This is a genomic window from Paenibacillus sp. QJM3NY_38 (assembly GCF_056173265.1).
The window spans coordinates 15,001-72,671 of sequence record NZ_CM149665.1 but is presented as its reverse complement, the minus strand read 5'-3'; the positions used below and the strand labels follow the sequence as shown (position 1 = coordinate 72,671).

Annotated in this window: 56 protein-coding genes, 2 rRNA genes and 1 riboswitch (2 of these 59 only partly in view); of the genes, 3 read left to right on the top strand and 55 right to left on the bottom strand. The window is 50.5% G+C overall.

Features of this window, described 5'->3' with window-relative positions; all coding sequences use genetic code 11:
* From AC0VZ8_RS00340 to pth, 29 genes are all read right to left on the bottom strand, one after another.
* Positions 1-306, bottom strand: the beginning of a protein-coding gene (locus AC0VZ8_RS00340) for an aminotransferase class IV (RefSeq protein WP_475485701.1). 582 nt of this gene lie to the left of the window's left edge; the window shows 306 of its 888 coding nt (coding positions 1-306); the start codon lies at positions 304-306; its stop codon lies off the left edge, out of view.
* Positions 303-884 carry an aminodeoxychorismate/anthranilate synthase component II gene (gene pabA / locus AC0VZ8_RS00335; RefSeq protein ID WP_071221060.1) on the bottom strand — a complete coding sequence of 194 codons (582 nt, stop codon included), beginning with the start codon at positions 882-884 and terminating at the stop codon, positions 303-305. Before pabA ends, AC0VZ8_RS00340 begins: the two co-directional genes overlap by 4 nt.
* A gap of 1 nt (position 885) precedes the next feature.
* Positions 886-2,550 (bottom strand): anthranilate synthase component I family protein, encoded by a 1,665-nt coding sequence (locus AC0VZ8_RS00330; RefSeq protein ID WP_475485700.1) that lies wholly within the window; start codon positions 2,548-2,550, stop codon positions 886-888.
* Positions 2,551-2,813: 263 nt separating this feature from the next.
* A complete protein-coding gene (gene cysK / locus AC0VZ8_RS00325; RefSeq protein WP_113057420.1) occupies positions 2,814-3,749 on the bottom strand; it encodes a cysteine synthase A in 936 nt (311 codons plus the stop codon).
* A 429-nt stretch (positions 3,750-4,178) separates the two neighbouring features.
* The gene (locus AC0VZ8_RS00320) at positions 4,179-5,114 is read right to left on the bottom strand and encodes a peptidylprolyl isomerase (RefSeq protein WP_475487622.1); all 936 of its coding nucleotides are present in this window, start codon (positions 5,112-5,114) and stop codon (positions 4,179-4,181) included.
* A 20-nt stretch (positions 5,115-5,134) separates the two neighbouring features.
* Positions 5,135-6,019, bottom strand: coding sequence for an Hsp33 family molecular chaperone HslO (gene hslO, locus AC0VZ8_RS00315; protein ID WP_260069304.1), 885 nt, complete (start codon positions 6,017-6,019; stop codon positions 5,135-5,137).
* A 57-nt stretch (positions 6,020-6,076) separates the two neighbouring features.
* Positions 6,077-6,841, bottom strand: coding sequence for a type III pantothenate kinase (locus tag AC0VZ8_RS00310; protein ID WP_071221065.1), 765 nt, complete (start codon positions 6,839-6,841; stop codon positions 6,077-6,079).
* Entirely contained in the window at positions 6,838-7,713 is an 876-nt protein-coding gene (gene nadC / locus AC0VZ8_RS00305) for a carboxylating nicotinate-nucleotide diphosphorylase (protein ID WP_475485699.1), read from the bottom strand. Before nadC ends, AC0VZ8_RS00310 begins: the two co-directional genes overlap by 4 nt.
* The gene (gene nadB / locus AC0VZ8_RS00300) at positions 7,703-9,319 is read right to left on the bottom strand and encodes an L-aspartate oxidase (RefSeq protein WP_475485698.1); all 1,617 of its coding nucleotides are present in this window, start codon (positions 9,317-9,319) and stop codon (positions 7,703-7,705) included. Before nadB ends, nadC begins: the two co-directional genes overlap by 11 nt.
* Positions 9,320-9,357: 38 nt before the next feature.
* Entirely contained in the window at positions 9,358-10,296 is a 939-nt protein-coding gene (gene nadA / locus AC0VZ8_RS00295; protein WP_475485697.1) for a quinolinate synthase NadA, read from the bottom strand.
* A 229-nt stretch (positions 10,297-10,525) separates the two neighbouring features.
* The gene (gene ftsH / locus AC0VZ8_RS00290) at positions 10,526-12,607 is read right to left on the bottom strand and encodes an ATP-dependent zinc metalloprotease FtsH (RefSeq protein ID WP_475485696.1); all 2,082 of its coding nucleotides are present in this window, start codon (positions 12,605-12,607) and stop codon (positions 10,526-10,528) included.
* 99 nt (positions 12,608-12,706) lie between these two features.
* Positions 12,707-13,246 (bottom strand): hypoxanthine phosphoribosyltransferase, encoded by a 540-nt coding sequence (gene hpt / locus AC0VZ8_RS00285; RefSeq protein ID WP_071221070.1) that lies wholly within the window; start codon positions 13,244-13,246, stop codon positions 12,707-12,709.
* Positions 13,247-13,314: 68 nt separating this feature from the next.
* Positions 13,315-14,745, bottom strand: a complete 1,431-nt coding sequence (gene tilS, locus AC0VZ8_RS00280) for a tRNA lysidine(34) synthetase TilS (protein WP_475485695.1) — start codon at positions 14,743-14,745, stop codon at positions 13,315-13,317.
* A 48-nt stretch (positions 14,746-14,793) separates the two neighbouring features.
* Positions 14,794-15,714 (bottom strand): serine/threonine protein kinase, encoded by a 921-nt coding sequence (locus AC0VZ8_RS00275; protein WP_475485694.1) that lies wholly within the window; start codon positions 15,712-15,714, stop codon positions 14,794-14,796.
* A complete protein-coding gene (locus AC0VZ8_RS00270; RefSeq protein ID WP_475485693.1) occupies positions 15,698-16,438 on the bottom strand; it encodes a vWA domain-containing protein in 741 nt (246 codons plus the stop codon). The genes AC0VZ8_RS00275 and AC0VZ8_RS00270 overlap by 17 nt, the downstream gene beginning before the upstream one ends.
* A 169-nt stretch (positions 16,439-16,607) precedes the next feature.
* A complete protein-coding gene (spoIIE, locus tag AC0VZ8_RS00265) occupies positions 16,608-19,118 on the bottom strand; it encodes a stage II sporulation protein E (RefSeq protein ID WP_475485692.1) in 2,511 nt (836 codons plus the stop codon).
* 345 nt (positions 19,119-19,463) lie between these two features.
* Positions 19,464-19,952, bottom strand: a complete 489-nt coding sequence (locus AC0VZ8_RS00260) for a S1 domain-containing RNA-binding protein (protein WP_009591896.1) — start codon at positions 19,950-19,952, stop codon at positions 19,464-19,466.
* Positions 19,953-20,066: 114 nt separating this feature from the next.
* Positions 20,067-20,417 carry an FtsB family cell division protein gene (locus AC0VZ8_RS00255; protein ID WP_260069298.1) on the bottom strand — a complete coding sequence of 117 codons (351 nt, stop codon included), beginning with the start codon at positions 20,415-20,417 and terminating at the stop codon, positions 20,067-20,069.
* Between the two features lie 11 nt (positions 20,418-20,428).
* Positions 20,429-20,998, bottom strand: coding sequence for a spore cortex biosynthesis protein YabQ (yabQ, locus tag AC0VZ8_RS00250; RefSeq protein ID WP_475485691.1), 570 nt, complete (start codon positions 20,996-20,998; stop codon positions 20,429-20,431).
* The gene (gene yabP / locus AC0VZ8_RS00245; protein WP_009591926.1) at positions 20,995-21,276 is read right to left on the bottom strand and encodes a sporulation protein YabP; all 282 of its coding nucleotides are present in this window, start codon (positions 21,274-21,276) and stop codon (positions 20,995-20,997) included. Before yabP ends, yabQ begins: the two co-directional genes overlap by 4 nt.
* Positions 21,277-21,495: 219 nt before the next feature.
* On the bottom strand, positions 21,496-21,774 hold the full coding sequence (locus AC0VZ8_RS00240) for an RNA-binding S4 domain-containing protein (RefSeq protein WP_076326537.1): 279 nt from the start codon (positions 21,772-21,774) through the stop codon (positions 21,496-21,498).
* Positions 21,774-22,046: an HU family DNA-binding protein gene (locus AC0VZ8_RS00235; RefSeq protein ID WP_009591918.1), complete on the bottom strand. Its 273-nt coding sequence runs from the start codon at positions 22,044-22,046 to the stop codon at positions 21,774-21,776. Before AC0VZ8_RS00235 ends, AC0VZ8_RS00240 begins: the two co-directional genes overlap by 1 nt.
* Before the next feature lie 166 nt (positions 22,047-22,212).
* The gene (yabN, locus tag AC0VZ8_RS00230) at positions 22,213-23,727 is read right to left on the bottom strand and encodes a bifunctional methyltransferase/pyrophosphohydrolase YabN (RefSeq protein ID WP_475485690.1); all 1,515 of its coding nucleotides are present in this window, start codon (positions 23,725-23,727) and stop codon (positions 22,213-22,215) included.
* A gap of 93 nt (positions 23,728-23,820) precedes the next feature.
* Positions 23,821-25,500, bottom strand: coding sequence for a putative polysaccharide biosynthesis protein (locus AC0VZ8_RS00225; RefSeq protein ID WP_475485689.1), 1,680 nt, complete (start codon positions 25,498-25,500; stop codon positions 23,821-23,823).
* Between the two features lie 199 nt (positions 25,501-25,699).
* The gene (gene spoVT / locus AC0VZ8_RS00220; RefSeq protein WP_071221080.1) at positions 25,700-26,242 is read right to left on the bottom strand and encodes a stage V sporulation protein T; all 543 of its coding nucleotides are present in this window, start codon (positions 26,240-26,242) and stop codon (positions 25,700-25,702) included.
* A gap of 327 nt (positions 26,243-26,569) precedes the next feature.
* A complete protein-coding gene (locus tag AC0VZ8_RS00215; protein ID WP_475485688.1) occupies positions 26,570-27,655 on the bottom strand; it encodes a peptidylprolyl isomerase in 1,086 nt (361 codons plus the stop codon).
* Positions 27,639-31,166 carry a transcription-repair coupling factor gene (mfd, locus tag AC0VZ8_RS00210; RefSeq protein WP_475485687.1) on the bottom strand — a complete coding sequence of 1,176 codons (3,528 nt, stop codon included), beginning with the start codon at positions 31,164-31,166 and terminating at the stop codon, positions 27,639-27,641. Before mfd ends, AC0VZ8_RS00215 begins: the two co-directional genes overlap by 17 nt.
* Before the next feature lie 186 nt (positions 31,167-31,352).
* Positions 31,353-31,583 (bottom strand): anti-sigma-F factor Fin family protein, encoded by a 231-nt coding sequence (locus AC0VZ8_RS00205; protein ID WP_006207424.1) that lies wholly within the window; start codon positions 31,581-31,583, stop codon positions 31,353-31,355.
* 127 nt (positions 31,584-31,710) lie between these two features.
* On the bottom strand, positions 31,711-32,274 hold the full coding sequence (gene pth, locus AC0VZ8_RS00200; protein ID WP_475487621.1) for an aminoacyl-tRNA hydrolase: 564 nt from the start codon (positions 32,272-32,274) through the stop codon (positions 31,711-31,713).
* A 107-nt stretch (positions 32,275-32,381) separates the two neighbouring features.
* On the opposite strand from pth, the gene AC0VZ8_RS00195 reads away from it, so the two are divergent.
* On the top strand, positions 32,382-32,582 hold the full coding sequence (locus tag AC0VZ8_RS00195) for a hypothetical protein (RefSeq protein WP_071221084.1): 201 nt from the start codon (positions 32,382-32,384) through the stop codon (positions 32,580-32,582).
* A 153-nt stretch (positions 32,583-32,735) separates the two neighbouring features.
* Here AC0VZ8_RS00195 and AC0VZ8_RS00190 read toward each other — a convergent pair whose 3' ends face one another.
* The 13 genes from AC0VZ8_RS00190 to AC0VZ8_RS00130 all read right to left on the bottom strand — a co-directional run bounded on the left by AC0VZ8_RS00190 (position 32,736) and on the right by AC0VZ8_RS00130 (position 45,357).
* Complete coding sequence (locus AC0VZ8_RS00190) at positions 32,736-33,689, bottom strand: ribose-phosphate diphosphokinase (RefSeq protein ID WP_006207421.1); 954 nt, start codon at positions 33,687-33,689, stop codon at positions 32,736-32,738.
* An 81-nt stretch (positions 33,690-33,770) separates the two neighbouring features.
* Entirely contained in the window at positions 33,771-35,165 is a 1,395-nt protein-coding gene (gene glmU, locus AC0VZ8_RS00185; RefSeq protein ID WP_260069294.1) for a bifunctional UDP-N-acetylglucosamine diphosphorylase/glucosamine-1-phosphate N-acetyltransferase GlmU, read from the bottom strand.
* Between the two features lie 110 nt (positions 35,166-35,275).
* Positions 35,276-35,560, bottom strand: coding sequence for a septation regulator SpoVG (spoVG, locus tag AC0VZ8_RS00180; protein ID WP_006207419.1), 285 nt, complete (start codon positions 35,558-35,560; stop codon positions 35,276-35,278).
* Between the two features lie 183 nt (positions 35,561-35,743).
* Complete coding sequence (purR, locus tag AC0VZ8_RS00175) at positions 35,744-36,571, bottom strand: pur operon repressor (protein ID WP_475485686.1); 828 nt, start codon at positions 36,569-36,571, stop codon at positions 35,744-35,746.
* 109 nt (positions 36,572-36,680) lie between these two features.
* Complete coding sequence (gene ispE / locus AC0VZ8_RS00170) at positions 36,681-37,535, bottom strand: 4-(cytidine 5'-diphospho)-2-C-methyl-D-erythritol kinase (RefSeq protein WP_216535570.1); 855 nt, start codon at positions 37,533-37,535, stop codon at positions 36,681-36,683.
* A 177-nt stretch (positions 37,536-37,712) separates the two neighbouring features.
* Entirely contained in the window at positions 37,713-37,895 is a 183-nt protein-coding gene (locus AC0VZ8_RS00165; RefSeq protein WP_009591920.1) for a small, acid-soluble spore protein, alpha/beta type, read from the bottom strand.
* A gap of 233 nt (positions 37,896-38,128) precedes the next feature.
* The gene (gene veg / locus AC0VZ8_RS00160; RefSeq protein WP_006207415.1) at positions 38,129-38,404 is read right to left on the bottom strand and encodes a biofilm formation stimulator Veg; all 276 of its coding nucleotides are present in this window, start codon (positions 38,402-38,404) and stop codon (positions 38,129-38,131) included.
* A gap of 289 nt (positions 38,405-38,693) precedes the next feature.
* A complete protein-coding gene (yabG, locus tag AC0VZ8_RS00155; protein WP_071221088.1) occupies positions 38,694-39,596 on the bottom strand; it encodes a sporulation peptidase YabG in 903 nt (300 codons plus the stop codon).
* 112 nt (positions 39,597-39,708) lie between these two features.
* A complete protein-coding gene (gene rsmA, locus AC0VZ8_RS00150) occupies positions 39,709-40,593 on the bottom strand; it encodes a 16S rRNA (adenine(1518)-N(6)/adenine(1519)-N(6))-dimethyltransferase RsmA (RefSeq protein WP_098741215.1) in 885 nt (294 codons plus the stop codon).
* Entirely contained in the window at positions 40,590-41,141 is a 552-nt protein-coding gene (gene rnmV, locus AC0VZ8_RS00145; protein ID WP_098741214.1) for a ribonuclease M5, read from the bottom strand. Before rnmV ends, rsmA begins: the two co-directional genes overlap by 4 nt.
* Positions 41,142-41,326: 185 nt before the next feature.
* On the bottom strand, positions 41,327-42,514 hold the full coding sequence (locus AC0VZ8_RS00140) for a G5 domain-containing protein (RefSeq protein WP_475485685.1): 1,188 nt from the start codon (positions 42,512-42,514) through the stop codon (positions 41,327-41,329).
* A 271-nt stretch (positions 42,515-42,785) separates the two neighbouring features.
* Positions 42,786-43,000: riboswitch (cyclic di-AMP (ydaO/yuaA leader) on the bottom strand.
* A 205-nt stretch (positions 43,001-43,205) separates the two neighbouring features.
* Positions 43,206-43,970 (bottom strand): TatD family hydrolase, encoded by a 765-nt coding sequence (locus AC0VZ8_RS00135; protein WP_475487620.1) that lies wholly within the window; start codon positions 43,968-43,970, stop codon positions 43,206-43,208.
* 97 nt (positions 43,971-44,067) lie between these two features.
* A complete protein-coding gene (locus tag AC0VZ8_RS00130; protein ID WP_475485684.1) occupies positions 44,068-45,357 on the bottom strand; it encodes an HD domain-containing protein in 1,290 nt (429 codons plus the stop codon).
* A 322-nt stretch (positions 45,358-45,679) separates the two neighbouring features.
* On the opposite strand from AC0VZ8_RS00130, the gene AC0VZ8_RS00125 reads away from it, so the two are divergent.
* Positions 45,680-45,934, top strand: a complete 255-nt coding sequence (locus AC0VZ8_RS00125) for an AbrB/MazE/SpoVT family DNA-binding domain-containing protein (protein WP_047914173.1) — start codon at positions 45,680-45,682, stop codon at positions 45,932-45,934.
* A 258-nt stretch (positions 45,935-46,192) separates the two neighbouring features.
* On the opposite strand, the gene rsmI is transcribed toward AC0VZ8_RS00125, so the two are convergent.
* The 10 genes from rsmI to AC0VZ8_RS00075 form a co-directional block, all read right to left on the bottom strand.
* Complete coding sequence (rsmI, locus tag AC0VZ8_RS00120; protein WP_475485683.1) at positions 46,193-47,086, bottom strand: 16S rRNA (cytidine(1402)-2'-O)-methyltransferase; 894 nt, start codon at positions 47,084-47,086, stop codon at positions 46,193-46,195.
* Complete coding sequence (locus tag AC0VZ8_RS00115; RefSeq protein ID WP_475485682.1) at positions 47,083-47,850, bottom strand: tRNA1(Val) (adenine(37)-N6)-methyltransferase; 768 nt, start codon at positions 47,848-47,850, stop codon at positions 47,083-47,085. Before AC0VZ8_RS00115 ends, rsmI begins: the two co-directional genes overlap by 4 nt.
* A 205-nt stretch (positions 47,851-48,055) precedes the next feature.
* Complete coding sequence (yabA, locus tag AC0VZ8_RS00110) at positions 48,056-48,424, bottom strand: DNA replication initiation control protein YabA (protein WP_009591928.1); 369 nt, start codon at positions 48,422-48,424, stop codon at positions 48,056-48,058.
* A gap of 32 nt (positions 48,425-48,456) precedes the next feature.
* On the bottom strand, positions 48,457-49,257 hold the full coding sequence (locus AC0VZ8_RS00105) for a PSP1 domain-containing protein (protein WP_071221096.1): 801 nt from the start codon (positions 49,255-49,257) through the stop codon (positions 48,457-48,459).
* Between the two features lie 56 nt (positions 49,258-49,313).
* On the bottom strand, positions 49,314-50,300 hold the full coding sequence (gene holB, locus AC0VZ8_RS00100) for a DNA polymerase III subunit delta' (protein WP_071221097.1): 987 nt from the start codon (positions 50,298-50,300) through the stop codon (positions 49,314-49,316).
* Positions 50,301-50,386: 86 nt separating this feature from the next.
* Positions 50,387-50,830 (bottom strand): YaaR family protein, encoded by a 444-nt coding sequence (locus AC0VZ8_RS00095; RefSeq protein WP_071221098.1) that lies wholly within the window; start codon positions 50,828-50,830, stop codon positions 50,387-50,389.
* A gap of 337 nt (positions 50,831-51,167) precedes the next feature.
* Positions 51,168-51,497 carry a cyclic-di-AMP receptor gene (locus AC0VZ8_RS00090; RefSeq protein ID WP_006207400.1) on the bottom strand — a complete coding sequence of 110 codons (330 nt, stop codon included), beginning with the start codon at positions 51,495-51,497 and terminating at the stop codon, positions 51,168-51,170.
* 62 nt (positions 51,498-51,559) lie between these two features.
* Positions 51,560-52,204 (bottom strand): dTMP kinase, encoded by a 645-nt coding sequence (tmk, locus tag AC0VZ8_RS00085; protein ID WP_475485681.1) that lies wholly within the window; start codon positions 52,202-52,204, stop codon positions 51,560-51,562.
* 87 nt (positions 52,205-52,291) lie between these two features.
* Positions 52,292-53,959 (bottom strand): aminotransferase class I/II-fold pyridoxal phosphate-dependent enzyme, encoded by a 1,668-nt coding sequence (locus tag AC0VZ8_RS00080; RefSeq protein WP_475485680.1) that lies wholly within the window; start codon positions 53,957-53,959, stop codon positions 52,292-52,294.
* A gap of 138 nt (positions 53,960-54,097) precedes the next feature.
* Positions 54,098-54,283, bottom strand: coding sequence for a sigma factor G inhibitor Gin (locus tag AC0VZ8_RS00075; RefSeq protein WP_260069284.1), 186 nt, complete (start codon positions 54,281-54,283; stop codon positions 54,098-54,100).
* A gap of 231 nt (positions 54,284-54,514) precedes the next feature.
* On the opposite strand from AC0VZ8_RS00075, the gene AC0VZ8_RS00070 reads away from it, so the two are divergent.
* Positions 54,515-55,036, top strand: coding sequence for a hypothetical protein (locus AC0VZ8_RS00070; protein WP_071221102.1), 522 nt, complete (start codon positions 54,515-54,517; stop codon positions 55,034-55,036).
* Positions 55,037-55,133: 97 nt separating this feature from the next.
* Here the strand turns inward: AC0VZ8_RS00070 and AC0VZ8_RS00065 are convergent, their stop codons facing one another.
* From AC0VZ8_RS00065 to AC0VZ8_RS00055, 3 genes are all read right to left on the bottom strand, one after another.
* Complete coding sequence (locus AC0VZ8_RS00065; RefSeq protein ID WP_071221103.1) at positions 55,134-55,571, bottom strand: hypothetical protein; 438 nt, start codon at positions 55,569-55,571, stop codon at positions 55,134-55,136.
* A gap of 346 nt (positions 55,572-55,917) precedes the next feature.
* Positions 55,918-56,034 (bottom strand): 5S ribosomal RNA (gene rrf / locus AC0VZ8_RS00060).
* A gap of 65 nt (positions 56,035-56,099) precedes the next feature.
* Positions 56,100-57,671, bottom strand: a 23S ribosomal RNA gene (locus tag AC0VZ8_RS00055) (it continues 1,358 nt past the right edge of the window).

Here is a 57,671-nt window from a genome sequence, read left to right as displayed (position 1 = left end):
AGGCAAACCGAGCAATCCCTCTCCTGCCGTTACGGTATACCGGATATAAGCATCCTGAAGACCATTGGCCTCCATCAGTTCCGTTATCCAGCGGTTGATCCTCTCAGCATCCGTCCTGTGAACGATCCCGAGCTCCCTGCAGCTGTCCATGAGCCGGTTCAAGTGCCGCTCTATTAAAAAAGGCTTCCCCTCATAAGTGCGGAAGGTCTCGAATAACCCCATTCCGTACAGAAGGCCGTGATCCATTACAGGTATGACAGCCTCGGCAGCTTCAACGATGCCGCCGTTCATGCCAATATATTTCATGCTTTGGCGCCGGCCGTACGCTTCAGGAAATTGCGCAGCATCTGATGGCCATGGTCCGTAATGATGGACTCCGGATGAAACTGCACCCCTTCTACGGGATATTGTTTATGCCGCAGTCCCATGATTTCGCCCTCCTCGGTCCATGCGGTAATCTCCAGCTCATCCGGCAAAGTCTCCTTCTCAACGATCAGCGAGTGATAGCGCGTTGCGGTGAACGGAACTGGCAAGCCTTCGAAGACCGAGCCACCCGTATGTTGGATCGCAGATGTTTTCCCATGCATGAGGCGCTCCGCACGAATCACGTTGCCGCCAAAGGCTTGCCCGATCGCCTGATGGCCGAGGCAGACGCCGAAGATCGGAATGACACCCTTGAAATGCGAAATCACATCCAGACTGACGCCTGCTTCATTCGGCGTGCACGGTCCCGGCGATATCAGGATATGGTCCGGAGCCAACGCCTCGATGCCGGCGATGTCGATCTCATCATTCCGGTAAACCTTCACTTCCTCGCCGAGCTCACCCAAATATTGAACCAGGTTATACGTAAACGAATCATAATTGTCGATGACAAGTATCATGCTATTTCCCCCCTATATTCGCAGCCACTGCTGCCGCTTCCTCTTCACTGCATATCAGTGCGGCAATCAAAGCCTTTGCTTTGTTATGACACTCCCTGTATTCCCGGTACGGATCGGAGTCAATAACAATCCCTGCACCCGTCTGAATGTAACCAACCCCATCCTTCACGGCGAGGGTCCGAATAATAATGTTAAGCTCCATATCACCATTATAATCGATCCAGCCCATGGAGCCGGTATAGGGCCCTCGCGTCACAGGCTCCAGCTCCTCGATGATCTCCATCGTCCGGATTTTGGGTGCGCCTGTAATGGTGCCGCCGGGGAACGCTGCCGCAACGACATCATACGCATCGTTGCCCTCTGCAATCCGCCCTTCCACTTGCGACACCAGATGCATCACGTGCGAGTACCTCTCAACCGTCATCAGCTCCGGAACATGCACGGTCCCGTATGCGGCAATGCGGCCAATGTCATTACGCTCCAGATCGACCAGCATAATATGCTCCGCCCGTTCTTTCTCGCTGCCAAGCAGCTCCGCTTCCATTGCCTCGTCCTCTTCCGGACTGCTTCCACGGCGCCGCGTTCCCGCGATCGGCCGTGCAGACACGACATCGCCATCCAGCTTCACCAGCAATTCCGGCGAGCCACTGGCCAAGCTGAAGCCCGGTGAAGAGATATACCCCATATATGGTGACGGATTCAGGATGCGCAGCCACTCATAAATATCGGCAGGGTTCGCATGCAGCTGCAAGTGCCGGCGAAGAGACAAATTGACTTGAAATACGTCGCCCTGCCGAATATATTCTTGAATCGAGAGCACCGCCTGCTCGAACGCTTCCTGCGTAAAATCAATCTCCAGCCGATCCCAGATTTCGACATTCGGCCCCGACAGCTCCTGCGCTTTCTTCCATCGTTCCTGCCGCACGCGCTCATCTTCGGAACTCGAGTCGTTCCCTGAGCCCGTTCCGAACATTTGATTCCATTGGGACAGCATCGATTCAGCCCTTATGACAGCCTGATCATATAACTCCTGCAATAACTTCTCTTGGTCGGTTGAAAGCACCGAACCACTGGATTCATCACCAGAAGCACCGGGCGCTTTCTTTTCTTTCGAAACTTCTCCGGTCCCGAATGCCCAAGGCAGAGGGACATGCACCGAACAGTAGATGCTGTCATCTGTATGATCATAGATCCAAATCTCTTCCATACGCATCCACATATAATCCAGGAACCCCGGCTCATCCTTGGCCATCGTGGGCAATTTCTCAATCGACCGAATCACATCATAACTCAGGAATCCGGCGCAGCCTCCGCGGAAGTCCGGCCACCCCGTTACACGGGGCGCCTTCCATTTGTTCATCCACTGCTCTAACAGGTGCAGCGGCTCTCCCGTTACCTGCGTTCGCAGACCGTCAGACAGCTCGATGATCTCACCATGGCATCCCTTCCCCTGCAGAATGGACACCGGCCGCAATCCAAGATACGTCTGGCGTCCGCCCTTACCGCTCTCCAGCACAAAGGCATATGGTGATGCGGCTTTCCATGCATGTCTCCATGACAGGGGTAACCCTCTTGTTGCTCCTTTATATTGAACCAGATAGGGAACGACGGACCAGCCCTCTTCAGCCCATGCCTGCCACTGGGCCAGCTCCACTCTTCTCTCCATGCCGATCCTCCCTTAGTCATCAAAAGCCTTACTGTTGCCTGTCAGTATACTGTATCCCGCTTCTCTTGAAAACCCTAAATAGAAGCTCGTCCAACAATAATTTTTGGAGCGGTCATCAGGCGGATTCTAATAAAGCGTTATCTTAGGGAGTAGTATACGCAAAAAGCCCTCAATGCTATAAAAACACATTGAGAGCTCCTTCCTTGCCACCTGTTACCCCAACCAGATGAGGTAAGGAGATAGGTGCATATTACGATATCATCTTACTCGAAGTTGTAAAGCGGCGTGCTCAGGTAACGTTCTCCGTTACTTGGGATCACGGCTACTACCCGCTTGCCTTTACCAAGCTCTTTGGCAATCTTCAATGCCGCATATACAGCCGCACCGGAGGAAATACCTCCAAGAACGCCTTCTTCCTTCGCCACGCGGCGGGAAGTTTCAAAGGCATCGTCATTCTCAACATGAATGATTTCATCGTAGACTTCTTGGTTCAAAATTTCAGGAATGAAGTTTGCGCCGATGCCCTGGATTTTGTGAGGGCCCGGTTTGCCTCCGGCAAGGATTGGCGATGCAGCTGGCTCAACCGCGATAACCTTGATGTCAGGGAACTGCTCCTTCAGCACTTCGCCAGCACCTGTAATCGTTCCGCCTGTTCCGATCCCAGCGACGAACGCATCCAGGGAACCACCGATGGATTCGATCGCTTCAACGATTTCCGGACCTGTTGTTTCACGGTGAATCTTCACGTTGGCTTGGTTCTTGAATTGCTCGGCCATAAAGAATCCGGCATTTTCCTTCAAAATTTCCTCTGCTTTCTTAACCGCACCGTTCATTCCTTCCGATCCCGGTGTCAGTACCAATTCCGCGCCATAGGCACGCAGCAGGTTGCGGCGCTCCAAGCTCATGGTTTCAGGCATAACGATAACGGCTTTGTAGCCTTTGGCAGCTGCCACCATAGCTAAACCAATACCGGTATTACCGCTGGTTGCTTCAATAATGGTATCGCCCGGCTTCAAACGTCCGTCCTTCTCCGCTTCTTCCACAATGCTGATCGCGATCCGGTCTTTAACGCTTGCGCCCGGGTTCTGGTATTCCAGCTTCAGATAGATCTCTGCGCTATCCTCCGGTACGATCCGGTTCAAACGGACGAGTGGAGTTCCACCGATTAATTCTGTCACATTATTTACGACTTTTGCCATGAATGAAGCCCTCCTCTAAATATGAATCTTAGATAAACTAGTAAGTCCATAATGGTGTTATACATTCAATGTTGAATCATTAAATTTGTAGTGTCTGGATGTTGAAAGAAAAGCGGAGCCAGCTTATAGACTCAAATTCTTGATTATTGAGGTCTCTGATATCCGAGTAAAAAGGTAGGTTTTTATACCTTCATCTTAACAACGTTACGAGTCATTGTCAATATCCCACACCTCGAAAATCAACATTTCTAGGTGGATTTTCCTGCGCCTCCCGAACGAGAAAACGAGGGACTCGCCTCCTAGGCATGCATGCGCTCTAAAAGCTATCATCCTTCAACGAAGGTAACCTTTTGCACCCTCTAACGCAAAAAAAGCTCCTGCGGCCACATCTTACTCCGCCACAGCGAGCTTTCCCTGTTCTTCCTCTTTTTACAACGTGACCGTACCAGCACTAATCCGTGCCTCGTATTTCTCACGAAGCTGACGCTCCAGTTCGGATAAAGACACCGCCTGCTCCAGAGCCAGCTGCTTGCGAACCGCCTCGCGGACGCTTTCCTCACTAGGGGCCTGAGGCTCGATAATGTCCTTCACATAAACAATGGCATAGGTGTCTGTGAGCGAGATGGGCCCCGCAATATCCCCGGGCTCCAGCGTTAAAGCTGCATCCAGCAGTGCCGGCGGCAAAAAGGGATCATCCTCCTCGACCAGTCCGATCTGCCCGCCGTCTTCGCGAGTATACTCATCGAGTGATACCTGGGCTGCGAGATCCGCAAAAGCTTCTCCATCCTCCAGCCGATCCATGACCCGTTCCGCCTCATCTTTCGAAGCGACTTCGATCATGGATAAATTCAGCTGCTTCTTGGGACGAAATTGGTCAGGATACTGTTCCAGATACGAATCGATCTGCTGCTCCTCGATGTGCACGTCGGAAGTCGCAATTTTCTCAAGCAGCAGCCGATACGTCGTCTCTGTCTTTAATTCACTCTCCGTAATGCCTAGCTGATTTTCCATTTCCGATAAGAAACGCTCCATAGAACCATAGCTGCGGCTCATGACTTCGATTTCTGCATCGACCTCAGCCGCCGTAACATCAATATCCTTCGCTTTGGATTCCAGGGCCACGGCGTGCCGATTCAGCATGGTCATCAGCATTTCGCGGCCATAACGCTTCTTTAGCTCGTCAACCCACTCGTCTTCGGTAATCGCCCTGTCCTGGATGGATGCAACTGGTTGGGAGCCCTCTTTCCACGGTGGTGAGTCCTCTTGCGAAAAATTCCCGGAAAACAGCATCCAGCCGCCCATACCCAATACGCATGCTGTCAAGACAATGACGGTCGCCCACAATCCCTTCTCTTGTCTCGTCATCACGGTCGCTCATCCCAACGTTAAGATTTGGCCCGCTCTAGCACGGATTTCAGCTGTTCTTTATCGAACGTATATTTTTCATTGCAAAAATGACAGGAAACTTCGGCTTTGCCATCCTCTTCGATCATCTGCTCAAGCTCTACCTGTCCCAAGCTGATCAAAGCGCGCTCCACCCGCTCATGCGAGCAGTCACAGCTGAAGTACACTTCCATTTCTTCCAAGATGGTTACATCCGGAACGACTCGCTTCAGAATGTCTTCCAGTTCCAGCCCTTCTTCCAGCATCTCGGTGATCGGAGGAATCTTGCTTAGCGCAAGCTCAAGCTCCGTAATCTCATCCTCCGTAACCCCGGGGAGAAGCTGGATGATGAAGCCCCCGGCATTCGCCACGGAATAATCCGGGGAAACCAGCACTCCCAGACTTACCGCCGAGTTGGTCTGTTCGGATACGGCAAAATAGTATGTGAAGTCTTCAGCGAGCTCGCCCGAAATAATCGGCACGCTGCCACGGTAAGGCTCCTTCAAGCCGAAATCCTTGATCACATCAATATGGCCGGTGGTACCTACAGCAGCGGCCACATCCATCTTGCCAGGGCGGATATTCGTCAGCTCCACATGCGGATTTTTGACATATCCGCGCACCTCGCCGTTAGCATTACTCTCCGCTGCAATCAAACCGATCGGTCCGTCGCCGCGCACTTGAATGCTAAGACGCTCGTCTCCTTTCAGCATAGCTCCCATCATCGCTGCTGCTGACACGGTGCGGCCCAAAGCGGCTGTGACGACAGGGAACGTATCATGTCTTTGGCGAAGCTCTTCGACCAAAGCGGTTGTCCGCACGGCAAATGTCCGTACTTTCCCGTTTAATGCAGTTCCCCGCAGCAAACGGTCTTTTTGATTACCCATCTTGAGGCCTCCTTGTCTTTCTAGTTGTTTGTAATATCTAACGGTTTTATATCGGTTCTAGTTACGCTCATAAATAATACGCAAGCCTTCCAAAGTCAGAAGGGGAGAAATCTCTTCAATGGACTCCGTTTCGCCGGCAATCAGCTCGGCCAGTCCCCCCGTAGCGATAACCTTAACATTGTCCGTACCCATCTCGGCTTTTATACGCTTGACCAGGCCATCGACCTGTCCCGCATAACCAAAAACGATACCGGCCTGCATGGCATGTACGGTATTGCGCCCGATTACCTTTTTCGGCTTTTCAAGCTCTACGCGAGGAAGCTTGGAAGCGCGCTGTACAAGAGCCTCCGTGGCAATGCCAATACCAGGCACAATCACTCCGCCAAGATAATTGCCTGCCTCATCGATGCAATCAAACGTCGTCGCCGTACCGAAATCCACCACAATCAGCGGGCCCCCGTACTGCTCGACGGCTGCTACTGCATTCACAATCCGATCAGCGCCAACCTCGCGCGGGTTTTCATACCGCAGATTAAGTCCGGTTTTGATGCCTGGTCCTACGATCAAGGGCGCCTTGCCAATATATTTATTGCACATCTCCTCGACCACACGCACAAGGGGAGGAACTACGGAAGAAACAATAACGCCTTCGATTTGGCTTACCAGTATATTGGACATTTGAAACAAATTGTGAATCAATACACCGTATTCATCCACGGTGGACTGACGCGATGTACTGATTCGAAAATCATGCAGCAGCTTCTTTCCCTGATACACACCCAGTACAATATTGGTATTCCCTACATCCACAACCAGAATCAACTCTCTGTCCCTCCTTTCTTCGCATTTAGATCCAAACTGATATCGAGACTATGGAAAGAATAAGTCAGCCGTCCAACGGATATGACGTCGACCCCGGTTTCGGCAATCCCGCGCACGGTCTCCAGCGTCACGTTCCCCGATGCTTCAACGCGAACATGAGGGGCCTTGGCCTTGATTCTTCGAACAGACTCCGCCATCATGTCATGACTCATGTTATCCAGCATAATAATATCTGCGCCTGCAGCCAGTGCTTCCTCTACCTGCGCCAAGCTCTCGGTTTCAACTTCTATAGTCATGGTATGTGGAATATGGGCTCTTGCACGGCTGACCGCTTGCACGATTCCGCCTGCACCCTTAATGTGATTATCCTTAATCATGACGGCATCGTACAGGCCGAAACGATGGTTCGCGCCGCCGCCAACCCGAACAGCATATTTCTCAAGCATTCGGTGGCCTGGCGTCGTTTTGCGGGTATCCACCAGCCTCGTTGGCAACCCCTCAAGCACATCAACAAAAGAACGCGTTCTTGTTGCAATACCCGACAGACGCTGAAGCAAATTCAAAGCAAGACGCTCGCCTGTCAAAATACGGTGAGTGCTTCCTTCCACTTCGGCGAGAACCGTTCCCTTTTCAACCTCGTCCCCATCACGGACCAATGCCGTAAACGTCAGCGACGGATCAACCGTTTCGAATACCAGCTCTGCAACCGGCATGCCTGCTACGATTCCTGCCTCCTTGGCATGAATAACGCCCTTGGATTCATGACCAGGCTCAATGGTGGTGAGGGTCGTAATGTCTCCCGACCCGATATCCTCCTGCAGCCAAGTCCGTATACTCTGGAGAAGGCCATCGTTGTATCCGTTAAACATCATCGCTTAATTCCTCCGTCATTTCTTGATCCCGTGTATGGACAATATGTTTCTGCCATACGCTGTCATTCCGCTCCGGGAAATCCTCACGATAGTGGGCTCCCCGGCTTTCTTCACGACCCAGCGCACCCTGAACCACGAGCAGGGATGCTGTGAGCATGTTGGCAAACTCGTACTCCTCACGCTTGAAGAGCACGGATTGGAACAATGGCAGCTGACGGCCGAGCTCTTCCGCTGCTCTTAATAGAGTATCCCGATTTCTCCGAAGTCCTGCATAACGCACCATCACCTTCTGTAGCTTCAAGCGTTTTTCCACCATCGCTTGGGACGGAGCGTCCTTGCGACCGAGGTGGAATGATACATGAAGCGGATCGCCTGAAGGTTCCGGCAGGCTCTTAATGCGCTCGACAATACGACTACCATACACAATCGCCTCCGACAGCGAATTGCTGGCCAAACGGTTCGCCCCGTGGACACCGGTAGACGATACCTCCCCGCAAGCAAATAAACGTTTCACGCTGCTCTCGCCGTGCAGATTGGTTTTGATGCCCCCCATCATATAATGCGCAGCCGGGGAGACCGGAATCCAATCTGACGATAAATCGAGTCCATACTGCATGCAGGTTTCATAAATCGTTGGGAATCGATGTCTGACCATTTCCGGCGACTCATGGGTAATATCCAGATAAACAAAGGTAGACCCCGTTGCTTCCATCTCACTGACAATAGCCCGCGCTACGATATCCCGCGGTGCCAGCTCCAGTAAATCATGGTATCTGGGCATGAACCGTTCCCCTCGTATATTCCGAAGAACAGCGCCTTCACCCCGAACCGCCTCTGATATTAGGAATCGGGGTGCCCCTGGATAGCTAAGCGCCGTCGGGTGAAATTGTATAAATTCCATATCCCGAATTTCTGCGCCTGCCCGATAAGCCATGGCAACGCCATCGGCTGTGGCAACCTCCGGATTGGTTGTATACCGGTACAATTGACCGGCGCCGCCGGAACACATAACCGTCGCCCGTCCACGAACGAATACCCGTTTTCCATCCGGCATTTGTACCAAGGCGCCATGACATACTCCCTGCTCGGTAACCAGGTCAATGACAAAATGATCGTCCCACACCTCTATATTGTGAAGCATTTCAACCTGAATGGAAAGGGCACGCACAATTTCATATCCGGTAGCATCCCCGTTGGCATGAAGGATCCGGCGGTGACTGTGTGCGCCTTCTTGGGTCAGCGCGAGCTCGCCATTCTCCACATCAAACATCGTGCCGAGCCGAATCAACTCTTGAACGCCAACCGGCCCCTCGTTTACAAGGACATCCACCGCGGCAGATGAACATAGGCCCGCCCCTGCCAAGAGGGTATCCTGCCGATGATAGGCCGGGGAGTCATCCTCAGCTGTTACGGCTGCAATTCCTCCCTGCGCATAACGCGTGTTGCTTTCGAGCAGCGATTTCTTCGTAATCAGCAGCACATTCTGAGTCGCACTTGCCATGATCGCCGTATATAAACCCGCAATGCCTGAACCGATCACGATGACGTCCGTCTCAACTACAGGAAGATCGTTCAGCTCAAAATCAATTAAATACTGCGGTATCACGATGCCTCACCTGTCTTTTCACGAAAGAGTAGCGCATGCTACTTAACCTGTAACATGCGCTCTAATGAAGTTCTGGCTTTCTCTGCAACGACCGGCGGCACATAAATTTGCGGCTTCATCGTTTCCAACGCTTTAACCAGCTTTTTGAGGTTATTCACTTTCATATTCGGACACACCAGGAATTTCGTAGCGAAATGGAACGATTTATCCGGGCTATCCAGTCGAAGCTGATAACCGGTTCCGTCCTCAGTACCCACGATAAACTCCTTGGCCGATGAATTTTTGCAATACTCCAGGATGGCGGTGGTACTCCCTACAAAATCCCCCATTTCAACAACCTCCGGGCGGCATTCCGGATGCACCACAAATTCAGCATGAGGATATTTGGCCTTCATCTCGACGACATCCTTCACCGTCAGCATGTCATGCGTGTTGCAATACCCTTCCCAGATAATGAGCTTCTTGTCGGTATGCTGCTGAACATAATGACCCAGATTTTTGTCAGGCACCCATATAATTTCATCCGAATCCACCGACTGAATCACCTTCACGGCATTGGATGAAGTACAGCAGATATCCGTCTCAGCTTTGATCTCAGCCGATGAATTGATGTACGTGACCACTTTGGCTTTCGGATGCTGCGCTTTCAGCTTCCGCAGTCCGTCAACGTTCACCATGTCCGCCATAGGGCAGCCGGCCCGCTCATCCGGTATAAGAACCGTCTTGCCCGGTGCCAGAATTTTAGCGCTTTCGCCCATAAAATGCACACCGCAAAATACGATAACCTCGGCATCCGTTTGTGCTGCCTTCTGCGCGAGCAGGAAGGAATCCCCCCGGAAATCAGCAACCTCTTGTATTTCATCCCGTTGATAATAATGTGCCAAAATGATTGCGTTACGTTCCTTCTTCAATTGCATTAACCGCTCGCGCAGTTCACGGTTCTGTTCTGCCTTACGCTCCAGTGCCAACGCTTCCATGATCGACCCTCTCCCCTTATATATTCCGGCAGTTCGCCGCTGATGACCATGTGACTTTCAGGATGGTTTCCACCTTTGTGAAAGGATTCGCATCCTTATTTAACAACTAATGTACACGTTCATTCTGCCCCCTGTCAATGTGATAGAAAGCACAAAAAGAACCGGAAAACGAATTATCGTTCTCCGGTTCTTCAATTTTATTCGGTATTCGAGGTTTTATCAGCAAATATTACGTTAAGCTGCTGTTACCGTTGTCCGATCCGCCTGGAGGATCCTTGCGCTCCGAATCTTTGCGCTCTGGCCCTGGATCATTCGAATCCATCGGGTTGTTCGGAATTTCTTCCGTGGAAGTCGGCTGCTCGCCGTCTTCTTTCCCTTGGATGCGAACCTTCACGTCGCCAATGTTGTCGATGATCGGTTCACCATTCTCAGAAGAACCTTCTCCTTCTCCTTCACCGTCGCCACTGCCGTTGCCTTCAGCTGATCCGGTCTCAATGAGATTCTTGATTTGCTCAAGCTCCAGCGTTTCCATCTCGAGGAGCGTGTTCGCAATCAGGTGAACCTCTTTAGCATGCTTATTCAGGATCTCTTTACATTTCTCATAGCAATCATTAATGAATCGCTGCATTTCCTGATCGATCTCATAAGCGATTGCATCACTATAGTTCTGCTCATGTCCGATATCACGTCCAAGGAACACTTGTCCTTGGGATGTACCGAACTGCATTGGTCCGAGCTTCTCACTCATACCGTATTCCACAACCATGCTGCGGATAATGCCTGTTGCTTGCTGGAAGTCACTGTATGCTCCGGTCCCGATTTCACCGATGAACAGCTCCTCAGCGACACGTCCGCCAAGCAAACCGGTTACGCGATCCAGCAATTCCTGCTTCGTCACGAGCATCCGATCTTCCTTCGGCATCATAATGACATATCCGCCGGCACGGCCACGAGGGATAATCGTTACCTTATGCACCGTATCCGCATGCTCGAGGAAGTAACCCACAATAGTATGACCTGCTTCATGGTAAGCCACGATGCGTTTCTCGCGGTCACTGATCACGCGGCTGCGTTTCTCCGTACCAACGATAACGCGGTCAATCGCCTCATCCACTTCTCGCATGGAAATATCTTTACGGTTGCGGCGAGCCGCAAGCAAGGCAGCCTCATTCAGGAGATTCTCCAGATCGGCGCCTGTAAAACCGGTTGTACGTTTGGCGATGATGTCGAGTTTAACATCCTTCGTCAATGGTTTGTTGCGTGCATGAACCTTCAGTACCGCTTCACGGCCCTTCACATCCGGGCGATCTACGGTAATCTGACGGTCAAAACGTCCCGGACGAAGAAGCGCCGGGTCCAAAATATCCGGGCGGTTGGTCGCAGCAACGATGATAATGCCTTCGTTCGCTCCGAAACCGTCCATTTCAACCAGCAACTGGTTGAGTGTCTGTTCACGCTCGTCATGACCGCCGCCAAGACCAGCGCCACGCTGACGACCTACTGCATCAATCTCATCGATGAAGATGATACATGGTGCATTCTTCTTCGCGTTCTCGAACAAGTCACGTACACGAGAAGCACCGACACCGACAAACATCTCAACGAAGTCGGAACCGGAAATACTGAAGAACGGCACTCCTGCTTCACCAGCAACGGCACGAGCCAGGAGCGTCTTACCTGTTCCCGGAGGGCCGACAAGCAGAACGCCCTTCGGAATGCGAGCGCCAACTGTGTTGAACTTACGCGGATCCTTCAAGAAGTCAACAACTTCAACGAGCTCCTGCTTCTCTTCATCTGCTCCGGCTACATCTTCAAATGTAATCCGTTTCTTCTCTTCATTATATAAGCGGGCTTTGCTCTTACCAAAGTTCATCACTTTGCCGCCGCCGCCCTGAGCCTGATTAAACAGGAAGAAGAACAGAACAAACATAATGATGAGCGGAATAAAGGATGAAAGCAATGTCAGCCAAATGCTTTGGCCTTCCATTGGCACCACGGACAGTTTGACATTGTTGCTCTCACTGGCTGCAGTCAGCTCTTGCATCGCTGCATCCGTGGCAGGAATATAGGTTGAGAAATTCTCTGATTTTTTCTCTTCGGAAATCTCCCTATACTTACCGGTCACCAGATAAGCGTAACCGTCAAATTGTACCGTCATTTCCTCTATGTTGTTAGCTTTGACTTCCTGCCGCAGTTGATTATAACTAGGGGCATCGGCTTGCTCGCCGCCATTAGTGACGAATTGTACTATGCCCACCACGACTAAAAATAGAATCAAATAAAAACCAGAATTCCGGATGAACCGACTCATCCCCTACCTCCTCTCAAGACACATAAGATATTTTACCACAGCCTGTCTGGCCATCTCAACAAAGGGCCCTGAACTGAGATAGCAGCCCATTGGCGCGGTTTAACTGCTGTAGATTTCCGGCTTCAAAATCCCGATGTAGGGGAGGTTCCGGTAATGCTCGGCATAATCAAGTCCGTATCCGACAACAAAAGCATCCGGCAGCACGAATCCGGTATAATCGGCCTGTAAATCCACCGTACGGCGTGCCGGCTTGTCAAACAAGGTGACAACGCACACCGAGTTTGCCTTGCGGCTCTTCAGAAGCTCAATCAAATGACTCAGCGTAAGACCGCTGTCGATAATATCCTCCACAATCAGCACATCCCTGCCTTCAACGGATGCGTCCAGATCTTTAATGATCTTCACCACGCCGGAGGATTTGGTTGATGCTCCATAGCTGGATACAGCCATGAAATCCAACTCAAGAGGTACTGTTATGGATTTAACCAAGTCGGCCATAAAAATAAACGCACCTTTAAGAACGCAAATAACGAGTGGATTGCGTCCCACATATTCGGCGCTGAGTTTGGAACCAAGTTCCTTAATCTTTGCGTGAATCTCTTCTTCACTGATGAGTATTTCCTGAATGTCATTCTGCAACTTAAGTGGACCTCCTACGTTTATACTATGAAAGCGTGAAACGGGCCATTCTTCGTTTTACACTTGCCTTAAGCATCCGATAGCTCCATCCGGAGAACTCGTGATGTGTGCCGCCCGCAAGCGGCGTGAACGGAACGTCGTACACCTGGAATCCACACAATGCTGCCGGAACCGTCACAAAGAATAGGAATCCGGGCACGGACAGACGGTGGGATTTTCTCATCAATGAGAATATCTTTCACCTTTTTGCTTCCGTTTAATCCCATGATCTTCATCTTGTCCCCCGGCTGTCTGTTACGCAAGGTTAAAGGAAACCTAAGCTCATCCGCATCAAAATCCGCCACAAAGGCCGATGGTCTGGAGCCGCTCCGGCTTTCGCTTCCTGTCTTTAACGACAATTTCAGCATCTTTCCGATTTCCTTAACATACTGCTGCGAAACATCAGGAGAATCAAGAATGTATATGTACTGTCCCTGTTCTTCCGGAGGCTTAGGCCAAAACTGGATCACTCCGTACTCACGAACACAGGTAATGCCGTCACCCAGATCCAGACGCCAGTTGCTTCGCTGATCGTTAAGAATGCCATGGCGCACCGTTTCAATCTTGACAAAATCGGTGTTTTCCTGGTCTGAGGGCAGGTAATTTAATATTAGTTTAATCAAACGCCGTTGTAAAGCGACATGTAAGCCCAAAAAGGAAGGCGCGTCGAAAGCGAGCCTCCCATCGTTCTCCTGTACCATACTCCGAAATTGTTTCGCAGCTTCAAGCTCCACAAAATCATCCTCCTGCTGGACAATCTCGGCCAGCTGATTGAGTGAGGAGGAGAACTGCCCATTGTATCGTTCCAGAAAAGGCAATACTTCCAGGCGAATCGCATTACGGCGGTACTTCGTCTGCAGATTGCTGTTATCGACCGCATACTGGAATCCGCATATACGGCACAGCTCCACGATATCCGCCTTGTACATACGAAGGAACGGACGGATAAGTTCCACTTTTTTTTCCGTTCGCTTAAATTTTATTCCGGCAAGTCCTGACAGGCCGCTCCCGCGCAGAAGCCGCATGAGCACCGTCTCGGCTTGATCGTCAGCATGATGAGCCAGCGCTACGGAGCGCGCATTGTATTTATGGGCTGTTTGCAGCAGAAATTCATAACGCTTCTCTCTTGCTGCCTCCTGTCCACCCTTACCGCTCTCTTCCATATAAGCAGGAATATCGATAAACGCCGTTTCTAATGGAAGTCCGAGCCGCTCCGCCAGTTCACGCACCATTTCTGCCTCTTGGTCTGATTCTTTCCGAAACCCATGATGCACATGGGCGCAGATCAATTGGAGCGGCGTCCGGTGCATAGAAATTTCATGCAATACGTGCAGGAGCGCAACGGAATCAGGCCCGCCGGAAACGGCGACCACGATGCTATCGCCTTCTGACCACAGATCAAACTCTGCGGCTGTACGCTCGACATGGTTGACGAATGTCCGTAAATAATCCTGTTTCACTTCCAGGTCCCCTTTATGAACTCCCAGTAACAAGGTAACAACTCAGCTTCATGAGCGGAAGAAAAAATAAACAGTAAGAGCCATGATGACTAATGACAAACCAAACGCGTTCTTCAGCCAACGCGGAGTTCGCCCCGGTTTAGGACGCACACTCCGGCCCGAACCTTCATATATTCGTTTTCTCCACTCGTTCAACGCTTCCCGTGAATCCGCGAAATCTCCCGACAAAGCCTTGTTCAGCCACACAGCGTATGGCTTGAACACGAGGTTTCTTCGCAGCACCAGCTGCAGATCGGCAACACTACGGGTCTGGGGAAGCTGACAAGACGCCTCCCGTAATGATTTCTCATCCAGCAAGCCGATACACATCACGGCAAACGAGAACAAATCATAGGATATGTCGCCAGTCCGGCTTCCGGCATTCCAGTATCCCCGATCATACCATTCCGTAAACTGCTTGACGCTGCGTCCGAAAGGGCTGACGCCTCCATAGTCGATCAGTTCCACGCTTCCGTATGCCGAGACCATCACATTATCCGGCTTCAAATCACCGAATGCATAACCGGATGCATGCAGAACGGACAGCTTCTCGAGCAGCTTCAGTCCGATCAATCCGATCCAATCGGCACCTCGTTTGCGAATAAAATGATGCAACGGACTCCCTTCAATGTAACGCATGACATAGAAGGACACTTCGCCACTGCCGTCATGATGATCGTCCGCCTCTACAAGGTAGGGGTTCGGCATCTGTTCTTTCAACGCATTCAGGACATTAATTTCGGATTGAAGATCCAGAGCGTCATACCCAACTTTTAGAGCATAACGCTCGCGTACTCCTGCCCGATGGACCAGATACACCTTGCCGTTAGCCCCTTTGCCGAGCATACGCTCCACGATGTACCGGCTGTTCCGCCACTTGCCTTTAATTATGGTTCCTGGCGGATAACCCGGGTTAGACAACGTAGTCACCGAGCATCCCTTCCTCTTGGCTGGAATGACCCTGCCATGATTGATTAACCTCTAGTGTACCATATCGGTAAAATTCAATCACCTTTAACAAGGCAGGTCCCGTCGGCGTTGCCCCCTTCATCTGCAGGCGGCTGAACATTCCCCGGGCACCGTCCAGATCCGAGGTCCAATTCACGTCCATCACGATATCCTCGCCGCTGTGTTTTCCAGGAAAATGGAATACGGACAATTCGCTTGAGCCTGCGCGCGCTTTCAAACTCAGCATTAAATCACGTATCGCTTCCTCAACGGCAGCCAGCTTGGGTTTCATGCTAGCACTTGCATCGATTAACAGCGCGACCTGCAGAGATGACGTCTCAGCCAGCTCATCCACCACTTCAACGACCTGCGATCGCTTGTCCGGCGGAAGCTCCTCCAGCGACCCGCCCCCCAAAATATGCTGTATCTCCTTATTTACCGCTTGTTGGATCGTCTGAACCACCGTTTTCCGAGTCATCATCTGTATCGTCTGCGCCAGCTGCGGTGTGCCTACGATCCGGTGTATACCCCCTCCCGCTTTGGCTATCTCCTGAATTTCCAATCCCCCTAGTTCACCGATCGTTCCGTAATCAAGGACCCCCACCACATTCACGACAATACCGTCCTGGAGCGCATGGGCTGCGGCCAGAACCGGACTGGCCCCCACGTTCGAGCATCCGTCCGTAATCAGTAGAATTTGCTTCATAATAAATGATCGCCTCCGTCTCATCCTATCGATTTGACTTCTGTCTCTATCATTTCCACATTCAAGAGAGTTCAAACGATACATAGAAGAATCGACGGAAAAGATTTACCATCTCCGGGGTCCTCCATTTCCCGGGTAATCACTTAGTTTATCTATTTTATCTATCGCATCAGCTAACCGTTCGCGGCCGCTCCATTCGGGCGAAGCCCGGAACATGCACATTCGACCATTCCGGATGGAAGTGATCCACACGCCCGACCACCACCGTCATATCATCATGTATTTGATTCTGTTGATAGCGAATCACCTTCTCCAGCAAACAATCGGCTATTTCCTGCGGATCCTCGCTGTTCACCTCCTGAATCATTCGTTTCATCCATAGCTCCTTGTTCACCGCATAACCCGGCGCATCATATATGCCATCCGTCATCATGATAAGAACATCACCGGCCTGCAGCTGTAACGACACCAGATCCACTTCGATATCCTTAATAATCCCAATGGGGAGATTGCTGGCCGAGACCGGTATGACATCATTCCCCCGCTTGATAAAGCTTGGCGTCGAACCGATCTTCATAAAAGTGGTTTGAGCCGTATATTGATCGATTAGGGCCATATCGACCGTAGCATAGATTTCATCCGGCGAACGCAGCATAAGAATGGAGTTCACCGATTTGATCGCCAGCTTCTCATCCATCCCGGATTGAAGCAGCTGTTCTAATATATTCAGGGCCGAGCTGCTCTCAAGCCGAGCCCTTTCCCCGTTGCCCATACCATCACTAAGCGCTACCGCAAACGTCCCGTTCCCCAACTCGACCGTACTGAAGCTGTCACCCGATAAAATATCTCCTCCCTTGGCCGCTGCGGCTACGCCCGTCATAATTTCATATGTTTTCGCTGAGCCGAATCGCACGGTGGCCAATCCATCCCTTGGATGGGTCAAGGTCTCTTCCATCACGGCGATATGCTCCCCGAGAATGTCGGACAACAGCGGTCCGATAATCTTCCTGCATTCGTCATAACCCCGGGTATACGCATGAACGATCTCAATCTCGACCTGCCCGGAGTCCAAACTGATGATATCGATGCCTTGAATCGATAAACCCAGCTGCTGAAGCGCTTCCCGAATCTGTTCTTCCTGAATGTGCATCGTCTGGCTTTCCCGCTTAATCTCTCGTGCCAAGTCTTCCATAACCTGCGAAACCCCGGATAATTGTTCCGCCACCAGATGTCGGCTATCGTATATTTGGCGTTTCCACTGCATATCATGTTGGTAAAGATGATACTGCTGCTTGAGGATGCCAAGCACCTCCTCCTTCTTGGCACAGATCCGGCTCCATTCCGGCGGCAGATCGTCTGCTTCCATCTCAGGATTCTCCTCGATCGAGGTCATCATATCGGTCATGTATTTATAAGTCTGGTAAAATTTCATGTCCCAGCACTGATTCCGTTTAAAGCATGTGGCACAGCTGCCCTCCGCCACGGCATTCATGAAATGATTCATCTCCTCCGTTTGTTTGCCCGGAGGCTGTATAACCCCGGACGTTTGTCCGAAGCTTTGCGAGAGCTGCCGGAACACCCGGGAAAATTGGGTCACACGATCCGCCGTAAGATCCCGGACCCGCTTGGCGTATTCATGCTGTGAACGGGTATGATCCTGCGTGCCCGGTACATATTTGCCTATAGCCTGCATCACGCTCTTAGGCGTAATGAGGAATAACACGATAGCCGCGCAGGTTTCCCAAGTGGAGATCATCACTTCTCCAGGATTGCTGAAATAGATAGAGAGAATGGTAGCCCCAAGCAGCATTCCCAGCGAAACACCGCCTTTCTTCCCTTCCTTCAGCATACCGGCGAGCATCCCGGAGAAGGCGAGCAGACTCATCTGGGAGAATGCCGAAATGTTGGCAAGACTGAGGATGAGGCCTGTTACTACACCAACCGAGGCGCCTAGCGGAGCTCCCCCGACTAGAGCAAACAACAGAATTAAGTATCGGGATAGGACATGCTCTACCGACAGGGATTGGATCGTCCAGCCAACGGCTCCTGTCATAACCGACGCCAGCAAAATGATGATACATAGAATTTCTTCATTTCGAAGAGCATGTGTTTTTTTACGAAGTGTCAGCACCGGGATCGCCTGAATAAAGACCAGTGTCAGTACAAAGCTGAGTACGGCGTTCAGGGTGAGCATCATCATGGAATACCAGGTAATGCTGGGTCCGATGAGAACACTGAACAGATTCACGAAGAAGGTGGAGACAAATACCATCAGCGGCGCATACAACAATTCTGCCCGATCATAAGTCTCCAATCCCCGCATCATAAAGTAAAAGATCAAAATTTCTGCCGGTACCATCCATGCCACCGGAAAGGACGCAAATAAACTACCTGCAACGATCGCTGCGCCTACCGGCAGCAAAACATCACGACGCATAAAGGCAATAACCGCAAAATAAGCGACTGCAAATGGAGACAGCTCCCCCAGAATCATAGCTCGTCCGAGCAAAAAACCCATGAAGGTTAGCAGAATCATCCACTTCTTAGCGGCCAGGAAGTGGATGGGACGCTGCAGGAAAGGCAGCTGCCCTAACCGTTCTGTTACACGGGCACGAATGGAACCCGCTCCCCCTTTAACCGCCTCAGTACCCGGAAACATCACCAGATTTCTTTTATCCATTACGCTGGCACCCCATTCTTCACGAATTTGTTGGTCCCATTATAAAACCCCTGTTCAGGAAAGTTTGTCAGAACACCGGACAAGCCCTAAAGAAATTTCCGACAAAATCAACGTGTCTTGCGAACGTTCGGGAAAAGAGCGTTCATCCCCCGCGCCCAGCGGTGTTTCCACGGGTCAAGCCTGCAGCATTCTTGCGGATCATTTCCCGAATTGAGGCGGACATCCCGTGCTCATTTCATACGACAGCGCCGTAAATTGCGTAGGAACCTGTCGTACCCTTGGATGCAACGACAAAAAAACCGCAGAAGGCGATTTCCCTCTGCGGTCAGTTTATATTTTATCGAATTACATACGTTTGGCTCCGCGTCCACCGCGTTTGCCTTCCGTATTCTTCTTAAGCGAAGAGATCCGTTCTTCACTGTCTTTTAGGAAGCGTGACATTTTATCCTCAAATGAAGGCTTGTTGGCCGCAGGCTTAAACGGGCGTCCGCCGCGTTCACGGTTGAATCCTCCACCACCGCCACCTCCGAATCGTTCTCCGCCGCCTCCACTGCGTTCCGGTCTCGGTGCGCGGGGTGGACGACTTTCGGAAGCCGGCTTGTCGACAGCCTGCTTGATCGAAAGACCGATCTTGCCGTCCTTGTCGACATTAATCACCTTCACGGTTACGACGTCGTTGATTTTCAAATGATCGTTGACATCCTTAACGTAATTGTCGGCGATCTCCGAGATGTGAACGAGACCCGTGACACCTCCTGACAGATCCACAAATGCTCCAAAATGCGTTATGCCTGTCACCTTGCCCTCTAACTTGGTGCCCACTTCAATTGCCATAGAATAAAATGATCCTCCCTTAAAAATATACAGTCCGATTTAGAAATCGCGCTGCGGTGATTTGATTATACGATAATGACCTAAACAAGGTCAACAGACGTCTGTCATGCCTAATTACGGCTTTTCGCCCGAATTTTGGGGCTGAATGATCGGCGTCTCATTTGGCAGATACAGTCCAAACTTCTTGCGGGCAATCTGCCCGATATATTCAGGGTCCTTCAATCGCTCCACTTCATGAGTAATCTGGATTAGCGACTGTTCAACGGACTTATAATCCTCTTGCTTTTGAGCAAGCGCTTCGTTCTGATTACGGATGCGGTCATTCTGGGACCAGAGCGTTGAACCTGCCCAGATCAAAAACAGCGCCATCATCGCCACAAACATTCTTTTACGCCGGCGTGCGCCCTTGTTCTTTGTCTTGGTTTGTTGGGGAGCCTGCTTCGACGGATCAGCAAATCTTCCCATGACCATACCTCCTAAAACCAGCGCTTCCACGCCTTAATAACCTTGTCCGCGAATTGCTTGCTCCATGCCGGCAGCCTGACTCTGGATGTGATCGGTCTCAGCATCCATTTCAAGAGTCGCCAAAAAGGCATGAGGCATTTAAGGACTAAACGCAACAGCGACAGGAGAAACTTCCATAGAAACCTTAACAATCCCAAGATGAGCATCAGGATTCCTTTGATGGGATTCCACACTAACATACGGAACAGCTTGTACAAAAAGGACAATAAGCCTTTTGTCACTTGAATTAACATTACCACAAAACGCTGGGTTATGACACTCCATAATAAAAAATAGATCCAAACCCCTATAAACAGGCCCACAAACACATAAAAACGCAGTTGACCGTCATTGGTCACGTACAACATGCGAAATATGAAGAAGGCTGCCGCAATCCAGTAAAGGAAGTCCAGGGTATGCTTGGACCATTGCGGGAAACGGAGCTGCCCTGCCAGCACCCGGTAGCTGTCGAAGGCGACTCCCATCGCTGCTCCGGAGAAGAGCATCCAGAGCAGCGTGATCCATTGTACGCTGGGGTTCATTTAAACAGCTTACCCAGCAGACTCTTGTTCTTGGTCTGCGAACCGGGATTCAAATAAATCAGTGAATGCACCTGACCTTCAATCGACAAAAGCCCCTCTTCCAGGCTGAGATTTTTAATATGTAAATTTTGCCCCCGAATGGTGAGATGCCCAAGCTCGGTTTGAAGCAGAAATTCTTCACTGTCAAAGCTCTCCACATTTTGGACACCCGTAATGTCCAGCAGCTTCCGGTTCTGCATCCGCAGGTCATGAAACTTACCCTTCCCTTGGTCGATCATGGCATGTACCCCTCCTTTTAACAATAGCTTATGGGAAGGTGCCTGTCTTTAGAACCGGAAGAAGAACAACCGCTTCAGGAATGATCGTGACGCTGCGACGAAAGCCAGGGGACAGAAAGAGAGCAGGAGCTCCAATGGTTTATACCATCCATGATAAACATAAAAACGCCCCCACACCATATGGTGAGAGGGACGTTTGATGGAACGGCTTTGGGCTGCTTACCAGTCCAATCCGCGATCTTTAACGATCGGTTCTTCCTTGACCAAGGTGTAGAGGCTGGTCGCCTCATCTTTACGGGTTGTCTCGGTAAGACGCTCGACCCGGACGGTCACCAGCTTCTGGCCAAACTGGACGGTGATCTCATCGCCCAATTTAACCGTGCTGCTCGGCTTGGCCTCGCGGCCATTGATCAGCACCCGACCTTGATCCGATACATCTTTCGCTACGGTACGCCGCTTGATTAACCTCGATACTTTCAGGAATTTATCGACGCGCATTATTTTACGGCTTCTTTAAGCTTGTTACCTGCCTTGAACGCAGGAACGTTGGATTCTGGAATTTCGATCGTGTTACCTGTTTGCGGGTTGCGGCCTGTGCGTCCAGCGCGCTTGCGAGTTTCGAATGTACCGAAGCCGATCAATTGAACTTTATCGCCATTAGCCAAAGCTTCAGTGATTTCGCCAAGGAAGCCGTTCAGGACGTTCTCTACGTCTTTTTTTGTCAAACCACTTTTACCGGAAATGTTGTTGATCAGATCTGTTTTGTTCATGAATTAAATCCTCCCAATTATCAGAAAAATATAAGATTTTACGGTTATTCGGTTAAACCGCCTTGCAATCTGCAAGATTTCACCATTAATGATTATTCTGGATGCCTTGCGGAATTCCTGCCGCAAATCCCTATTTTTTTATTTTTTACGTGAAAAGTTGCCCTTTTCACACGTCGATGCCGCCGTTTTGTGCCGATCCCGATTTAGCTGCCTGCCATAGGGCTTCCATCTCGTCCAGAGTACTTTCCTGCAAGGTTTTCCCCTGGGCGGCAAGCTGCTCCTCTATGTAGCTGAAGCGACTGACAAACTTCCGGTTCGTTCTCGAAAGCGCTTCTTCCGGATCCGCACCGATAAATCTTGCCGCATTGGAGACCGCGAACAGCAGATCGCCGAGCTCCAGTGTTGTATCCTCATCAGACTGGCCCTCGGTCACCGCCTGCCTCAGTTCACCGAGTTCCTCTTCAATCTTCTGGAACACGCCTTCGATATTATCCCAATCGAAACCAACCTTGGATGCCTTCTTCTGGAGCTTGTACGCCTTCATCAAGGCGGGAAGATCCCGCGGGATGCCATCCAGCGCCGAGGCTTTCTCTGGTGAGAGCCCCTTGCGACGCTTCTCTTCCGCTTTCATCTGCTCCCAGTTCTGCAGGGCAGATTCCGCGTCTTTGGCGCTGCTCTCGCCAAAGACATGCGGGTGCCGGAAGATCAGCTTGTCATTCAGCGCTTGAATGACGTCATATACCGTGAAAGTACCCAGCTCTTCTTCCATCTGGGAATGCAGCATAATCTGCAGGAGCAGGTCGCCGAGTTCCTCCTGCATATGCTCGGGGTCATCCTCGTCAATCGTCTCCAACACCTCGTAGGTTTCTTCGATGAGATTTTTGCGGATGGATTCGTGGGTCTGCTCGCGGTCCCACGGACAGCCTTCAGGACTGCGGAGAATGCCAACGATCTCATGGAGCCGGGCAAACGTTCGCTGCCTTAGCTTGCTGTCATCGCTTCGGGGTACGTAGATCAGCGACAAATTCCCGTAGCCGTCGATGCGATCGAGTTCAAAGAGCGGTACTTGCTGTATCGATTCCTCGCCCTCAACGCCCAGCGCATGGCCGACAATGACTGGATAATCGTCCGGATACAGCTCCATGAGCGCCAGTTTAACTTCCGAAGCCGTAAACATGTCATACACCTGGCCGATCAGGGTATGCAGCTGCGGCTGGATGACGCTTGCCCGAAGCTCAGCCGCATCGAGAAGCTGGAAGCCCTCAATGGGATCGAAACCAAGGCGAACGAAGGCCTCGTCCAGAAAACTCTCACCGCCGAGCACCGTAAGGGTCACATCCTCTCCCGGGCAGCGTTCCCGCAATAACCGAACCGTTGCCTCCGCTACCATGGGATGCCCGGGCACCGCGTAGACAATCTCGCGATCCTCCTCAGCAGCTTTGGCCAAGTTGATTAGCGCGGATGCAATGGATTCGTACACCTCGGGAAATGTGTCATGCGCTTCATACACATGGTCAAACGATTCCGGTTCAATCTGGAATTCATTCAACGCAGCAATGACGGGATGAGATAATGTACGCACATACACCTTCGATGCCCGTTGCATGGTTTTTATGATACCTATCGTCAATCGATCCGGATTCCCAGAACCCAAGCCGACCACCGTAATGGATGCACTCATACGCTACTTCCTTTCGTCTTCGTCCGCCTTGTCGACGTCATTATCGTACACTACTATAGCACAGAAGATCAAACATCTCACAATCGGCCCGCTTCAGCGCAGCACACGCAGGGCCCGCAAGAAGGCTGCCAGCGGTCTTCCGACCTTCGGCAGCATCCGAAGCTCCTCCTCGGTGAGGAGCTTCGTGAGCGCGGCGCCGATAAGGAAGGCGCCGCATCCGGCCGCGACGCCGCTCAGGCTCGCTGCCGCGTGGGTGAGGCGGCCTGGGGCGAAGCCGGCCGCCGCCAGGATGCCGCCGGCGGCCTCACCTGCGCCCCAGGCGGCCAGCGCCACCCCGGCGAGGACCGGCAGCGTCCTCGCGAGCATGCCTCCGGCGTCAAGGCGGGCGCCGGCGCTTCGCGAGAGCAGCGCGAGGTTGAGCGCGGCCGCTGTTAGATGCGCGGCCACGCCGGCGATAGCTGCCCCGGTAATGCCAAACTGCGGCACCAGCAGCAAGTTGAGCAGCAACTTGAGCGCTGCCGCAGCCAGCAGATGAACCGCCGGGGCCTTTACAATGCCAATGCCTTGAAGCAGCGCGGCTGTAATCGTGCTCAGCGTACCCCCGGCGGCTGTAAAGGCAATCACCTGCATCGTCACCGTCCCTGCGGCATCCTCGTACAGCATGACGTTAATCGGCTCAGCCAGCACTGCCAAGCCTACGGAGGCCGTCATCCCGATCAGCCAAAACCAGCGGAGGGCCATGCGGGTTTGGCTTGCAACCCGGCTGGACTCTCCCTTGAACTTGGCCTCTGCCAGGGCAGGGATAAACAGAACCGACAACGAAGTAGCCAGCATCGTAACCAGCTGGACAAGCGGCAGTCCGCGGTTATAGACCCCAAACTCTGCCATAGCCATTGCTTCGCCCAGTGCGCCGGATGTCAATAACCGGGGCACCGTGAAGGTATCCACCAGTCCAATCAACGGAACAGCGAGCAGACTAAGACAGACCGGAACTCCATAAGCAAGCAGGCGGCCAAGTAGAACACCTGCTCCCTCTCTAGATACATCGGCACGCAGCCTCGTTTCGTTCATACCCGCTGCTCTGATTCCGTGGCCGACTTTTCCTTGTGCTTTACTCCGAGTTGCCCGAATATGCTTGCGCCAGTAGAGTCCCATCACCACCAGACCGGCAGCACCACCGGCAGCAGATCCAAGCAGTGCCCCGGCGGCAATCACGTCGGAATCGGCGCCGGCCCGTATCATGTAAAGGAGCAGCACAATCATAACCCCGACACGGACAACCTGCTCCGTAATCTGGGAGATCGCCGTCGGCACCATATTGTGCAGCCCTTGAAAATAACCACGGAGGACCGACATCCAAGGCACGAATGCCAGCGCCAACGCGCCTGCGCGGAGGGCGGGTACTACCTGACTGCTTCCGATCCACATCCCGATCCACGGAGCACAGACATACATCAGCAAGCCGAGAATCAGACCGAACAGCACCAACGAAGCGGAAGAAAGGCGGAGCAGGCGATGACCGTCCTCGGTGCGCCCTTCAGCCTCATATTCTGCCACATATTTGGAGACCGCTGCAGGGAAACCGACCGCCGCTATCGTAATGATCATCATATAGAACGGATAAACCGTATTGTAGATGCCAAAGACGGCATCCCCGCCCATATTTTGCAGCGGTATTTTTTGCAGTGTGCCAATCAATTTGGACAAAAGCGCGGCCGCACTGAGAATAAACGCTCCCTGTAGAAGCCTTGCCCCTGTTTGATCTGGTTTCATATCCTCTTCCAATCCCCTAGTTACTTTTTCCGTATCATAGACCCATCATCATTCAGATGCTGCCATATGTACATCCATTATAACCAAGGGTGTGAGCGTGGTACAAAAAAAGAAACCGGACAACAAAAACTCCCAGCTGCCGATTGACCTGTGATCAACGTTCAGCGGGAGTCTCCATCCAAGGATTCATGTCCTCGTCTTACTGTTCCATTTGCTTGCCGAGGAAGCCTGCAGCAGTTTCAGACATCTTCACTTCCATCTCACCCATGTTCACGGATTCGTCCTTGTTCAGCAGCACAACACTGCCAATCGGGTCTCCACCAGCAATGATAGGCGCAGCAACAAATGCGGACAGAGTTTCCGGATTGTCTTTGCTGATCTCATACGTGCCGCTGTTGCTTTCCAGCACCGTCTTGCGATTTTCCATGCAGTTTTCCAGAAGGTTGCCGATCGGCTTGTCCAAATACTCCTTCTTGGATCCGCCTGCTACGGCGATAAATGTATCACGGTCCGATATGATCGTGATGTGACCTGTGCTCTCATAAAGGGACTCTGCATATTCCTTCGCAAAATCACCCAACTCACCGATCGGTGAATATTTCTTCAGAATGACTTCTCCATCCCGGTCAACGAAAATTTCCAGCGGGTCGCCTTCGCGAATCCGCAGTGTGCGTCTAATTTCTTTTGGAATGACCACGCGCCCGAGGTCATCAATACGGCGGACGATACCAGTAGCTTTCATGTCACTTGTTGCCCCACTTTCATAAGAAGATTTTTCAACTACTGTTCCATTCGGGAAGAGGATGTCCCCAGGTATATAAGAGTTAATGTCTGACCATAGTATTCATCCATTCCCAATTCCTTATACATCATCTACCCTCTGTTGGTTGCGAAATCCAAAAATAAATATCATTCGAAAGAGACTGACGTCAGGGGAGAAAAAATCCATAACGCGCGATTTCGCACGTTATGGATTCGAAGATCCCACCATTTCTTGCGTGCGCTGGCCATACATCCGGCATTGCCCCAACGCATTACAATATCATTGCTCGACCGCTTGTCTGCGGGCTTATTTACCTGTGTCGTCCTTGCCTGCATCCGGTGTTTGATCACCTTCCGCCGGTTTGTCGGTTGTACCGTCTGTCTTCTGGTCTCCCGTGCCCTCGGCAGGCTTGTCCGCATTCTCGCTTTTCGGAAGATTCATGCTCTCAATCAGGTCGTTAAGCTCATTCTGCATGAAGTTGTCGATCTTCGCCGAAGCCAGCTCATTTCGAATGCCTTCCTTCTGATCGGCAGGCAGCTTGTCGTAAGACACTTCCTCGCGCTTCTCCACTTTCATGACATGGTAGCCGTAATCGGTTTCTACCGGATCGCTGATTTTGTTCAGTTCCAGCGTTAAGGCCTTTTCCTTGAATTGAGGCACCCAGCTGCCTGCGGGTTTGTTCTCGTACAGACCCCCGCTGTCCTTGGAGCCCGGGTCCTGGGAGTATTCCTTCGCCAAAGCAGCAAAATCCTCCCCTTTATTCAGCTTGGACTGTACTTCCTTGGCAATTTTGAGCGCCTCGCCCTCCGGTCTCTCCTTGCCTTCGGTATCTTGAAAACCAATCAGGACATGACGAACGCTAATGTTGGTATAATCCTTCTTGTTCGCATCGAATTCCTTCTTGATATCCTCTTCGGTTACCTGATTCTTCTCGTGCTCCATAACGCTCATGACGCGAAGCATATAATTTTTGAGGTCGTCTTCCGTCAATTTCTGCGATTCCAGAGCAGCTTTAAACTGCTCCTCGCCCATTCCGCTCTTCTGCTGCTTTAATAAATCATCCGCTTGCTTCCCGGCAGCTTCCTTCGCTTTATCGTCAGCTTTGGCGTACAGGTATTCATAGGCTACCCCCTGTTTCGCCAAATACTCCTTAAATTCATCCATTTGTAAAAATTGGGCGTATTCCGGGGACATGAACTGAATCATGCGCTGTTCCAGATCAAATTCCTTCTCGGTAATTTCTCCACCCTTATATTTGACGATAACTTTGCTATTATCATCTTCGGTTCCCTTAGTCTTGTCGTTTCCGCACGCAGCGATCATCGACATGGATAGCACTGCTGTGATGGATACAATAAACGTCTTCCATGCCTTGTTATTTCTTGACGGCATTTTGTAGTTCTCCCTTCAGGTTGAATGGCCCTTTTGCGGCCTCCAGGAATTGCTCCAGCAATTCTAACAGTTGTTGATCGGAAAGTCCCTTGCCTTTGATTCGAATGGCCATCGTCGGCCCTTGTTCAAATTGTACACGTCTTTCGAACATATTTCCAATTTGCGCAAGCGCTGTTGTATCAACCGCTTTGTCCTGCCCTTCATAAAACTGCAGCAGCACATCATCGCCGCGCTGGATAATGGAGTCAATCCCGTACGTACGACCATATACCTTCAAGCGGGATACAGCAAGCAGGTTACTTACCGCAAGCGGCAGCTCGCCAAAGCGGTCAAGCAGCTCGTCCTCAAGCTCAGCCGATTCGTCGATAGACGAAACGACAGCCACTTTTTTATAAATTTCGATCTTCTGAATGCTGTCATAGATGTAATCAGACGGCAAGTAAGCGTCGATCCCCAGATCGATGGACGTGTTCCAGTCCTTCGATGGCAATGGCGGCTCACCCAGCATGCTGACTTTGCGCTTTTGAATCTCCTCCGCCAGCATTTGTGAATACAAATCGAACCCGACGGAAGCAATAAAGCCATGCTGCTCCGCTCCGAGCAGGTTGCCCGCTCCGCGAATCGACAGGTCCCGCATCGCAATCTTGAATCCGGAGCCAAGCTCCGTAAATTCTTTAATGGACTGCAGCCGCTTCTCGGCCACTTCGGTCAACACCTTATCCCGTTGGTATGTGAAATAAGCATATGCGATTCGGTTGGAACGTCCGACGCGTCCACGCAGCTGATACAGCTGGGAGAGGCCCATTTTGTCCGCATCATGCACGATAAGCGTATTGACATTCGGGATATCCACGCCCGTCTCAATAATGCTTGTGCTCACCAATACGTCGTATTCGCCGTCCAGGAAGTCGAGAATGGTCTTCTCCAGCTCCGTTTCCGACATTTGGCCATGCCCGACGCCTACGCGGGCCTCCGGAACCAGCATCGATATTTGGGCTGCCATCTCCTGGATCCCTTGAACCCGATTGTAGAGATAGTATACCTGGCCACCTCGGGCCAGCTCCCGTTCAATGGCTTCCCGCACCAGGGTCTGGCTATGCTCCACGACATACGTCTGCACCGGAAAACGGTTCTCCGGCGGCGTCTCGATCACGGACAAGTCCCGAACGCCGAGCATCGACATATGCAGCGTGCGCGGAATCGGCGTTGCCGTCAGCGTCAGCACGTCGACATTGGTCTTCAGCTTTTTCAATTTTTCCTTATGCGTAACGCCAAAGCGCTGCTCCTCATCCACGATCAGCAGCCCCAGATCCTTGAACACAATATCCTGGGACAGGAGTCGGTGCGTGCCGATCAGAATATCGACGGAGCCCTGCTTTACTTTCTTGATCGTCTCATTCTGCTCCTTACGGCTCCGGAAACGACTCAGCACCTGAATGTTGATCGGATAATTGGCGAAGCGCTCCCGGAACGTCTCGTAATGCTGCTGAGCCAAAATCGTCGTCGGTACCAGCACCGCAACCTGCTTCCCTTCGATCGCCGCTTTAAAGGCAGCTCGAACCGCCACTTCCGTTTTCCCGTAACCGACATCACCGCACAGGAGCCGGTCCATCGGTCGGTTTTGTTCCATGTCCTTCTTGATTTCGGTAATGGCCCGAAGCTGATCGGGTGTTTCATCATATGGGAACATGTCCTCGAATTCCTGCTGCTCCGACGTATCCTTCTCAAAACCGTACCCAGGCGCAGACTGACGCTCGGCATACAGCTTAATCAGATCGTCGGCGATATCCTGAACGGAAGAACGAACCTTGTTCTTAACCCGTGTCCATTCATTTCCACCCAGCTTGTAAACCTTCGGCTCCTTATCTTCGGAACCGACATATTTCTGAATGAGATCGATCTGCTCAATCGGAACGGACAGCTTATCGCCCCCGGCATACAAAATATGCATGTAATCCTTATGGATTCCGTTGATTTCGAGCGTCCCGATCCCCATATATTTCCCGATACCGTGGTTTTGATGCACCACATAGTCGCCAACTTTGAGCTCCGTATAACTCTTGATGCGCTCGGCGTTGTCCATATTCTTCGTGGTTTTGCGTGTTTTACGCTGCTTTGAGGAGAACATCTCACTCTCTGTAATAATTGCAGCATGAACCGAAGGCATCTCGAAGCCATTTTGCAAATGCCCTTCATACATCACCGGTTCTTCGATACCATAGTCCAGCAACACCCGCCGCATGCGGTCCATCCGCTCTGCATCGCCTGCCAGCATCATGACCTGAACGCCCGACTTCTTCCAGCGTTCCATCTCGGCCTTGAGCACGTTCATCTGTCCATGGAAATCCTGCATGCCGCGCGTAATCATATTGACGATATTTTGCGGCTGCATTCTTGGCACCTGACGCAGGAAAATGGAGATCAACAGACTCTGATAGGGATGCTGGTAGATCAGTTCTTCCGTATCCAGCGACAGCGGCAGATCCGGCAGCGATTTGCCATTTTGCATCAGATGCAAATTCCATTCCGCTTCATCCCGCTCCAGCTGCTTGGCTGTTTCTAACAGCCGAGCAGGCTCATCCATAATCAGAATGGTATCCTTCGGCAAGTAATCATATAAATTGGTCTTCTCCGGATACAACAGGGAGATATATTTATAGATTTCAGGGAAATACATCCGCTCGCGCAGCATCTCAACTTCCCGGTGTATTTCGTCCCGCAAACGGAGCTTGGCCTGACGATCACTCATGCGTTCGAGCTGCGTCTCCAGCAGACGGGCCACCGTATCCGCTGTGCGACTAAGCCGCTCCGAATCGGCAATAATTTCCTTGCATGGTGTAATGGTGACTTCCCGGACCTTGTCAATCGAGCGCTGATCCGCCGGGTCGAAGGTACGAATCGAGTCGATATCCTCATCAAACAGTTCTACGCGGTACGCCATGGTCGTTGTCATCGGGTAAAAATCGATGATACCGCCGCGGACACTCATCTCGCCGCGGCTCTCGACGCGCTCCACCCGTTCATATCCCATCTCGATCATCTGGTTCAAAAAGGATTCCAGCACGAGTGTCCCGCCGTCATGGAGCACGATTCGGGCATCGGACATCACTTCGGGAGCGGGGAGCAGGCGACGCACGCCGGAAAATGGCGCAACGACAATACCCCGGAAGCCTCTTGCACAACGGACGAGAACATCAATCCGCTGCGCCAGAGTCTCGGGGCTTGAAACGGCCGACTCGGCCGCTACCAGCTCATTCGCCGGGTATAATAACACTTGATCCGGTGAGAGCGCTTCCTGTAAATCATCCGCAATTTTCTGGGCTGAAAACATATTATGAGTGACCACGAGCAGCGGGCGCTGCTGGTCCTGGTGCAATGCGGCCATTAAGATCTGTCTGGACGACCCGGAAAGACCGGAGATCAATTGCTCCCTCATGCCGGCTTGGACGCCAGCGGTTATGGATTTGAAGTCCGAATCCTTCGAAAATACATCAATAAGTGCTTGTAACAAAAGGGGGCACCTCTCTTATGCAGAAGAAATGAATTTCCTAGACTCTATTTCTCATGGAATTTTAGACGATTGCCAAAAAATTATAACCGAAAAGAAGCCTTGAGCAAAACTGCCAAGGCTAGAGCAGCGGCAGGACCTGCCGCTGTATGTCTTCTACCAAAAAACGTCGTGTACCCCATTATACTCTCATTGCAGGGGATTTGCCAAAAGGCTTAATTCCGGATGGGCTTCTAGGGCTTCTCTGCAATGATCGCAGGTTACCCGGACCATCACTTCTCCGTTAAAATCATAGGCTATTATATCCTTGCGTTCCTCAGGGGTCAAGGAATCAAATCCAAGACGGGCTTCGGATACGTGATTGGAATCGATGCGGCCCTGAAACGCCCGACAGTGTCTGCAAACATAGGTTATCGCCATCATATGCCTCCTGAAGGTCGTATATACCTTCAGTATGCCCGGAATTCCCTCGTTTAAGACTTCGATCTTCCCGCTGCCTTATGCCCTTGGAATCATCTCTCGGTTGCTTCCATCCTATGATGCTTCTCTAGGACTTGTTGAACTTCGCCATCGTCTGCTCAAAGGTATGATCCAGACTGAATTCCAGCGCGTCACAGGTCTCCTCTACCATGCTCTGCAGCTGTTCGCGTTCCTTCTTCGGAAACGTACCCAGCACATAATCCACAATGGCATAACCCGGCTCAGGCCTCGATATGCCCATTCGGACGCGGTTGAAGCTTTGCGTCCCGGTATGCTGAATAATGGATTTAATGCCATTATGTCCTCCGGCGCTGCCTTGATATCGCAGGCGGATCTTACCGACGACGGTATCCAAATCATCATAGACTACAATCATGTCCTCAAGACTCACTTTATAATAATCCATATAAGCACGCACGGCCTCGCCTGAAAGATTCATGAACGTCATTGGTTTGATCAGGACCGTTTTAGCGCCGCCAATCATCCCTTCCGCGATGACCGATTTGCATTTATTCTGATTGAACTTCATGCCGTGTCGCTCTGCCAGAGCATCCAGCGCCATGAACCCAACATTATGGCGTGTCTTCTCATAATTTGAACCGGGGTTGCCCAGTCCGACAATCCATTTCATCACAGGTTGATTCCTTTCACGATTTATACTTTCTTCTTTGCGCATTTCTGAGTACAATATGAACAAAACCTATCGGCGTTATGCCCTCATAAGAAGGTGAATCGGCATTGAAAGCTTTCGAACAGAAATTAACGCACCACAGTCATTTTCAATACCATATGAAGCATGGCATCCCTGTTCAAGTCTATGAACTGGGTTGTCACATCGACGTGGGTCTGATCACTGCAGTCGACGCCTACTTTGTCGAGCTTGAGGGGACGCTATACAACCGGAATACGTTCACTTTCATCTCCAGGCCCGGATATTGATAGCCTGCGCCGCACGTATCAGGCCGAAATTATGAAAACGTTTTCTTGCGAGCTGTCCACCTGCTCTTGCTATACCCAAGCCGCAAAGTCGCCATAGCCGACAAGGGTTACATCTCCTCATGAGGAGATGTAACCCTGCCTTTACACGGTTTATTATTCTATTTCAAACAATTTACTAATCGACAATTCCTCATGAACCCGGATGATGGCTTCACCCATCAACGGAGCAACCGACAATACCGTCAGCTTGCTGCTTGGGTTCGGATTTGTGATCGGAATGGTGTCTGTTACAACAACTTCCTTCAGCGGGGAGTTTTCCAGGCGCTCATGGGCAGGGCCCGAGAGAACCGGATGTGTACAGCACGCGTAGACTTCCTTAACGCCGCCTTCCATCAACGCATTGGCACCCAGCACAATCGTACCGGCGGTATCGATAATGTCATCAATCAGAATGGCGGTCTTGCCTTCGATATTCCCGATAATGTTCATGACTTCACTGACATTCGGCTCAGGACGGCGTTTATCGATAATCGCCAGCGGCGCATTCAGGAAATCAGCAAGCTTTCTCGCGCGAACGACACCGCCGTGATCCGGAGATACAACGACAGGGTTCTCGATCTGCTTTGAACGAAAATATTGGGCAAGAATCGGCACCCCGAGCAGATGATCCACCGGAATATCGAAAAATCCCTGAATCTGCATCGCATGCAGGTCCATCGTAATGACGCGATGAGCTCCTGCTTTTTCGATCAGATTCGCAACCAGCTTAGCGGTGATCGGATCCCGCGAACGCGCTTTGCGGTCTTGACGGGCATATCCGTAATACGGAATAACCACGTTAATGCTCTTCGCGGATGCCCGCTTGAGCGCATCCACCATAACCAGCAGTTCCATCAGGTTATCATTCACCGGCAAGCAGGTGGACTGCACAATATATACATGGCAGCCCCGCACGCTCTCGGAGAGCTTTACTTGAATCTCGCCGTCGCTAAAGCTGGTTGTATGCGATTCCCCCATCGGAATGCCGATATAATCGGCGATTTGATGGGCAAGTTTAGGATTGGAATTACACGTGAATATTTTTAATTTAGAATCAAGATAAGTCATAGAATAAAAACCCTCCGTGCTGGTTCGTTGAATTAGGTATCCGATCACCGCTTCATATCTTGGTAAAGGAAGCAGGGATAATTACGATTTCTTGTTCTTCTTGGCGATGGCGCGTGCCCGGATCTTCTCTGCGTACCCTGGCTTGTTCTCCTGACGCTGTCTGGCGATGGCCAGATCGTTATCCGAAACGGAATGCGTAATGGTAGAGCCTGCAACAACGAATGCGCCCTTGCCCACCTTCACCGGTGCAATCAAATTCACATTACTGCCGATAAATGCATCATCTTCAATTTCGGTAATGGACTTATTATAACCATCATAGTTGACTGTAATCGCACCGCAGCCGATATTAACGTTTTTGCCGACTTTGGCATCACCAACATAACTGAGATGAGATACTTTAGAGCCGTTATCAATCGTGGCGTTCTTCACTTCAACGAAGTCCCCCACCTTTACATCGTCCCCCAGCTTGGCGCCTGGACGAAGATAAGCATACGGTCCTACGGAGGTCCGAGAGCCGACTTCAGCACTGCTGAGCACCGAATGTTTGACGCTGGCACCATCCGCAATAACGGAATCCTCGATATCGGTATCCGGGCCAATGACGCAATCTTCACCGATCACCGTATTCCCTTTCAGGACGGTGCCGGGGTAGAGCACGGTATCTGAACCAATCTTAACGTCAGCTCCGATATAGGTTGAAGACGGGTCAATGATCGTAACACCGTTCAACATGTGCGTACGGTTGATGCGTTCTCTCATGAAGCCTTCGGCTTCCGACAGCGCCAGACGGTCGTTAACGCCAATCGATTCCGCGTAATCATCGGTCTGATAAGCAAGCACGGTCTCGCCGGCTTGTTTCAGAATACCGATGCAATCGGTCAGGTAATATTCCTGCTGCGCATTCTGGTTGGTTACATTGTCCAGTGCAGCAAATAGCTTTTTATTGTCAAAACAATAGGTACCGGTATTAATTTCAGTGACGGCGTCCTCTTCCGGACTGCAATCTTTCTGCTCAACAATCCGAAGTGCGCTGCCATCCTCGCCTCGAATGACCCGGCCGTAGCCTTTCGGGTTATCCATATGCGCGGTAAGCACCGTAGCCGCCGCATTGTTGCTCTCGTGCAGCTTCAAAAGATTCTCCAGTGTCTCGGACGTCACCAGAGGAGTATCCCCGCAAATGACAATCGTGGATCCTTCTTCGCCACCAAGTAATTCCTTGGCTTGCTTCACAGCGTGACCCGTTCCGAGCTGCTGCTCCTGCAGTACATACTCGGCTGCATCTTGCAGATAGGTGCGAACCGCTTCCGCGCCGTGGCCTACGACCACAACACTGCGTTCACAGTTTACCTGTTGTACGGTTTGCAATACATGTCCGACCATCGGCTTGCCACAAACAGGATGCAGCACTTTATATAGTTTGGATTTCATACGTTTGCCCTGCCCAGCGGCGAGCACAATAGCAAATCTTTTCAAGGGCCATGCCTCCTCCTCTTGAACTCACTACTGAATATATATCATTCTACAAAAAAAGAAAAGAGAGCCACAGGCATGGCTCTCTTTTCCTTGAACCCCAATTGTAAATCTTAAGCGCCTTCTTCAATCACTTCTTCTTCAGTAGCCGCTCGCTCATACTCGGCCAATACAGCCGATTGAATTTTCTCGCGAGTACCGGAAGAAATGGGATGGGCAATGTCGCGGAATTCTCCATCAGGAGTGCGTTTGCTCGGCATTGCAACAAACATTCCATTGTTTCCGTCGATGACGCGAATGTCGTGAACGACAAATTCATTATCGATGGTAATGGATGCGATTGCCTTCATTCTCCCCTCAGAGTTAACACGGCGGAGTCTGACATCCGTAATTTGCATATGTGTTCACCACCTTTTTCCATCAGAGACTTGGTGTATAATTCCACACAGCAAACCAGAAATCCTTCTTTTTTCTAATACAAAATGTCCTAAAAACAGGAATTTTTTTTAGAATGTGATATTTTCGACAGACTTCGGGCTAATTCGAATGAAAACGCTATTATATCGACAAATATCGCAACTCTATTTTTCGAAATAATTACCAGGGTTGACGGTAATTCTCTTCGTTTTGGAGTCCACATCGCTTAAGATGGCCAGTGAAATATAGTCCTCCAGAAGTCTTTCTTCGGTTTCCACCGCTCCCGACTCTACCAGCACACCGACACCTGCGACTTCAGCATTAAATTCACCCAGCAGATCAACCATTCCCTGAATGGTCCCGCCTGCCTTCATAAAATCATCCACGATCAGCACGCGGGAGCGTTCCTTGAGCGCCCGGCGGGATAATGACATGGTATGGATGCTCTTGTGCGAGCCCGACACATAATTGATGCTTACGGCCGACCCTTCCGTCACTTGATGGTCCCGGCGAACTAGTACGACCGGCAGGTTCAGTTGTGCCGCTGTCGCATAGGCCAACGGAATCCCTTTGGTTTCCACGGTCATGACCACATCGATATCCCGGTCGGCGAACGCCGTGGCAATGATCTTGCCCGCCTCGTTCATCAGCGAAGGTTGTCCGAGCAGATCAGACATGTACAAATATCCGCCCGGCAAAATCCGATCCGATTGCTGAAGCTGCTGGCACAGCTCCTCCGCAAACCGCAAGGCATGGTCTATGCGCAGCTTCGGAATGTATCTGACTCCTCCCGCTGCGCCGGCCAGGGTCTGAAGCTCTCCGAGTCCCTCGCTCTCGAACACGTCCTTAATAATCGCCAAATCCTCACTGATGGATGACTTGGCTGCTCCATATCGCTCGGCGAACGTCGTCAGCGGAATCAGCGTATGCGGTTTAGATAGTAAATATTGGGTCATATCGACCAATCGTTCGCTTCGTTTTAATTTTTTCACCTAGGGTTCCTCGCTAAATCCGAATATTATATGTTAAATATAACACCTTTGTACGTATTTATACAACTTTGTTTGAAATTCGACCCCGAATTGTCAAACATAACCGTTTCTAAGTCAGCAGGCGAACGGCATACACTTCCTTGCAGAATCCCCGCAGGCCATTGTAAATCCGGGCTACCTTGGATTCCTTGGAGACCAAGCCGAAGACCGTAGGACCGCTTCCGGACATGAGCGCGCCATCAGCTCCCAACTTCAGCATTCCTTCCTTCAGCTGCTGAACTTCCGGGTGCATCTTCAAGGTAACCTCCTCCAGAACGTTACCCAGCGATTGGCACATCTGCTGGAAGCTGCCTTGCGTTAGCGCCTCTACCATGCGCTCTGCCGATGGATGGCGCTGAATCTGCTCGCTGCGCAAACGACCGTACACTTCCGCCGTCGACACGTTGATCGGCGGCTTTGCCACGATCACCCAGCACTGCGGCGGATTCGGGATCGGCGTGAGTACCTCACCGCGCCCTGTAGCCAGTGCGGTGCCGCCCGTTACGCAGAACGGCACATCTGAGCCGAGCTCTGCGCCCAGCGCGAGCAGCTCCTCCTGGGGGATACCCAGTCCCCAGAGGCGGTTCAAGCCGCGCAGCGTTGCCGCTGCATCACTGCTGCCTCCTGCGAGCCCCGCGGCAACGGGAATTTTTTTGTCCAGGTGAATATGTACACCCTGTTTCACGTCGTAGCGCTCTTTAATTAGTCTTGCTGCCTGAAAGGCCAAATTCTTCTCGTCGAGCGGTATGTACCCTGCCTGTGAGGTGATGATGATGGTGTCCCGCTTCTGTTCGGACATTTCGAGCCGATCGGCGAGGTCGATCATCGTCATGACCATCTCTACCTCATGAAAGCCGTCAGGACGTTTATGAAGTACATCCAGCATCAAATTGATTTTGGCCGGTGCTTTTTCGTATATTTTCAAGAACGTTCACCTATCCTTAGCTTTTCCCATATGCTTGAACTTAACATATTCGAGGAAAAACATCTAATGCCTCTATATTAACAAACTCAGGCTTTGAAGTCATGGGACCCTTTGATGGAGGTAAACAAACAGGGCTTCCGCTTAACCGGAAGCCCCTGCCGCGTTATGGTCTTTCTCTTACAGATCGGATTTGCGGGCTGCCCGCTCGGCGAGCTCAATCGCCCGTTTTACCATGTTGCCGGCATCCTTGGCCTTAATGCCTCCCCAGCCTTCTTTTTCCACGGTATCGTAGAATCCCAATTCCTTAGCCAATTCGGTCTTCAATTGATCGGACATAATGCTTCGTCTTCTCCTGCTCATCAATCCCGCCTCCTTGGAAAATGTATTGAGTATGGCATGAACAGCATCCGGCGCGATGCAGTGACCTTTTACGACCCCTGCAAGCTTAACCTCCATCACCGCATATGGAACGGATAAAGAAAGCCTCGCGCAGCCTTAGTATGTGTTCAACTCCCGCTTGTCATTCTCCCCGGTTCGATGGCAACAAAAAACAGCCTCCCTGTAAGTGGAGACTGCTCTCTCATGACATATCGTTATGACTTGATATAGGTGATTCGCATCTCGTTGTCATCACCGGTTACCATGATTTCCACGGTTTCGGTCAGAATATCAGCATAACTGTAGGACACACGTTTAAAAGTTTGCTGGTCTTGATCCAGCTTCACAATGAAAACAGAAGGGTACGTTTCTTCCAAAACACCAGTACGCTCGACGGTCTTCCGACGGCCACCGTTAGCCCGAAGCGTAATTTTTTGCCCTAAATGGGCATCGAGACTGCGTTTGATTTCCAACAGCGCGTTTTTAGCCATTGTCGACGACCACCTCTTTCCTTGTCCATTATACAAAAGATTCAGTCATTTGTCAATTCAAAAACATTAATTATATCAGCATCAAAAATATATTGTCAACGTATTTTTTTTGACCCTGTATTTCTCGTGTGGATTTGCTTTAATATGTGCTAAATTGACAAGCTTTATGTATTTTTTTTGACAACTTTCTTAAAGAATTGAAACAAAAAATAAAAAACCCCAGCTTGTGGGGTTCTTCTCGGGTCTTTCTTCAACGGCCGATAAGCCTCTTTCAGAACACAGTATGAGCCTAACTGACCGAAGGCGTAACCTTCAATGTGGACAAATCCTGCAGCTTGGGCAGACCGATCCGGTAGCTGCCTCTCGTCTCGATTCCGCCCACGCCCTGGCTCCCGCTGATCGTATGATGAACGACATCATGAATGTTCACGGTATCCCTGACCGACGTATAGGCTGCCTTGGCGGCAACGTAGACGGGATCCAGCGCATGAATGAGGATTCGCCCCGGCGAGCTGGCAAAATTGGCTCCTGCCTGCAGCAGCGCTTCAAAATGCGATTGGCACGCCCCGGCCACAATGACCAGGGAATCCAAATTCCGCTCATATTGACGTGCTACCTGAATGGCCGTGACAAAGTTGTGTGAATTCTTATAGCTGTCCAGGCTATATAAATCGTATGGCTGTCGTCTCTTCAGAACTCCATCATGACCTGTAATTACCACGATATCAGGTCTTACCCGCGGAAGAAGACGATATAATGAATCGGCCATCCCCGACTCATTGATATAATGGCCTTCCGCTGGGACCCGAAGCTGATTGTACAAGGTCAAACTCTTCTTCAGGTATTGGGGATCCCCATCCAAATGCAGCACTTTCCCCGGCACGTCAAAATATCCCTTATCCGCAAGCTGGCCGCCTTCGATATTGCGCAGGCTGGCCAGTTGACGCTCGCTCTGCTCCTGTCTGTGCTTTTGCAGGCGGTCCAGCGACTCATTGGCTTTGATCTGTGCCTGCTTTGTTCGTTCGCTTAAGGTGGGATGCGGGACCGTGACCAGATCATCAACGGGAGCATCGGCCAGTAACCGGAATTCCGTCCCTTTGATGACGATATTGTTATTTTGCCGCATGCCTTCTACCCGGAACGTTACATCGCCGCCGTAGGATTTACGAACGACCAAGTCTCCCAAGTTCATCACAACATCACCCCTACCCTATGGTATGGGCCACTGTGACTATTGGTTCTTGGAAACATCAATTTATCGCGTCGAGGCTTTCCGCGGGTCTATGGGCGCTCTAATGGCTGTGTTAACGAATATCCGCGTTGTACAATATGTTGCTAAGCCGGGCATACTCTTCAATACTAAGGGTCTCACCGCGCCGTGAAGGCTCGATGCCCGCCTCCTGCAGCAGCTGCTCCAGCCGTTCACGGCCTTCTCCCGGAAAGAACCGGCTCTTCAGATTGTTGGCAATCGTCTTCCTCCGCTGAGCGAAAGAGGCCTGGACCACCTCGAAGAAGAAGCCTTCATCTTCTACGCTGACAGGAGGCTGTTCCCGTACCGCCAAGCGAATAACGGCCGAAGCGACATTCGGCTGCGGGATAAACACCGTATGCGGCACAATACAGACCAGCTTAGGCTCACTGTAATATTGAACGGCAATGCTAAGACTGCCGTAATCCTTACTTCCCGGTGCGGCCGCCATCCGCTCTGCCACTTCTTTCTGAATCATCACCACGATATTCTCCAGCGGCAGCTTCTCCTCCAGCAGCTTCATGAGAATCGGCGTCGTCACGTAATACGGCAGATTTGCAACCACACTTACCTTCGATACGCCCGCAAAATCCTGACGGAACAGTTCATGAAGATCCACCTTCAGGACATCCCCATGATGCACCTTCACATTCTCATAGGGCTCCAGGACCTCCCGCAGGATGGGAATCAGGCGCTGATCAATTTCGACCGCGGTGACGGTTCCTGCCGTCTGTGCCAGCTTCTCGGTTAACGCACCGATCCCGGGCCCGATCTCAAGCGCTCCCTTATCTTCATCCAGTCCTGCAGCCTCCACGATTTTATACAATATATTCTGATCGATGAGAAAGTTTTGACCCAGACTCTTCTTGAAGGAGAATCCATGCCGTGAGATGATCTCCTTCGTCCGTCTTGGTGTTGATATATCCTCGATCCGATTCATTGGCTTACGCCCCCTTCTTCGAGCTGTGCAAGTGCGGCCAGAAATTCTTCCCGCGATATTTGAAACATGGCCAATCGTTTATGGAATTGCTTGCTGTTGCAATATCCGATCCCGAGCAGGTTCCCCATCGTCATACGCCTTGCAGCCGCCTCCGGATGGGCTGATAATCCAGCCTCCAGCATGTCCTCCAGACTGATCAGGCTCTCTCCTCCCTCAAAGGAGGTATGGACCCGCTCCAGCGCACGCCGTATCGCTTCTGGCGAGGCATTCTCCACGCCGATATCCCCTTTGCGGGTAGCATCCGCTTCCGGAATAAAGGCATGCTTGCAGCCAGGGACACCCTGATCCACAATTTTGCGGATCCGCTCCCCTGCATGGTCAGGATCCGTTAATATAATAACGCCTCTGCGCTCCTGAGCAAGCGCTATGCGTTTCAGGATTTGTTTATTGATCGCTGAGCCGCCCGTTTCGATCGTATCCGCTTCTACGGCCCGTTTAATGGCAACGGTATCGTCTCTGCCTTCCACAACAATCACTTCTTTAATCATGCGTTTGTTCTCTTCCTTCCCAAGAAAACAGGCTTGTACAACCTCTAGGTTCTACCATCTTAGCCCTATATACTCCGTTCTTAACAAAACAAAAGAAGAGGAAATATTCCCTCTTCTTCATCATTATATATTATAAGCTAAATAGTATAGCATTAGAATGGTATTGTAAATTGGAATTCATGCGTCTAGTTCAATTCAGGTTTAACCGGACCGATCACGTAAACGGTGCGGCCGCTCTTCCGGCCGAAATTTATGGCCGATTTCAGTGAATCATAATACACATCGATTTTGTTGCCTTTGATGGCACCGCCCGTATCTTCTGCACGACGGAAGCCAATGCCTTCGATATAGACCCACCAGCCGATCGGGATGATGTTAGGATCAACGGCGATGGTGCGTCCTTCTGTAACGCGTGTGCCGGATGCAGTGCGTGTACCGATTCCCTGCTGCTCAGCGGAATACGCCGTCATCGACACGTTGTTCAATACCTTGCTGTATTTAAAATCAACGCCTGCCCGAGAAACCACGTTGTTCTCGACAGCCTTGGCGGTCGTTACTTTTTTCGTGCCGGACAATTTAGCCGGTTTCGCCTTTACATCGGTGGCTGCCGCCTGAACGATGACAGGCTTCTCCACTTTTTTCGTGCCAACGGCAATGATTTTATCCTTCGTTCTGCGTTCAATTTCTTGAGAAACCTTCGTCTTGGAAACCAGCTTGCCATTATGGTAGACCTTCTCATAATGGTTCACCATGAGACCAGGCTCACCCCGCTGAATAACGCGGTTATCCCCTCTCTCAAGCGATGGGTCGGCTGTTTTGATCACGCGGAAATCCCGATCTTCCGTCTCCTTAACTTTTTGTTTCGTGACGCGAACGACATCGATATTCATATTGCTGGTCAGCTTCGTGTTCTGTGCCGGTTGTACTATATCTTCACCCTGGATCGTAATACCAGCCTCTTTAAGTACATGATCAACCGTATCCTGGGATGTAAATATGGTTTTGGTTGTGCTGCCTACTGTAACTTTGACTGGAATTGCCCGGTCAATGATGATCCGGTCTCCATCCTGGATCGCGCCGTTTAAAGGCATCGAAATCTGATCCTGGGGACTCAACGTGATCGCTTGCTCATCCAGCAATTCCTGCAGCAATGATCCACGTGTTTCAACTGTGGTGACACGACCATCGACGACAAGCTGAACCTCCTTGCCTGCCTGATCATGTACGACCAACGATATGAGAAGTGATACCGTAACGGCACCCATGGCACCGAGCAACATCAGTTGACGCAAATTGTCATGCTTCCATCTCAATGCGTAAGACATGCTGGATGATTGTGATTCATGGGTTTCTTCAGGTTGAAAAATGCCCACTATTCCATCCTCCTTCATAGTCCCGCCGTCTAGGTAAACGCATGAATGCATTTGACGTGACTATAGCAATTTTTCTCACAAGGCGCCCTGCTATCTATCTACACCCTGCGTCAATTCCCGTCTTTTCGTCCATTCACCACCACCCCTTGTTTACCAAGAGTATGATGATCCCCTCTCCATTATTCAAAAATAAAAGAAAGCCATTGAAAGAGTACTAGAGGCTCTAACGTGGCTTCCTGATGATTAGAATCATGGAAATGGTATGCACGAGAATTCCCCTCTTATTTCGCTTACGGAGTTAGCTGTCGGGTTCGGACGTAAGAGAGACGCCCTAGATCCGGATACCCGCTCATGGCGAGATCCTTCAAATTCACCCCAAAGACCCGAAAAAGAAATCAAATACAGCTGCGCGCATTCAGACCAGTATGCACGGCGGTATCGGTTCCCCCGTTCCCCAGAATTTCGGAGATTAAGCGAGACGGTTCATGAAATATTCGGCCGCGATCTGCACATCGCAGCTTCTTATCACTGAAAAGATGATATCCTGTTTGTATGCAGGTTGTAAAGCAACATTCAACCACATTTTCTCATGTAAAAGGTTAAAATATTGTAATATCAACGCCTTTTCTGATTAAAAAACTTTAATTAATCGAAAATGCTCCCTTTTTCATTGCTTTTGCTCTCGTTTTCGTTAAATACCAAATCGTTCCAGCGCATTTTGGGTGGTAATTTGGGCCAATTCCTCATAGGACAACCCTCTAATTTCGGCTGCCGCCTCCGCCACCAATTTTACATAAGCGGTCTCATTTCGTTTCCCGCGGAAGGGATGAGGTGTCAGGTAAGGGGAGTCCGTTTCGATCAATAATCGATCAAGCGGAACCTGCGCCAAAACCTCTTTGGGCTGCTTTGCATTTTTGAAGGTAATCGGCCCGCCAAACGAAATATGGAATCCCATATCGAGACACATTTTGGCCGTTTCCCAGCTTCCGGAGAAGGAATGCATGACACCACCCACCTCGGAGGCTTTTTCCTCGCGCAAAATTCTCACGATATCTTCATGCGCATCCCGATTATGAATGACTATCGGCATGTTCAATTCCCGGGCCAGTCCGATCTGACGTCGAAGCACTCGGTGCTGAACTTCTTTCGGAGACGTATCCCAATAATAATCCAAACCGATCTCTCCTATAGCCACCACTTTCTCATGACTGCACAAAGAGGCGATCCAATCCAGGTCCTGATCCTCCATGGTAATGGCGTCTACAGGATGCCAGCCCACCGCTGCATATATAAAATCATAAGTTTCTGCCAGCTTCATCGTAGTCGGAATCGTCTCCCGGTTAAATCCAATATTGATCATCCGGGTCACACCGGCTTCGAGCGCCCGCTGGATTGCCACTTCCCGGTCTTCGTCGAATTGGGGAGCATCCATATGAGTGTGCGTGTCGAACAACATAAAATCCACACTCTCCTTCCTGTCGTTTCTGTGTCGTATATCTTCCATTAGCTGGGTAAATTGCAAATAAACCCAACGTTTCTGTATTCCACCTGGGTTAATGTTGTTGTTTGAAAACACCGGCTATCTTCTCCGGCATTTGAGCCAGCAGCGGACTTACCTTCTCCTCCGGATAATAAAGATGGTACCGTCCTTTATGAATGCCGCTGATCGAGCGTACAATATCGGATACCTCCGAGATTTCCTTCAGCTCATCGTGCCGATCCAGAAGCAGGATTTGCTTCTCGTTAAGCGGCATATCGGAATGTACCTTATCATAAGGAAGATCCGTTGGAAAATCAATCTCCAGGTCATATTCCGGATGCAGTCCCACGGCATTGAATGCGTGGCGTATCCCGTCGATGGTCTCCAGATCGATGTTGTCGATTTCTACATATTTGTAGAGCTTTCGGTGCATGAAACGGCCGCATAATTCGCTAAGAAGCGGATCTTCCTCCTCCGTCCATTGCAGAAAGGCCGTTTGGATCAGAGCTTCATCAAGGCGCAGATATTGATTCACCCCGATATCCCCCGAAAACAACGCAGGAAGCGGTTCGATCATGAACCGGAAACCATATCCACGGTCATACAGTTCCTTGGCCCGGCGGAAGATTTGGCGCAGGATGATTTCGGAGCTTCGAGTGACGGGATGAAAATACACCTGCCAGTACATCTGATACCTTGACATCAGGTAATCCTCTACGGCATGCATACCTGATTCCTTCACCACGACCCGATCCCGATACGGCCGCAGCATCCGCAAGATCCGGTCAATATCAATCGTTCCGTAATTGACTCCCGTATAATACGCGTCCCTTAATAAATAATCCATCCGGTCTGCATCCAGCGGACTAGTGACCAGGTTTATCACAATCGGCTTGTCGTAGGTTTTGTTAATAACCGAAGCCACTTTCTCGGGGAAATCCGCTCCGAGCTCCCGCAGTACCTGATTGACGCAAGTATCCCCAAGCAGGATTCGGCATGTCCAATCCTCGTGATTCATATGAAAAGCTTCTTCTATAGAATGAGAAAAAGGTCCATGCCCCAAATCATGCAGCAGGGCCGCGCAGAGGGCAACTTGCCTTTCCTCGGCAGGCCAATCGGAGTACCCCCTCCGTTCGAATTGAGAGATGATTCTTCTCGTAATTTCATAGACTCCCAGTGAATGGGAGAATCGGCTGTGCTCGGCCCCGTGAAAGGTCAGAAATGAAGTCCCAAGCTGTCTCACCCGGCGAAGCCGCTGGAATTCCGGGGTATCGATTAATCGCCATATGATATCGTCTTGCACATGAATATAATTGTGGACGGGATCCTTAAACACTTTTTCTTCCGAAATTGGTGAATGCATTCCATCTCAACTCCTTATCGTTTTGATTTGGGTTTTTGCCGATAAACACTTCTTTTGACATCTAATGTCGAACCATGTCGAATAAGGTAAAACTGCGCTTTCCAAATCGACAAATAGAAAACCGCAGCAAAAATTGGTTCCATTATGGTAATTACGTTGCTATACAAGGGTTTTGTTCACTATACTTTCGTAAATAGGTTCCGATTCTTCAAAAATATAGGTTGACTGTTTTGGGAATCGTTGGTACTATAAATAACATAAAAACTAGAACTATGTCGAATTATGACTTTTTTAAATTATGGCGAGAGGGGCTTTATAAGTTATGATGAAATCAACAGGAATTGTAAGGAAAGTCGATGAGCTTGGACGGGTCGTCATTCCAATTGAGTTACGCCGTACGCTCGGAATTGGTGAGAAAGATGCATTGGAGATTTACGTAGACGGCGAACGCATCATGCTTAAGAAATATGAGCCTGCCTGCATCTTCTGTGGTAACGCTGAGAATGTCACTTACTTCAAAGGTAAAATTGTTTGCCATGAATGTATCTCGGAAATCCCTGCACCTGTGACAAATTAAGATTTTTAGTATATAATAGCATTATTACATTTTGTTAATTCTAACCTTTTTCATATCTCCTTGGTGCCTTCCTCGGCTATGAACCCGGCCGCAGGAGGGTCTTTTTTTTGATATTAAAGAATTTATAAGTTTTCAGCGAATTCTTTAAACACATTGTTTATATGTATCGGGGTCCCCGTAAAGGATTTGAATAAACATCGAAGCATAGGCCCCACTTTGTGGGGCTATTTGTTATCCCCTACGCCAAGTTACGATAGATCACAACTCCGTCAGGAGTGCGTTATAAATATCCCGCTTCGATACACCGCGATCACTCGCGGTTTTTTTCATGGCATCCTTGCGGTTTAGTCCTCCCCGCTCATAATGTTCCACATGCTCCTGGAGCGAAAGCTCCTGCCACCAGGCATTTTTCTCTTTAAGCTCCTCTTCTGCACTGCCGGCCTCAACCACCAAACAATATTCTCCCAGCGGCGGATGCTCCGTGAGCCAGTCCAGGCATTCGGAGATGCTTCCGCGCAAGAATTCCTCGTAGCGCTTGGTTAGTTCGCGAGCCAAGGTCACCTTCCGATTTCCCAGTACCTCCTGCAAGATCTCCAAGGTCTTTTTCACGCGATGCGGAGATTCATAAAATAATAACGTTCCCTGCGCCGATTGCAAAGCTTGCAGCTGCTGGACGATATCTTTGCGCTCCCGCGGCAAAAAGCCGATAAACGTAAACCGTTCGGTCGGCAAACCCGAAACGATTAGGGCGGAAAGAGCGGCATTGGCCCCCGGGATCGGAATGACCGAAATCCCCGCTTCAATCGCTAGTGAAACCAGATCGCTGCCAGGGTCCGAAATCGCCGGCAGACCGGCGTCGCTGACGAGTGCCACATTTTTTCCTTCTATTATATAACGTATGATTTCAGGCCCGCTGGCCGCCTTATTATGCTCGTGATAACTAAACAGCGGTTTAGCCGGAATCTCGAAATGGGTCAGCAGCTTGCGTGATTGCCTCGTATCCTCTGCCGCGATAATATCGCATTCCTGAAGGATGCGCACGGCGCGATAAGTCATATCCTCCAAATTACCGATCGGCGTTGCCACCAAATACAGAGAACCCGGGCTTCCCTCTCCCTGGTCGGCATAACTTTGCTGTACAAGATTTCTCATTCGTTCGCCTCATCCTTATGTGTTCCGTAGTAAATTTCCATAAAATCCGGTCCGTAGTTTCCTTGCTCATCATACACGATCAGCGGGGGCTTCAGCCGAACCTCTGGCTTCCCGTCCCGAATCCCCTCGATAAGCACCATGTTCGCTTCCATATTCACGCGCGGATGGACAAAGCGGATGACTTTGGGCTCAATCCGGTATTTGCTCATCAGCGTAATGATTTCTGCCAGCCGCAGGGGCTTGTGGACCATGCTCATCTTCCCGCCTTGGCGAAGCAGCCTTGCACAGGATTCAATTACTTCCTCAAGCGTACAGTGAATTTCATGTCTGGCAATCGCCTGGTGCTCATTCAGCTTCAAATCGCTGCCGTTCATCGGCATATAAGGCGGGTTGACCGTAATCAGGTCGTACGCTCCATACCCTTTTTCCTTGTACAGTTCCCGCAGATCTCCCTCATGAATCGTGATCTGATCCTGGAGATCATTCATCTCGACGCTCCGTCTGGCCATGTCTGCAAGTCTGGGCTGAATCTCAATCCCTTCGATCGGCGCTCCTGTTCGTGTTGACAACAGGATCGGAACAACTCCGTTTCCCGTGCACATATCCAAAATACGGCCCCTGCGCGGAATGCTGGCAAACCTGGCGAGCAGGACGGCGTCCATGGAAAAGCTGAATACCTCCTCACTCTGGATGATGCCAAGCTCATGGGTAAGCAGATCATCAATCCGCTCGGATGGTTGCAATAACACTTCTTTCAATTTCATAGTTTCAACCCTTTATCTCCATAATTCCAAACACGTTCATCTGGTGTATCGGCTCTCTACATAGTCCCTGATAAAATGAAATACATAAAAGGCTGCTCTTCACATTGCATGACAAGCAGCCGTATAGTATTTTTTCAATCGCGATCCTTACAGTATAACCTTTCCATTCTAGAAAAAAACCGTAGGCAGTTTCTCCTACGGCTTCTTATTTATTCAAAAAAGATAAGCAGAACAGGCAATCCCCTTCCGTCCGCAGATGTCCGTAATAGACATTGCAGATGTGGAAGCCTTCATGATACAGCCGAGCCAGGTTATCATATCCCTCGCCGACCACATCTTCATGTTCCTCATCCTTTACATGAGGCTGAGGTTGTAAAGCCACTGGGTTTTCCAATTCTGCCGGATTGACTTCCCGCTTTAAAATTTTCCGGAGCTGTTCATTTTCAAGACTGAGGCGATGGTTCTCTTCCAGCAGTTCCTTGATGACCAGCTTAAGTCCACCCAGTTCACTGTGTATATGTCCCATCTGTGTTTCCAACTCTTGAATGAGCACAAAAATGTTTTTCTTCTCCAAGTCTACACCCCGAAAATAAACATTCTATTGGACTATTTGATGACAACGTCATCCATTGGAAGTTCCTTAACCTTACCAATTTCAAACAGCTGAACATGAACCGTCCGCTTATCCGCATTCAGTCCGACTACTTTGCCTTCTCCAAGCGAAGTAACGACCATTTTCCCAGCGGATGGAAGCTCTTCTTTCACGCTTTCATAATTATCATGCTCAAACTTCAGGCAGCACATCAATCTTCCACATAGCCCGGAAATTTTAGTCGGATTGAGCGATAGGCTTTGATCCTTTGCCATCTTGATCGATACCGGCTCAAAATCACCAAGCCATGAGGAACAGCACAGTACGCGTCCGCAAGGTCCAAGACCGCCGAGCATTTTCGCTTCATCGCGAACTCCAATCTGGCGAAGTTCGATTCTTGTACGGAATATACTGGCCAGATCCTTGACCAGCTCACGGAAATCCACACGGCCTTCCGCCGTGAAGTAGAAAATGATTTTGTTGCGGTCAAAGGTGAATTCCACGTCAACCAGCTTCATTTTCAGTTCGTGATCCCGAATTTTATTTAAACAGGTGGTGAATGCATCCTTAGCCGCTTGTTTGTTCTCTTCAACCACACGGGCATCAGAATCACCAGCGATCCGAATGACCTTCTTGAGCGGAAGGACAACGTCTGATTCACCGACCTCCTTCTTTCCTATCACAACTTGACCATACTCAATACCTCTCGCGGTTTCCACAATGACGGATTGTTCCTTCTCCACGGGCAGGTCGAGCGGATCAAAGTAATATATTTTGCCCGCCTTCTTGAAGCGGACACCTACTACACTGTACAAAAATAAACCCCCTTGTGCCTGTACATAATGGCCATTCTGCGGGCCTGGGGGTCTTCTCACGCCGGAGTGTTACCGCCCAAACCCATCAATAACTGCTCTAAACTGAGCTGTCCATTGACATTATAGCGTAACTTCTTCTGACACTCTGCGGCCAAATCCATGTATGACACCCACTGTGCTGTGCTGCGGGCTGATGCATGACCAGAGATATACTCTGCCTGATCTATGAAAACGAGAGACTCTTTCCTTCCATACTGGACATGGATCATGTCCTTAAACCATAAATGAAACATACTGAACAATAGGTCCAGATGATCTGAGAGTTCGGTTTTGAACACTTTTTGACTCGCTGTGATGATCGCTGAGCCGCTGCGGTTCAAAGACTCCTTCCCTAATTGTAACACTACGTTTCTAATTTCTGCAAACCAATTCTCACTCAATATTTTCCTGCACTCATCAAGTCCTGATGAAAGGTGAACTGCGCAGCGTACAAGTGCGGCAGGATAACCTTCCCCTACAAGAACCTTCTCCATCATCTGCGGATCTAAAGCCCGGAATGGAACCTGCTGGGATCTCGATTGAATGGTGGGCAGAAGGGCCTGTCCGTTCTCGGCAATCAGAATCGCTACAGCCGGCGCTTGGGGTTCCTCCAGAAATTTCAGCAGGCTGTTGGCTGCCTGCGTGGTCATCTTCTCCGCCCGGTCAATAATATAAACCTTAGGATTGCGATTCTCCGATCGATAGGAGAATATTCGCTGAAGATCGCGAATCTGATCGATCTTAATGCTGGCTCCATCAGGCTCAACCAACGTAAGATCGGGATGGTTGCCATGATCTACCTTGCGGCATTCCAAACATTGACCGCAGGCATCGTCTTCAAGTTCCGTACAAAACAAAGCCTTGGCAAACGTAAGCGCCGTCTGCATCTGTCCGGCACCATGAGGGCCGCTAAACAGATAGGCATGACTGACCGCATTACGGCGCAAGGCATTTTGCAGCAGTTGCTTCGCAGTCTCTTGACCTACGATATCATTAAAAGACATAAGTCCTCACTTTCTATCAATCCTTCATGATCCTCCTCCATGTCGGGGCAGTCATGAATTACGATACGCATCCTTGCTTTTTGCAGCTAGAATACAAGATTGATCAGCATGCCTCGAATTTCACCAACTCGGTTCAGCAGATCAATTCTCCCCTGCTCCGTATCCAGCAGTTCATCCGCCATCGCGAGCAGCGCAGAATCGACTTCATCGATTACATTATAACGCTTTCCGCGTCCCCGGCGGTCCCAGCCGCGCGTTTCCTTCATTTTTACACCGCGACGTACCGTTTCCTCCAGGAATCGGCGAACCATCAATTTATACGCTTTGAGCTCTCGAACGGTCATCGCCTTAGCCAATCGATCTCCTTGCATTGCAATTTCACGCATTTGACGACTCAGCTCTTCATGGGTCGCACGTTCTCCCTGCTGCTGCATCATATCCGAGAACGATCGCTTCTGAATCGGTCTGGCGTTGCCATCCGGCACCGTGAGTTCACTTTTCATGGGCCGAAAGCCCGGATTGATCTTCACCTGAATCCACCGCCTATTGCGTTATTTCTTGCATCTAATAAAACGGAGGCATCCGGTACGTTCATATCGAACAAACCTGTGCCTCACGTGAACGTACCTTGAAATGGATTGCTTGTCAAGCGATTTACTGACAATTATCGATAAATGGGACGATTATCCGGAATTCATTGAAATCATCCATCTATTAAGTTCATCTCCCGAGTGCGGCGATCTACGGTAACTATTTTTATTATGATACAGAAGTGGTTCAGAAGACTTTGGTTACAGGAGAACACAGCCGTCAAATATCCCAATAAAAACATCCGTTACGTATCTATCGCAGATCCAGAAAATGAATTTAGAAATGCTCGAATCGTTCTACAGGGAGAACAAACACGGTTGCGCCACCAACCTGCACTTCGACTGGAAGCGGCAAGTAGGAATCGGTTGTACCACTCATAGGGGTTACCGGGGTGACCAGCTGTTCACGAACTTTACAGCTTGTGCGAATGACACTGAGCACACTTTCAACCTGTGAATCGTCTACCCCGATCATAAAGGTGGTGTTCCCCGCCTTCAGGAAGCCGCCTGTACTTGCAAGCTTTGTTGCCCGAAAATTAGCTTTGACCAATGCGGCGGAGAGACGGTTGCTATCTTTATCCTGGACAATCGCAACTATCAATTTCATGGTAAACCCTCCTTGTTTATTTGGACATCGTGTCCTTAACAGTACTTATTTGACAAACAACCTCAAAAATCCTTTAATATCGCGTCTTCCAAGTGACGAATCATTTCTCTTTCCACCTGAGTCGGCGTTTTGGAAGCATCCACAATGCGAATTCGATCCGGATTACGCTCTGCTACCAATAGATAGCCTTCCCTAACTTTCTCGTGAAATGCCATGGTCTCCATATCCAGCCGATTCATTTCCCGTTCTGCATTTGCCGTGATCCGGGACATGCCAATCTTCGGCTCCACATCAAACAACAGCGTTAGATCCGGCATGCGGGTATCAATCGCAAATTGATTGATGTTCCATACCTCCTCCATGCCCAGTCCGCGTGCATATCCCTGGTAAACCAGACTGCTGTCCACGAACCGGTCACACAGTACCGTCAAGCCCTGGCTCAAAGCCGGCTCCACCTTCTCCACAAGATGCTGGCGGCGGGCTGCCGCATACAACAATGCTTCGGTGCGTGCATCCATCGCGGTATGCTCCGGATCGAGAATAATGGAGCGGATCTTCTCCGCAATCTCAATGCCGCCGGGCTCACGTGTAATCAGATACGGAATCGAATGGTTCTGCATAAAGGCAGCGAGTCTGCCCATCATGGTCGTTTTACCGGATCCGTCTCCGCCTTCGATGGTAATAAATAGTGGTCTGCGATTATTCATAGCGTATCCTGCTTTCATCATTTGTTGATCGAGGAGCTCAAAGATATACGCTCCGGTATATACCAGCGTAGAGTGGAGTTCCTTCCTTCACGTTTCCTTATAAACGACAATGGTTTGCAGCGTTGGATCGGATATCCCCTGGCACTTCGCCCCTGCATGCCTTAATGCCAGGAGCCTCTGTTCCATTTCCGCTGTGATGTCTTCGCCTGGGTATAAGATCGGTATGCCTGGCGGGTAGGGAATAACCATCTCCGCCGCCTTTCGCCCAGCGCTCTTCGCTAACGGCACCGATTCCAACCTCTCCCTGTCAATCGGCTTGAGTGAGAAAGAAATTGGGGCCGAATAAGGAATCTCCGCGGACAAATTGTTCCACGTGGAAACATCGGAGACTAGTCTGGCTTCAGTTAACAATTCAGCATCGTCATCGAAATGATTGGAGTCCCTATTCTCGTGGGTCACTCGCGGCTCATAGCTCATGAAATCCCCCTGATCCCGCAATGTCCGGATCAGTAATTCCGTGCTCTCTGCCGTAGCGCCTGGTTCGGTTCCGATCCCTTCTGTCTTCTCCCCCTGCTCTACAATATGCACAAGAGCCCATAAGACGTGATTCGCATCTTCCCGAGTCGATGCCAGCGTAAACAATAAGACGACGCGCTGCTCGTCGCTCATCTCCGGCACACAGCCGCGCGCCTCTAGTGCGCGCTGGAGTGCATACCCGCTCAGGGACCCGGTGCGGTCATAAATGACCGCCTTAAACGGGTCCTGGCGGGTATACGCCGCAGCGGCCGTGCCCGCGGCGTGCCCCCCGGGCTGCGGCGGCTGCAGCAGCCCGAAGCGCGGCAGCTTCGCGAGGCCTCGCCGGAAGGTCTCCACGGCGGCAAGGCCAGCCGTGAAGGCGCCTGCGCCCTGCGTGTGCAGCAGGCGCCGCGCCAGATCCAGCGAAGCCATGAGCGGGTACGAGGGGCTGGAGCTCTGCACCATGGCCAGCCGCTGGCGCAGCAGCCTTCGGTCCAGCAGCCCGCCCTGTACATGCAGCATGGCTCCCATCGTCATGGCGGCTAACATCTTGTGTGTGGATTGAACCACACCATCCGCTCCGCATGACAAAGCGTTCATCGGCAGCTGGGGGTGCTGTCCGTAATGAGCTCCATGCGCTTCGTCCACCAGGAGCGGAATGTCGCGCTTATGGCACGCTTCCGTGAGCGGCCTTAAGTCGCTCCCCATCCCGTAGTAGTTCGGCATCGTGACGATCGCCCCCCGTGCCTCAGGATAGGCCTCAAGAGCCGCTGACAGCGTAGCCGCAGATGGAGCAATGGTTAATCCGCTTGGCTTGTCCATCTCTGGCTGAAGAAACACCGCCCTTGCACCCGCCAACATCAATCCGTTCAACACAGACTTGTGTACGTTCCGCTGTACAAGCATGATATCGCCCGGTTCACGGCAAACCGTCAGGATTAGTGCCAAATTGCCGGCTGTACTTCCCCCTACCAGGAAAAAGCTTTCCTCTGCGCCAAAACAATCTGCGGCCAGCTCCTGTGCTTCCTGAATAACGCCTTCCGGATGAAATAAATCATCGGTTCCGCTAATTTCCGTCACGTCAATGCGCATGGCCTCTTGCAGCATCTCCGCAGCGTTACCTTCTTCTGCATATGCCCTGCCATTTTTATGACCAGGTACATGAAAAGATGAAGCCCCACGATCTCGATACCATATTAAAGCTTCTGCAAGTGGGGCACGCTCTCTATGTGTAGTCATCGACATATCCCTTCGGATTACATTCTCTAACCTATTTTAACGCAATTTGAAACCTACGCCTACGTCTCCCATCACGGAAATTCCCTCTAAACAAAAAAAGGCCTTTCATTCAGGCCCATTTGACGCGTGTACCCGCATCTATGCATTTTTCGGCATGGCAATCTGTTTTAATTGACGAATGAAAAAATGATATTTGGCATCTTCCGCATTGGTATGAACGATTTCGGATTCACATTCCTCGCACACGAATTGCGAGACAATGGTGATTCCCTCTGTCTTCGTCTGATTGCATATGATACACACGTGTTCGGTCAATTCTTCCATAACCATCCCACCTTGATCCTTTTCCTATTAGTATGACACAGTTTCTATTATTTTAAACCTTTTCATAGGATATCGGTCTACGCTTTATGTATATGTACCCCTTGGTGGCCTTGTGTCTGTACCTTTTTTTCAGCTTAATAAAAATATGATTTTGTCCGATAAAGACATAAAAGACTTAATCTTCTCGTCTATCGAAATTCACTTCTACTTAAAGGGGGACGGCATAGCCCAATGGCAGATCCACACGGTCAAGCCACCTTTTATCACTATCGATTAATTAAGAAAATCCAAATTTCCAAAAGCTTGCTCATCCTCTACTTAAGTTTGCCTTGGCTAGCAGCGGCAGCAGGGACATTTTGGGTGTCACCGTATTTCCTGCTCTATCTGCTAATCGCCTTTCCGCTTATGTTATGGATCCAGTATGTCGTCGGACATACCGTGCTCGTCCTATTGGGAGCAAGCTACCGTAAACGTTGGCGCTTCCGTCTGAGGTTGCCTTGGCTTGGTTATATTCCGGATCAACACGTCAGCCGTCGCGTATTTAATTTAGTGCAGTTCTATACCTGTTGGGTGGGGATAGTCTTAAGCGCTATCATGGCCTTCTGGTCTCCGTTGCCTTTTGCCATTACGCTTCTGTTCTGGCATCTTTGGCTCCTTCTCCCGCGCGGTTATACGATGCTGCGTCTGAGCGGCCAGCGTAAAGATGGCATGTTGAAAATGAATGAACAGGACATCTCCTACTACCTGCAATAATGTTGAAGTTTCTGCATCCATCACTACATAGCGCTATAAACCCTATTTCCGTTTCAAAATTAAATAAAGACCTCATTCCGAAGTCGGAACGAGGTCTTTATTCATTTGCTTTATTGCTTTCCAATCCTTGTATGGCTTGTTTTTTAAGCTGTGCCGGAACCGTGATTATAAGAAAATCGTCATGCACCGATAGGTGGACGATACTTTTACCTTTTTCAAATACTAACGAAGAACCGTTATCTTCAACTTCCTTCTGCTTCCATCCCCACGACTCAATCTCTTCCAGGTAGGCTTCAGGAATGCTATCGTCTCCCTTTAAGCCCGGAAGCGCATACCGTACATAATCCAAGTCACTATTGCCTGTGGTTTGCTCCGTTTTATTTGCTTCCTTCGGAACCGGGAATGACTTCACATTCGCCGCGCCGTCAAAGGTTTCCCAGCTTGGTTTTGTGGATGCCCCACATCCGGATCCGATCAACACGATCGTAACCGCACAGATCATCCCTGCCACATGCAGACCACGTTTACACAACATGTAATTGTCCTCCTTCCCCCACAATAACCGGTCTCCAGATGAGTATTCATAGTTGGTTGGTTAATGGAGAACCTTCCAATCAGGCCTTATTTCCTACAGCCTGCGCATATCGGTAAACACATTACCGATTATACCTAATTCTATTATACTGATTTTTGGCATGGTATCGGTAACAAAATCTTCATCTGTTTACGTCAATTTTAGGATCATGTTATATAACAGAGAAGCTGCTGACATCACGCTGCAGCATATATCATTAGTCGGACAATCTCTAAGTCTGCACTTCATCAAAACTTCGATGAAAACAAATAAAAACCACCATCGATTACATCGACAGTGGTTTTTCGCTTGGCGACGTCCTACTCTCCCGGGACCCTTCGGTCCAAGTACCATCGGCGCTGGAAGGCTTAACGGTCGTGTTCGGTATGGGAACGCGTGGAACCCTTCCGCCATCGCCACCAAACGGTTCAGATGCTTGATCACCTGAAAACTAGATACGAAACGAAATTTGCAGCACATTGAAATATTTTGGATAAGCCCTCGACCGATTAGTATTGGTCAGCTCCATGCATTGCTGCACTTCCACCTCCAACCTATCTACCTCGTCGTCTTCAAGGGGTCTTACTAATTGGGAAATCTCATCTTGAGGGGGGCTTCACGCTTAGATGCTTTCAGCGCTTATCCCGTCCGTACGTAGCTACCCAGCCATGCTCCTGGCGGAACAACTGGTGCACCAGCGGTACGTCCATCCCGGTCCTCTCGTACTAAGGACAGCTCCTCTCAAATTTCCTACGCCCACGACAGATAGGGACCGAACTGTCTCACGACGTTCTGAACCCAGCTCGCGTACCGCTTTAATGGGCGAACAGCCCAACCCTTGGGACCTACTTCAGCCCCAGGATGCGATGAGCCGACATCGAGGTGCCAAACCTCCCCGTCGATGTGGACTCTTGGGGGAGATAAGCCTGTTATCCCCAGGGTAGCTTTTATCCGTTGAGCGATGGCCCTTCCATGCGGTACCACCGGATCACTAAGCCCGACTTTCGTCCCTGCTCGACTTGTAGGTCTCGCAGTCAAGCTCCCTTATGCCTTTGCACTCTTCGAATGATTTCCAACCATTCTGAGGGAACCTTGGGGCGCCTCCGTTACTCTTTAGGAGGCGACCGCCCCAGTCAAACTGCCCGCCTGACACTGTCCCCGTACCGGATTACGGTACCAGGTTAGAACCTAGATACGATCAGGGTGGTATCCCAACGTCGCCTCCACACAAGCTGGCGCTCATGCTTCTTAGGCTCCCACCTATCCTGTACAGATCGTACCCAAATCCAATATCAAGCTGCAGTAAAGCTCCATGGGGTCTTTCCGTCTTGTCGCGGGTAACCTGCATCTTCACAGGTATTAAAATTTCACCGGATCTCTCGTTGAGACAGCGCCCAAGTCGTTACGCCATTCGTGCGGGTCAGAATTTACCTGACAAGGAATTTCGCTACCTTAGGACCGTTATAGTTACGGCCGCCGTTTACTGGGGCTTCGGTTCACAGCTTCGGGTTTAACCCCTAACCGCTCCCCTTAACCTTCCAGCACCGGGCAGGCGTCAGCCCGTATACTTCGCCTTACGGCTTCGCACAGACCTGTGTTTTTGCTAAACAGTCGCTTGGGCCTTTTCACTGCGGCCCCCTCGGGCTATTCACCCTACCGAGGCACCCCTTCTCCCGAAGTTACGGGGTCATTTTGCCGAGTTCCTTAACGAGAGTTCTTCCGCGCGCCTTAGAATTCTCTTCTCGCCTACCTGTGTCGGTTTGCGGTACGGGCACCTTCACCTGACTAGAGGCTTTTCTTGGCAGTGTGAGATCATGACCTTCGCTACTATAATTTTCACTCCCCATCACAGCCCAGCCTTATCGATGTGCGGATTTGCCTACACATCAGCCTCACTGCTTGGACGGACATCCATCAGTCCGCGTCACTACCCTCCTGCGTCACCCCATCGTTCATAACGGTTTACGGTGGTGCAGGAATTTCAACCTGTTGTCCTTCGATTACGCCTTTCGGCCTCACCTTAGGTCCCGACTTACCCTGAGCGGACGAGCCTTCCTCAGG

What these genes read in the sequence shown, in the direction of transcription:
- pabA (WP_071221060.1), bottom strand. Translation starts at nt 884, where the DNA reads ATGATACTTGTCATCGACAATTATGATTCGTTTACGTATAACCTGGTT.
- AC0VZ8_RS00330 (WP_475485700.1), bottom strand. Translation starts at nt 2,550, where the DNA reads ATGGAGAGAAGAGTGGAGCTGGCCCAGTGGCAGGCATGGGCTGAAGAG.
- cysK (WP_113057420.1), bottom strand. Translation starts at nt 3,749, where the DNA reads ATGGCAAAAGTCGTAAATAATGTGACAGAATTAATCGGTGGAACTCCA.
- AC0VZ8_RS00320 (WP_475487622.1), bottom strand. Translation starts at nt 5,114, where the DNA reads ATGACGAGACAAGAGAAGGGATTGTGGGCGACCGTCATTGTCTTGACA.
- hslO (WP_260069304.1), bottom strand. Translation starts at nt 6,019, where the DNA reads ATGGGTAATCAAAAAGACCGTTTGCTGCGGGGAACTGCATTAAACGGG.
- nadC (WP_475485699.1), bottom strand. Translation starts at nt 7,713, where the DNA reads ATGATGTTTAACGGATACAACGATGGCCTTCTCCAGAGTATACGGACT.
- nadA (WP_475485697.1), bottom strand. Translation starts at nt 10,296, where the DNA reads ATGGAAGCGTTGGCACTGGAGCGTAAGGCAGAACAGAACCGTGAACTG.
- ftsH (WP_475485696.1), bottom strand. Translation starts at nt 12,607, where the DNA reads ATGAGTCGGTTCATCCGGAATTCTGGTTTTTATTTGATTCTATTTTTA.
- AC0VZ8_RS00270 (WP_475485693.1), bottom strand. Translation starts at nt 16,438, where the DNA reads ATGAAGCAAATTCTACTGATTACGGACGGATGCTCGAACGTGGGGGCC.
- spoIIE (WP_475485692.1), bottom strand. Translation starts at nt 19,118, where the DNA reads ATGGATAAAAGAAATCTGGTGATGTTTCCGGGTACTGAGGCGGTTAAA.
- AC0VZ8_RS00260 (WP_009591896.1), bottom strand. Translation starts at nt 19,952, where the DNA reads ATGGCAATTGAAGTGGGCACCAAGTTAGAGGGCAAGGTGACAGGCATA.
- AC0VZ8_RS00255 (WP_260069298.1), bottom strand. Translation starts at nt 20,417, where the DNA reads ATGGGAAGATTTGCTGATCCGTCGAAGCAGGCTCCCCAACAAACCAAG.
- yabQ (WP_475485691.1), bottom strand. Translation starts at nt 20,998, where the DNA reads ATGAACCCCAGCGTACAATGGATCACGCTGCTCTGGATGCTCTTCTCC.
- yabP (WP_009591926.1), bottom strand. Translation starts at nt 21,276, where the DNA reads ATGATCGACCAAGGGAAGGGTAAGTTTCATGACCTGCGGATGCAGAAC.
- AC0VZ8_RS00240 (WP_076326537.1), bottom strand. Translation starts at nt 21,774, where the DNA reads ATGCGCGTCGATAAATTCCTGAAAGTATCGAGGTTAATCAAGCGGCGT.
- AC0VZ8_RS00235 (WP_009591918.1), bottom strand. Translation starts at nt 22,046, where the DNA reads ATGAACAAAACAGATCTGATCAACAACATTTCCGGTAAAAGTGGTTTG.
- yabN (WP_475485690.1), bottom strand. Translation starts at nt 23,727, where the DNA reads ATGAGTGCATCCATTACGGTGGTCGGCTTGGGTTCTGGGAATCCGGAT.
- AC0VZ8_RS00225 (WP_475485689.1), bottom strand. Translation starts at nt 25,500, where the DNA reads ATGAAACCAGATCAAACAGGGGCAAGGCTTCTACAGGGAGCGTTTATT.
- spoVT (WP_071221080.1), bottom strand. Translation starts at nt 26,242, where the DNA reads ATGAAAGCTACTGGTATCGTCCGCCGTATTGATGACCTCGGGCGCGTG.
- AC0VZ8_RS00215 (WP_475485688.1), bottom strand. Translation starts at nt 27,655, where the DNA reads ATGCCGTCAAGAAATAACAAGGCATGGAAGACGTTTATTGTATCCATC.
- AC0VZ8_RS00205 (WP_006207424.1), bottom strand. Translation starts at nt 31,583, where the DNA reads ATGGCGATAACCTATGTTTGCAGACACTGTCGGGCGTTTCAGGGCCGC.
- pth (WP_475487621.1), bottom strand. Translation starts at nt 32,274, where the DNA reads ATGAAATGGATTGTCGGACTGGGCAACCCCGGTTCAAATTATGAGAAG.
- AC0VZ8_RS00190 (WP_006207421.1), bottom strand. Translation starts at nt 33,689, where the DNA reads ATGACTTATCTTGATTCTAAATTAAAAATATTCACGTGTAATTCCAAT.
- spoVG (WP_006207419.1), bottom strand. Translation starts at nt 35,560, where the DNA reads ATGCAAATTACGGATGTCAGACTCCGCCGTGTTAACTCTGAGGGGAGA.
- AC0VZ8_RS00165 (WP_009591920.1), bottom strand. Translation starts at nt 37,895, where the DNA reads ATGAGCAGGAGAAGACGAAGCATTATGTCCGATCAATTGAAGACCGAA.
- veg (WP_006207415.1), bottom strand. Translation starts at nt 38,404, where the DNA reads ATGGCTAAAAACGCGCTGTTGGAAATCAAACGCAGTCTCGATGCCCAT.
- yabG (WP_071221088.1), bottom strand. Translation starts at nt 39,596, where the DNA reads ATGAACTTGGGAGACTTGGTCGTTCGTAAATCCTACGGCGGCGATGTA.
- rsmA (WP_098741215.1), bottom strand. Translation starts at nt 40,593, where the DNA reads ATGAATCGGATCGAGGATATATCAACACCAAGACGGACGAAGGAGATC.
- rnmV (WP_098741214.1), bottom strand. Translation starts at nt 41,141, where the DNA reads ATGATTAAAGAAGTGATTGTTGTGGAAGGCAGAGACGATACCGTTGCC.
- AC0VZ8_RS00135 (WP_475487620.1), bottom strand. Translation starts at nt 43,970, where the DNA reads ATGTTGTTCGACACGCACACTCATATGGATGCTCCCCAATTCGACGAA.
- AC0VZ8_RS00130 (WP_475485684.1), bottom strand. Translation starts at nt 45,357, where the DNA reads ATGCATTCACCAATTTCGGAAGAAAAAGTGTTTAAGGATCCCGTCCAC.
- AC0VZ8_RS00125 (WP_047914173.1), top strand. Translation starts at nt 45,680, where the DNA reads ATGATGAAATCAACAGGAATTGTAAGGAAAGTCGATGAGCTTGGACGG.
- rsmI (WP_475485683.1), bottom strand. Translation starts at nt 47,086, where the DNA reads ATGAGAAATCTTGTACAGCAAAGTTATGCCGACCAGGGAGAGGGAAGC.
- AC0VZ8_RS00115 (WP_475485682.1), bottom strand. Translation starts at nt 47,850, where the DNA reads ATGAAATTGAAAGAAGTGTTATTGCAACCATCCGAGCGGATTGATGAT.
- holB (WP_071221097.1), bottom strand. Translation starts at nt 50,300, where the DNA reads ATGTCTTTTAATGATATCGTAGGTCAAGAGACTGCGAAGCAACTGCTG.
- AC0VZ8_RS00090 (WP_006207400.1), bottom strand. Translation starts at nt 51,497, where the DNA reads ATGAAATTGATAGTTGCGATTGTCCAGGATAAAGATAGCAACCGTCTC.
- tmk (WP_475485681.1), bottom strand. Translation starts at nt 52,204, where the DNA reads ATGAATAATCGCAGACCACTATTTATTACCATCGAAGGCGGAGACGGA.
- AC0VZ8_RS00080 (WP_475485680.1), bottom strand. Translation starts at nt 53,959, where the DNA reads ATGACTACACATAGAGAGCGTGCCCCACTTGCAGAAGCTTTAATATGG.
- AC0VZ8_RS00075 (WP_260069284.1), bottom strand. Translation starts at nt 54,283, where the DNA reads ATGGAAGAATTGACCGAACACGTGTGTATCATATGCAATCAGACGAAG.
- AC0VZ8_RS00070 (WP_071221102.1), top strand. Translation starts at nt 54,515, where the DNA reads ATGGCAGATCCACACGGTCAAGCCACCTTTTATCACTATCGATTAATT.
- AC0VZ8_RS00065 (WP_071221103.1), bottom strand. Translation starts at nt 55,571, where the DNA reads ATGTTGTGTAAACGTGGTCTGCATGTGGCAGGGATGATCTGTGCGGTT.